Origin of the sequence: Streptomyces sp. NPDC056883 (assembly GCF_042788835.1) — a bacterium.
GTDB classification, from domain to species: Bacteria; Actinomycetota; Actinomycetes; order Streptomycetales; family Streptomycetaceae; genus Streptomyces; species Streptomyces stoeckheimensis.
In genome coordinates, this window is sequence record NZ_JBHUBS010000035.1 from 1 (window position 1) to 41103 (window position 41103).

A 41103-nucleotide genomic window follows, 5' to 3' on the forward strand; every position below is an offset into this window, starting at 1 on the left:
GGGGGGGGTGGTGCTGGCTCCCCCCCCCCGCGAACGGCGCCGCGCGCGGGAACGGGTCCGGGGCGGAGCCCCGGGGAACGGGCGAAGGGCGGGTAGGGGACCCAGCCCCGCAGGGCCCGCCCAGCCGCACCCGCCCACCGGACCCCAAGCCGGGACGGCCGGGGCGGCAGCCCCGACCGGCCACCGCCGGACGGAGTTCGGCGCAGCGCAGTGAAGCCGGGGAGGCCCGCCAGGGCCGAGCCGTGCGAGCTGCGCGTCGAGAAGGTGCCCGGCGCAGCGACGCGAAGCCCGCGCAGCGGTGCGAGCGACGCGTCGAGAAGGAGGCGCCTCAGGGGCGGCCCTGGAGTTTCGCCGAGGCGGTTCGGGTGGGGGGGAGTTGGGTGTAGAGGCGGGTGCCGGGGCATTCCGTGGCGAAGCCGTCGCGGTGGCCCGAGATGACGTTCAGGCGGACGTTGCTGCCCTTCGCGTAGAGGTTGCCGCCGCCCGACTTGAGGGTGGTCTTCGCGCGGGGGTCCGCTCCGAAGAGGCCCAGCTTCCAGGCCGTGAGGCCGGCCACCGCGTCCACCGCGGCCTTGGGGGGAGCCGTGGAGGCGAAGGTGCCGATGACCGCGACGCCCATGCTGTCCGTGTTGAAGCCCATGGTGTGCGCGCCGAGCACCGCCTTGGCGACTCCGCCCGCCCGGCCCTCGTAGACGGTGCCGCACTTGTCGACGGCGAAGTTGTAGCCGATGTCGCGCCAGCCGCTGCTGACCACGTGGTAGCGGTACAGGCTGCGCAGGACGGCCGGGGCGTCCTTGCAGGCGTAGTTGTTGCCCGAGGCGGTGTGGTGGACGAAGGCGGCCTTGACCGTGTTCGTGTAGACGAAGCCCTTTTCGCGCAGGCTCTCGTCCGCGCCCCATCCCAGCCGGGTGACGATCTTCGGGCGCGGGCCGATGTACGGGGCGGCCGCGAGCGCCTCGTCGACGAGGACCGCGTCGGCGGTGGAGTCGGCCTTGTTGAGGGCGGGGATCTCCTTGGCTCCCAGGGGGGCCATCGGGACGTTGGCGGAGGAGGACTCCGCCATCTCCATCGTCATGCCGGGGAGGAGGGCCAGCTCCCCCTTGTCGTCGTCGTCGAGGACGGGCGAGGCCTCCTCGGTGCCGTTCTTCGCGTCCGTCTGCGGACGGGTCGTGTCTCCCGGGTCCACCAGTTCGATGCGCATGCCCGTCGGGAGCCCGCTGCTCACCACGCGGCCGCCCGGTTCGGCCTGGACCCGGACCTCGATGCCGTCGGACTGCCCGACCCACAGGGGGGCGGTGCTGCCGCGGACGCGGCCGGTGCCCCGTTCCGCCGTGTCGGGGTCGGCGGCGTGTTCGCTGTTGTGGGTGTCGACGTCCTGCCATTCGGACCAGGCCGAGGTGGCCACGGAGCGGGTGCGGACCTGGACGCGGCCGTCGAGCTGGGTGCTCGCGTCGTCCCAGACGACGCCGACCAGCGAGAAGGTCTTGACCTCGCGCGCCGACAGGCCCCGCGTCTCGGGCAGCCGGGGCGAGGTGCTCATGCCGGGGACGCCGGGGGTGCGGTCCGCCGCGGGTCCCACGGGGACGAGGGGCAGGGACTGGGTCGAGCCGGCGGGGGTCACCGGGGCGGCCGCCTCCGTCACCGCCGCCGGGTGTGCGAGGGCCGTGGAGGGGAGCGCGAGCGGCAGGGCCAGTGCGGCAGCCGTCGCGACGCCGATCGAGGAAGCAAGGAATGCACGCATGGAAAGGATGCTGGGGACTGCGGGAGGGGCGCGCCATCCGAAAACTGACGTCCCGTCCGGCACCGGCACCGATACCCCTCCTCCGTACGGGGGATCGTGCTGCGGCCGTACGGAGGAGGGGCGCGGGCCGTCCCGCGTAGGCTCTGGTCCGTGAACGCCACTGACCGCACCCCTGCCGACCTGCTGCGATCCGCGCTCGCCGCCGATCCCGGCCGCCCGCTCGTCACCTTCTACGACGACGCCACGGGCGAGCGCGTCGAATTGTCCGTCGCCACCTTCGCCAATTGGGTGGCCAAGACCTCCAATCTGCTCCAGGGCGACCTGGGCGCCGAGCCCGGCGACCGGCTCGCCCTGCTGCTCCCCGCGCACTGGCAGAGCGCCGTGTGGCTGCTCGCCTGCGCCTCCGTCGGGGTCGTGGTGGAGGTGGGCGGGGATCCGGGCGATGCCGACCTGGTGGTGAGCGGGCCGGACACCCTGGAGGAGGCGGCGGCGTGCTCCGGCGAGCGGGTGGCGCTCGCGCTGCGGCCGCTGGGCGGGCGCTTCCCGCAGCCGCCGGCCGGGTTCGCCGACTACGCCGTGGAGGTGCCGGGGCAGGGCGACCGCTTCGCGCCCTTCCAGCCCGTGGACGCGGACGGCCCGGGCCTGGTGGTCGGCGGCGAGGAGCTCTCGTACGCACGGATCTGCGAGCGGGCCCGCGAGGACGCGGTGAAGCTCGGCTTCGGCGAGGGCGCCCGGGTGCTGTCCCGGCAGGGTTACGACAGCTGGGAGGGGCTCTCGACCGGGCTCTACGCGGCCCTGGCCACGGGCGGCTCCGTGGTGCTGTGCCGCAATGCCGAGGGGCTGGCGGAGGGGGCGCTGGCCCAGCGGATCGAGAGCGAGCGGGTCACCCACACGGCCTGACCCCGCCGTCACCCGGACCGCCCAATGCCGGATCTGGGCTATTTGTCACCCACATGGCCCTATACCGGGCCGCGCCCCCGGGCCTCATCGATCACCCGGGGGCAGGATCGGCACAGGCCGTACTCACCCGTACGGCCCGTACCGGTTCGGGTGAGGGGACGGAACGCGAGTGACGGACAGCGCAGGCATACCGGGCGGCACCGATGCGGCCGGAGGCGGGAAGCCTCCGAACGGCCGCAGGCGGCGCCGGCTGCTGCGCTGGATCGGGCTCGGGACCGGGCTGCTCGCCGTCGTCGGGGCCGGCACGGGCTGGTGGATCTACTCCAAGCTCGACGGGAACATCGCCGAGGACACCTCCGCCGCCGCCGAGCTGCGGCGCTACGACAAGGAGCGCCCGGTCCACCTGGCGGGCGGCGCGCAGAACATCCTGCTGATCGGCTCGGACTCGCGCACGGGCGCGGGCAACGCCCCGTACGGGCAGGACGAGGGCACGCAGCGCTCGGACACCACGATCCTGCTGCACCTGCCGGCGGACCGGAAGAGTGCGACGGCGGTGTCGATACCGCGGGACCTGATGGCGGAGATACCCGCGTGCCTGAAGGCGGACGGGAGCCGGACCAGCGAGCAGTTCGCCCAGTTCAACTGGGCCTTCGAGTGGGGCGGGACCGCCTGCACGATCCGCACGGTGGAGGCGATGACCGGGATCCGGGTCGATCACCACATGGTGCTGGACTTCAGCGGGTTCAAGAAGATGGTCGACGCCATCGGCGGGGTGGAGGTGTGCCTGCGCCGGCCGGTGGACGACGCCGAGGCCAAGCTGAAGCTGCCGGCGGGCCGGCAGACCTTGCAGGGCGAGCAGGCGCTGGGCTTCGTCCGGGCCCGCTACAGCCTGGGCAACGGCAGCGACACCGAGCGGATGGAGCGCCAGCAGGCGTTCCTCGGGTCGCTGGTCAAGAAGGTGCAGAGCAACGGGGTGCTGCTCAATCCGGCCCGGCTGTACCCGCTGCTGGACGCGGCGACCTCCTCGGTGACCACCGACCCGGGGCTGGCCTCGCTGCGGGGGCTGTACGAGCTGGTCCGGGGCGTACGCGACATCCCGACCGACCAGATCAAGTTCCTCACGGTGCCGCGCCGGCCGTACGCGGCCGACGCGAACCGGGACGAACTGCGCCAGCCCGACGCGACCCAGCTCTTCCAGCGGCTGCGGGCGGACGAGCCCCTCACCATCGCCCCGCCCGCGCCCAAGGCCACGACCACGCCCGCTCCGGCCGAGCGGCCGGACGGGGCCCGGGACGAGGCGGCGGCCGACGACAAGGCGGACCGCCCCCAGGACGGCAGCCAGGACAGCACCCGGGGCAGTACCGGGGACGGCACCGGTGACGGCCCGGGAACCGCGGAGCCCTCGACTCCCGTCCCCACCTTCACCGGCACCACGGCCGGTGTGGCCGACTGCCGGTAAAGCAATCCCAAAAGCCGGTGCCCGGGCCGAGCTTGTTGGGGCGATTGCCCCGTTGTAAGTGCGTGGAATTCATCACCAGCATGGTTTGCGGCGAACCTGTCCGGATAAGGTGAGCGATCCGGTGCCCGGCCAGTACAGAGGCCGTGCGCCAGCAGCCGGATCGTTGACCGTGCGCCTGGGGGAGGCGCGTCGCGAAGCACCGACGGAGGATTCGAGCAAACCGTGGATGCGCAAAGCCGTGGACGGGCCGACGAGATCGACCCCGCAGATCAATGGGTACTCAACCCCCGCACCGGCAACTACGAGCTGCGACTGGAAGACACCTCTGCGCAAGCACCGTCGCAGCGGTCCGCCCCCCGCGCGGCGCCCCGTAGAACTCCCGTTCCTCCCCGCTCCCCCGCCGCCCCCTCCCCCGCGGTTCCCGGACCGCGCCGCGGTGACGCTCCTCCCCCCGGCGGAGGCCGGCGCGGCGGACGTTCGCGCAAAGTGGGCGGTGGCGGTCGCAAACGCGCGCTGACCATCACGGGTGGAACCCTGGCGGTGCTGCTGATCGGCGGCTCCGTGGCGGGCTACCTCTATTACCAGCACCTGAACGGCAACATCGTCGTCACCGACGTCGGCGACGCGGGCACCAGCGGCGGTTTCAAGAAGGACCAGCCGATCAACATCCTGGTCATCGGCACGGACAAGCGCAGCGGCGCGGGCAACGAGGGGTACGGGGACGCCGGCAGCGTCGGCCACGCCGATACGACGATCCTCTTCCACGTCTCGAAGGACCGCTCCAACGCCACGGCGCTGTCCATCCCGCGCGACCTGATCACCACCCTGCCGACCTGCCCCACGAAGCAGCCGGACGGCTCCACCAAGGACATCCCCGGCGAGCGCGGGGCCCGCTTCAACACCAGCCTCGGACAGTCGGGCCGCGACCCGGGCTGCACGATGCGCACGGTCAAGGAGCTCACCGGGATCCAGGTCGACCACTTCATGATGGCCGACTTCAACGCGGTGAAGAACCTGAGCACGGCGGTCGGCGGGGTGCCGGTCTGCGTGGCCAAGGACGTCAACGACAAGGACTCCAAGCTCAAGCTGACGGCGGGCGAACACCGGCTGGAGGGCGAGCAGGCGCTGGCCTTCGTACGCACCCGGCACGCCTTCGGCAACGAGAGCGACCTCGACCGCATCAAGACGCAGCAGCAGTTCCTCAGTTCGATGATGCGCGAGATGAAGTCCAAGGAAACGCTGACGAGTCCGAAGAAGTTCTTCTCCCTCGCGGAAGCGGCCACGAAGTCGCTGAGCGTGGATTCGGGGATAGGGTCGATCGGAAAACTCACCGAACTTGCAGGTGAGTTGAAGAACATAGACCTCAAGAACATCACCTTCACCACACTTCCGGTGCTCGACAATCCGGCGGAGAAGGTCAAAGCCACCGTGGTCGTCAACCAGGCCCAGGCCGAACCGCTGTTGCAGATGATCCGCGGGGACGTCTCCCTCACGGAGGTCGAGAAGAAGGAGCAGGCGGCGAAGGACGCGGCGGACGCCGACGCGAAGGCCAAGCTCGACGCCCTCCTGCAGGGCGCCCGCGCGGAGGCCAAGGACGTCCGGGTGGACGTCTACAACGGCGGCGGCCCGACCGGATCCGCGTCCGGCACGCTGAACTGGCTGCAGAACACCAAGGGGGTGCCGAAGTCCAGCAACCTGGGCAACGCGCCCGCCAAGGTGGACACCACGCAGCTGGAGTACGCACCCAACCAGGCCGACCAGGCCAGGGCGTTGGCGGACATGATGGGTCTGCCGGCGACGGCGCTGAAGATGGGTACGGCCGACGCCGCGCCCAAGACTCCGATGAAGCTGACGCTCGGCGCCGACTTCAAGGGGGCGGGGGTCTCCATGACGGCGCCTCAGCAGGCGCCCGAAGGCGTCCAGCGGGTCGAGGCGGACAAGTCCGTCTGCGCCAAGTGACCGAACAGGGGGGCCGGCCGGCCCTCCGCGGTCACGAAATGACGTGCCGGACCCCGTCGGACCGGCACAATACCGACTCAGAGTGATCGTGATGGGGGACGCGTGAGGCACAGCAGCGTGCAAGGGGAGGGGGCGCCGGGCCGGGCCGGCGACGGCATATCCGGCTCCGGCACCCGACCGACGGCCACCAGTGCCGTACCCGCGCCGAGGTCCGGCTCCGGCCACCGCCGCGGCGGTGGCGGCGGGGGCAAGGGCGGCAAGCGGCCGACCCGGCGGGGGCGGCGCCGCATACTGCGCTGGACGGCCTCCATCGTCGCGCTGCTCATACTCGGGACGGCGGCGGCCGGTTACCTCTACTACCGCCACCTCAACGGCAACATCCGCAGCGGCCAGCGCCTGAGCGGCGACAGCGGGGTCGCCAGGGGCGAGGCCGATGCCGCGGGCCGGCGCCCGCTCAACATCCTGATGCTCGGTTCCGACCTGCGCGACGAGGAGAACGCGAAGCTCGGCGGCGGCTGGGACATGATCGGCGGCCCCGTGCGGGCCGACGTGCAGATGCTGGTCCACATATCGGCCGACCGGAAGAACGCCTCGATCACCACCGTTCCGCGCGACACCATCGTGGACATACCGGAGTGCACCGACCCCGCGACGGGCACCAAGTACAAAGCCACCAAGAACATGATCAACGAGAGCTTCACGCGCGGGGGCGCCGGCTGCACCCTGGCCACCTGGGAGAAGATGGCCAACGTCTACATCGACCACTGGATGCTGATCGACTTCACCGGTGTCGTGAGCATGGCCGACGCCATCGGCGGCGTCGACGTCTGCGTCAACCAGAACGTCTTCGACCAGTCGAAGCCCGGGTCGGGGACGGGCGGTTCCGGCCTCAAGCTGACCGCGGGCACCCACAAGGTCCAGGGCGAGCAGGCGCTCCAGTGGCTGCGCACCCGGCACGCCTTCGGCAGTGACATGGGCCGGGCCAAGGCGCAGCACATGTACATGAACTCGATGATGCGCGGGCTCAAGAGCCAGAACGCCTTCACCGACCTCCCCCGCCTCACGGGCCTGGCGGAGGCGGCGACGAAGGCGCTGAAGGTGTCGGAGGAGATCGGGTCGGTCAAGAAGCTCCTCGACCTCGCCCTGCTGCTCAAGGACGTGCCGGTCAACCGCATCACGTCGGCCACGATCCCGGTGCTGCAGGCTCCGAACGACGAGAACCGGCTGATCCTCGACCCCGCGGACGCCCCCAAGGTGTGGGAGATGCTCCGCAAGGACGTGGCCATGGACAAGAACGGCGACCCGGCGCCGGCCGAGAGCGGCCAGCCGGGCGCCGACCCCTCGGCCCCCGCCACGTCGACCGAGCCGACCCCGCAGACGTCCTCCGCGCCGCCGACCTCCAACCCCGCGAAGATCGCCGTACAGGTGGTCAACGGCACTGGTGTCGGGGCGCAGGCGGTGCAGAAGCGGGCCACGGCCATCGCCGGCGAGCTGGTCGCCAAGGGGTACTCGCTGGCCAAGGCGGACGGCGCGCCGACCCCCGAGAAGGCGACGATCGTCCGCTACGCCACGGACGCCCAGGCCGCCGACGCGCAGGCCGTGGCCGCGGCGCTCGGGATCCCGGCCACCTCGGTGCAGAAGTCGGCCTCGGCAGCCAAGATCACGGTCCTGGTGGGCGCGGACTGGCGCGAGGGCGCCACGTACCCGCAGCAGGCGCCGCCCGAGGCCGGTTCGGTCCCGGAGTCGGCCGACGTGCTCAACGGCACGGACACCAGCTGCATGGACATCTACGCGCCGTTCCAGTGGAAGTGAGCGGCCGAAGGACGGGCTCGCCGAAACGCTGACGCCTTCAGACACCGAAAGGGGTGACCCGGTCCGCCGAGGACCGGGTCACCCCTTTGGTGTGCGTACGCAGGCTCAGGCCTCGGCGGGGTCCCGCCGGACCGACGGGCGGCGGCTCGCGATGACCTTGGCGGCGAGCGAGCGCGGGCTGGTCAGGAAGCCGTAGCCCCAGCACACGTGCATGGTCGCCAGGGCGACGGGGATCCGCAGCCGGGCCTTGAGCGACAGTCCCTTGCCGGCCGGAACGGAGCCGACGGTGATCGCCGCGAGGTAGCCCGCCGGGAGGACGAAGGCCCACGGGGTGACGGCGGCTCCGACGACCACGCCGGCGGCGATCGCGCAGACGGCGGCCGGTGCGGCGAGGTAGCGCAGGTTGATGGAGCCCGCATGGTAGCGGGCCACCACGTGGCGCCAGCGCCCGTAGTCCTTGTACTGCTTGGCGAGCGCCCGTACCGAGGGACGCGGGCGGTACTGGACCTTCAGCTCCGGCGAGAACCAGATCAGTCCGCCGGCCTCGCGGATGCGGAAGTTCAGCTCCCAGTCCTGGGCGCGGACGAACTCCACGTTGTATCCGCCGGCGGCCTCCAGGGCCTCCCGCCGGAACACCCCGAGGTAGACGGTGTCGGCCGGGCCCGCCTTGCCACCGGTGTGGAAGGCGGCGTTGCCGACGCCGATGCGCGAGGTCATCGCGGCGGCGACGGCGTCCTCCCAGGCGTTCTCGCCCTCGGCGTGCATGATGCCGCCGACGTTCTGCGCGCCGGTCTCCTCCAGGAGGCGGACCGCGGTGGCGATGTAGTTCGGGGAGAGCATGCCGTGGCCGTCCACGCGCACCACGATCGGGTGGCGCGAGGCCTGGATGGCCGCGTTGAGGGCGGCGGGGGTCCGGCCGGTGGGGTTCGGGACGGTGTGGACCCGGGGGTCTTCCCGTACCAACTCGGCGGCGATCTCGTCGGTACGGTCCTTGGACGGCCCGAGTGCGATCACCACTTCCATCTCACCCCCGTACTCCTGTCCGAGGATGTGGTGGACCGAGTTGCGCAGATGGCGCTCCTCGTTGAGTACCGGCATGATCACCGAGACTGCGGGCTGCTGGGCGGGCATGTGGTCCTTCAAGGTCGGGTATCGGTGTCACGTTACCGCGTACGGGGGAACCGGGTGCGCGCCGGATGAGCAGTAAGGACAACGGCTGATCGTATGGGCCTACTGTTCTGACGAATCTGCCGAACGTGCGAGGTGTCCCCCGTGCCCCAGCCGCACCGTCCCACCCGACCCGCCCTGCCCGCCCGGTCCGCCCGGCCGTCGCAGCGCGCGCCGCGGCCAGGCGGTCCGGCAGGGCCCCGGGCCGGCGGGAACCGGCCGGCGGACAGACCCCGCTGGGGGGTCCGGCTCGCCGCGGGGCTGTCGGTGCTCGTCCTGGGCTCGGGGGCCCTCGGGCACGCCGTGATGACCGGGCTGGACACCGGGATCCAGCGCGTGGACCCCTTCAAGGACATGAAGAACCGCCCGCAGGCCGGGCACGGGGTGAACTTCCTGCTCGTCGGCACCGACGGCCGCGACAAGATCACCGCCGAGGAGAAGCGCGAGTACCGCCTGGGCGGCGCGCCCTGCCACTGCACCGACACCGTGATGCTGGTCCACCTCTCGGCGGACCGGTCGCGGGCCAGCGTGGTCAGCCTCCCCCGGGACAGCTTCGTGGAGCTGCCCGCGCACGTGGACGGCTCGAGCGGCAAACCGCACGGGGCCCACCCCGTGAAACTCAACGCCGCCTACGCCGAGGGCGGGCCCCAGCTGACCGTGCGCACCGTCGAGAACATGACCCGCGTGAAGATCGACCACTACCTGGAGGTCGACTTCACCAGCTTCATGAAGACGGTCGACGCCATGGGCGGCGTGGAGATCTGCACCGCCAAGACCATGCACGACCCCAACACCGGACTCGACCTGCTCCCCGGCACCCACCGGCTCAGCGGCGGCCAGGCCCTGCAGTACGTGCGCTCGCGCCATGTCGACGGGGCCTCCGACCTGGGCCGGATGCAGCGCCAGCAGCGGTTCATCGCCGCCCTGATCAAGCAGGCCACGGGCGGCGGGGTGCTGCTCAACCCCGTCAAGTTCAAGCAGGTCAGCTCCACCCTGCTGAGCTCGGTCCGGGCCGACCGGGGCTTCGGCTCGGAGCAGATGCTGGCGCTCGGGCAGGCCATGCGCGATTTCACCCCGTCCTCCTCGGAGTTCGCCTCCGTGCCCGTCGGAAACCCCTCCTTCCCGGTCAAGGGCATCGGCTCGACCGTGAAATGGGACGAGGGGAAGGCCGCGAAGCTCTTCCAGGCGCTGCGCGAGGACCGGCCGATGGCCCCGCCCCAGGCCCCCGCCCCCGGCAAGCCGGTGCGCAGGCAGCCGGCGGTACCGGTGGACGTGCCCCCGGGCCAGGTCCGGGTCCAGGTGGAGAACGGCACCCGGATCGACGGGCTGGGCACCCGGGTGGACTCGGCGCTGCGCGCCACCGGCTTCGACACCACCCGGGCTCCGGGGAACGGCGCGAGCCGGGACGTCAAGCGCACGGTGATCACGTACGACCCGCGCTGGGACCGGTCGGCCCGTACGGTGTCCACCGCGCTGCCCGGCAGTGAGCTGCGGGCCGTGCGGGGGCAGGGGCGGACCGTGGTGGTGATCGCGGGCGCCGACTACCGCAAGGTGGTGCCGGTGCGTGCGGAGGACCCGTACCAGGGCGAATTCGGTGTGGTCACCGGTGACCAGGTGGTCTGCGGCGGCTCCTGACCGGAGCGGGAGCGGACCTGGCCGGAGCGGGTGCGGCTCCGGCCCGAGCGGGTGCGGAGCTCAGCCGAACCAGCCGTCGGAGTGGGCCTGCTCCAGGGCCTCGTAGTAGGCCTCCGCCACCTTCTCGTACCCCATGTCGTTCGGGTGCAGGCCGTCGGCCAGCTCGGCCGGCATGGACGCGTCCGCCCGGTCCGCGGGGGTCAGCCACGGGGGCTTGACGTACCTGAAGTGCCGGCCCGAGCGCTGCTGCAGCTCCGTTTCCATCCGCTTGAGGCGCTGGTTGTACGCGGCGATGGGCCCGGTGAGGTCCAGGCCCCGGGAGCCGGGGGTCGAGGGGACCAGTCCCTGCTGGATGACGGTGGCCTCGGGGCGCAGGGCGAAGATCCGCTCGACCAGGTCCTGCGCCTGGTCCGCGGCGTGCTCGGGGTCGTCGCCCTGGTTCAGGTCGTTGAGACCGGCCGAGACCAGGACCACGTCCGGCCGGGCCGTCCTGATCCACCGGTCCGCCCCGGCGCGGATCCGGTCGATGGTGTAGCCGGGATGGCCTTCGTGCTGGTTGTCGCCCATGCGTCCCTGCTCCTGGGAGCCGACGAAGTCGACGGTGAAGCCGGACTGGCCGGAGAGCAGCAGCTCCAGGGGCAGCCGGTAGCCGGCGCGGCCGGAGCTTCCCGAACCGGCGGCCGTCGAGTCTCCGAGGGGCATGAGGCGGATGTTCCGGGACCGCCCCGTGCCGGAGGAGGGGTCCGGGGAGCTGTCGGGGGACGGCTCGCCCCCGGCGGGTGCCTGGGGGGAGTCCTTCGTCAGCATCGGGACGGCGGCGGTGATTCCCGCGATTCCCGCGAGGCCGGTGAGGCCGGCGAGCACGGCCGAGCGGCGGTTCATGGAGCCTTCCGGGTGGAGCGGGGCGGCATGGCCGCGTGCAGGAGCAGGAGCAGGTGCGGGTGCAGGGGGTCCGGGCGCACTAGACGTCGGCGTCCAGCCCCTGCGCGGACCGCTCCTCCCGCAGGTCGCGGATGGCCTGGCGGCGGGCGAGCCGGTGCGTGCGGCGGATCTGGGCCTCCTGGTAGCGCCGCTCGTCCCGCTCGGTCTCCCGGATCACCTGCGGGACCTCGCGGGGCTTGCCCTCGGAGTCGACCGCGGTGAAGACCAGGTAGGCGCTGCCGACCTGGGTGGCGGGGGTGGACTCGTTCCACCGCTCCGCGAGGACGCGGACGCCGATCTCCATGGAGGAGCGGCCCGTCCAGTTGCACTGGGCCTTGACGTGGACGAGGTCGCCTACGCGGACGGGGGCGAGGAAGGCCATCTCGTCCATGGAGGCGGTGACCGCCGGGCCGCCGGAGTGGCGGCCGGCCACGGCGCCGGCCGCGTCGTCCACCAGCTTCATGATCACGCCGCCGTGCACCGTGCCGAGGAGGTTGGTGTCGTTGGCGGTCATGATGTGGCTCAGGGTGGTGCGGGAAGCCGAGATCGGCTTTCCGCGCAGCTCGCCCGATATCTCTGTCATGGGGACAGCTTAAGTGCGGCTTGCTGGTGTCAGCTCTGCAACAGCAGCGGTACGAAGAGCCGCCGGGGGTGTTCCGTGGGCCTTGCGGCCAGGCATTCTTGGGCACATGAGTGACTGGGACGGGTGGAGCGGCGAGCAGGACCAGCGCGGCCGCCGCGATGACGGGTACGGCCGCGGCAGCGGCCAGGCGGAGCCGGAAGGCGCACGGCGGATGAGGCACGTCCAGCGGCCCGGCCCCGGCCCTCAGGCGTCCCGGCAGCCGCAGCAGCCTCCGCAGCCCCAGCAGCCCCCGCGCCGCCCGGCTCAGCCGCCGGCGGGCCCCGCCTACGTGCCTCCGCAGCAGGACGGCTCGTACAGCGGCAACAGCCACGACGGATACGACAGCGGCTACAACACCGGCCAGGTCTACGGCGGCGGCCAGCCGCCCAGTGGGCCGCGCGGGCGCGGACCGGGCGGCCCCGGCGGCCCCGGCGGCCCGGCCCGGCCGGCGGGACCGGCCCCGGACTGGCGCAAGCGGATCAAGATCGGCTCGATCGTGCTGGCCTCGGGCCTGCTCGTGACGAGCATCGGCACCTACTTCTGGGCCGACTCCAACGTGCGCCGCGAGGTCGACCTCTCCAAGGTCATCGAGCGCCCGAAGGAGGGCGACTGCACGACCTACCTGATCGTGGGCTCCGACAGCCGTGAGGGCATGTCCGCCGAGGACAAGAAGAAGCTCCACACCGGCTCGGCCGAGGGCAAGCGCACCGACTCGATGATGATCCTCGCCAAGTGCTCCAGCGGGAACACGATGATCTCCCTGCCGCGCGACTCGGACGTGGAGATCCCGTCCTTCGTCGGCTCGGAGTCGGGCAAGAAGTTCGCCGGCCAGGGCCGCCGGGTCAAGCTGAACGCCGCGTACGCGGAGGACGGCCCGGAGCTGCTGGTGCGGACGGTGGAGTTCAACACCGGCCTGCGCATCGACCACTACGCGGAGATCGGCTTCGCCGGCTTCGCGAACATCGTGGACGCGCTGGGCGGGGTGGAGCTGAACATCGAGAAGGGGTTCAAGGACGAGAAGTCCGGGGCCGACTTCAAGGAGGGCACCCAGACGCTGAACGGCGAGCAGTCGCTGGCCTACGTACGGACCCGCTACGCCTTCGCCGAGTCGGACCTGCAGCGGACCAAGAACCAGCAGAAGTTCCTGTCGGCGCTGGCCAGCCAGGCGGCGACCCCGACGACGATCATGAATCCGTTCAAGCTGTACCCGGTGCTGGGCGCGGGTCTGGACACGCTGATCGTGGACAAGGACATGGGGCTGTGGGACATGGGGTCGATGTTCTTCGCGATGAAGGGCATCAGCAGCGGTGACGGCGTGTCCATGAACATGCCGATCTCCGGTCAGCGCGGCGGCAACCTCGTCTGGGACAAGGCGAAGGTGCAGCAGCTGGTGCAGCAGATCCAGAAGGACGAGAAGGTCACCGTCCGCGGGAACTGATCACAGGGCGGGCGCCCCTCGCCGGGGCGCCCGTCCGGCTCAGGCGTCGGAGGAGAAGCGGATCGCCGCGTCGGGCAGCTGCGCCCCGCACCAGATCCGGGCTCCGGCGCGGAGCTCGTTGTCGGCCCCCACGACGGCCGCGTCACCGATGACGGCGGCGTCCAGTACGGTCCGTGCGCCCACCGAGGCGCCCGCGCCGATCAGGCTGGCGGACACCTGCGCGTCGGGTCCGACGACCGCGTCCCCCAGCACGATGGAGCCCTGGACGACCGCACCCGCCTCGATGCGGGCTCCGGCGCCCACGACGGTGCCCCCCGACAGCTTGGCCCCGGCCGCGACGTGGGCTCCGGGCAGGACGAGGGACTCGCCGCGGCGTCCGGGGACGGCCGGGGAGGGGACGACGCCGCGGACCAGGTCGGCGGAGGCCTGGATGATCGCCTCCGGCTTGCCGAGGTCCATCCAGTACGTGTTCTCGGTGACCCCGTGCAGGGTGGCCCCGGAGGCGAGCAGGCCGGGGAAGGTCTCGCGCTCCACGGACACGGACCGGCCGGCCGGGATGGTGTCGATCACGCTGCGCCGGAAGACGTAGCAGCCGGCGTTGATCTGGTCGGTGATGATCTCCTCGGGCGTCTGCGGCTTCTCGGTGAAGGCCAGCACCCGCCCGTGGGCGTCGGTGGGGACCAGGCCGAAGGCGCGCGGGTCGTCGACCCGGACCAGGTGCAGGGAGACGTCGGCGTCGGCCGCCTCGTGCGATTCGACGAGGCCGGCGATGTCCAGGCCGGTGAGGATGTCCCCGTTGAAGACGAGCACCGGGGAGTCCGGGCCGCCGGTGAGCAGCTGCGCCGCGTTGCGGATGGCGCCGCCGGTGCCGAGGGGCTCGTCCTCGACCACGTACTCCAGGTGGACGCCGAAGGCGGTTCCGTCCCCGAAGTAGGGCTCGAAGACCTCGGCGAGGTAGCAGGTGGCCATCACGATGTGCGTGACGCCTGCGGCGGCGGCGCGGGCTATCTGGTGGGCGAGGAAGGGAACACCTGCCGTGTGGACCATCGGCTTCGGCGTGTTCACCGTGACGGGGCGCAGCCGCGTCCCCTGTCCGCCGACCAGCAGGATCGCTTCCGTCATTTGCGTTCTCCCCAACCGGTTCCGGCGTACGAAGGTCCAAATTTAGCCCATCCGGGGGGTCCCCAGGGGGCTGGTGTCCGATGTGTGCGGTCGTCTTCGCCGCAGGCCAGGGCCTCAGGCGGCGAACGGGTTGGCGTGGCCGGGCAACTGCTGCCCCGGGCGCAGGAATCGCCGGTTGCCCTGCTCGTCGCGCACCTCGTGGAACCCGGCGGCCGTCAGCCGCCGTGTGATGGTCGCGCGGCGGATCACGCCCACCTTGAAGGCCACGGTGGCGAGCAGCGCGGCCAACCCGCCGGAGAGGAACGCCTCGACCGGCGACTTGTCGTCGATGAGCATGAGGACGGGCAGGGCCGCGCAGAGGAGGTAGCACACCACCTTCTGGCGCCGGTCGCCGACGTACATGGCCATGACGTCGAAGGTGACGAGGTCCTTCAGCACGGCCACGGAGTCGGCCGCCTCGGGTAGCGGCTTCAGCGACCCCTGCGCCAGCCCCGGCACCGTCCCGCCGTTGCCCGCCTGCGGGTGGGCGGTGATGGCGGCCGCCTCGCGGACGCGCGCGTCGGGCCGCGGGTCCCGGTACATCCGGACCTGGACGAGGGAGTTCTTGAAGCCGGTCCGGTAGGCGATGCCGTACGTGTAGCCGTACTGCTCCGCCACGTGCGCCAGGGCGGCCGCCTTCTGCGCGGTGCCCTGCGGGGCGATCTCGACCACGTCCTGCTGACGGGCGATCTGCTGGAGCATCCCAGCCATGTGACGTTCTACGGACATCCTGATTCCCCGCCCCCAGGCGATCCCGCCCCCACAGCCCCGCACCCGGGGCCGACCGGCGCACAGCCTAGGGGGTGCGCCGGCGGCCGGACCACGCGAGGCCCCCCGACCAGGATCGGGAGACCTCACGTACGGCGGGGTCGGGCCCTACGGCAGGTTCCTCGCCATGACGATGCGCTGGACCTGGTTGGTGCCCTCGTAGATCTGCGTGATCTTCGCGTCGCGCATCATGCGCTCCACCGGGTAGTCCCGGGTGTAGCCGTAGCCGCCGAGGAGCTGGACCGCGTCCGTGGTGACCTCCATGGCCACGTCCGAGGCGAAGCACTTGGCCGCGGCGCCGAAGAAGGTGAGGTCCTCGTGCGGGCCGCCGCCGGAGACGCGCTCCGAGCGGGCCGCGGCGCTGTAGGTCAGCTGGCGGGCGGCCTCGATCTTCATGGCCATGTCCGCGAGCATGAACTGCACGCCCTGGAAGTCGCCGATCGGCTTGCCGAACTGCTTGCGCTCCTGGACGTAGCCCTTTGCGTAGTCCAGCGCGCCCTGGGCGATGCCCAGCGCCTGGGCGGCGATGGTGATGCGGGTGTGGTCGAGGGTCTTCATCGCGGTGGCGAATCCGGTGCCCTCGGCGCCGATCATGCGGTCGGCGGGGATGCGGACGTTGTCGAGGTAGACCTCGCGCGTCGGGGAGCCCTTGATGCCGAGCTTCTTCTCCGGGGCGCCGAAGGAGACGCCCTCGTCGGACTTCTCGACGACGAAGGCGCTGATGCCCTTGGAGCGCTTCTCCGGGTCGGTGACGGCCATGACCGTGTAGTACTCGGAGACGCCGGCGTTGGTGATCCAGCGCTTGACGCCGTTGAGCACCCAGAAGTCCCCGTCGCGCACGGCGCGGGTCTTCATGCCCGCGGCGTCCGAGCCCGCGTCGGGCTCGGAGAGGGCGTAGGAGAACATCGCGTCGCCCTTGGCCAGCGGGCCGAGGTACTTGGCCTTGAGCTCTTCGGAGCCGGAGAGGATCACCGGGAGCGAGCCGAGCTTGTTGACCGCCGGGATGAGGGAGGAGGACGCGCAGACGCGGGCCACCTCCTCGATCACGATCACGGTGGCGAGGGCGTCGGCGCCCGCGCCGCCGTAGGTCTCGGGCACGTGGACGGCGTGCAGGTCGCTGGCGACGAGGGCGTCCAGGGCCTCCTGCGGAAAGCGGGACTCCTCGTCGACCGCGGCGGCGAAGGGCATGATCTTCGCCTCGGCGAGCGCGCGGACGGACTCGCGGAGCATGTCATGCTCCTCGGCCGGGCGGTACAGGTCGAAGTCGGCAGAACCCGCCAAGATCTCTCACTCCCCAGGTGGTGCGTGGTGTTAACTACCGTTAAGTAGCCCAAGCTTAGTGTCCGCGCGCCGACCGCGACACGGGCGTCGCACGTGAGTTGCATGACAGCCGGCCCGGCGCGGGCATCGGGCAGGCGGCTACGGTGTGGCCACCGGGTGGCGGACGGGTGACGGACGCCGGAATGCATCCCCGGTCACCGGCCCGACTATGCTCGGTTGCCGCGAACGGCCCAGCACCTCCAGGAGCACTCATGGCCCCCCTCAAGATCACTGTGATCGGCACCGGATACCTCGGCGCCACGCACGCCGCGGCAATGGCGGAGCTGGGGTTCGAGGTGCTCGGACTGGACGTGGTGCCGGAGAAGATCGCCATGCTCGCCGGCGGGCGCGTACCCATGTACGAGCCGGGACTGGAGGAGCTGCTCTCCGCCCACGTGGCCGGACTGCCGGGCTCCACGGGCCGGCTGCGCTTCACCACCTCCTACGAGGAGCTCGGCGCCTTCGACGCCGACGTCCACTTCGTCTGCGTGAACACCCCGCAGAAGCACGGCGAGTACGCCTGCGACATGAGCTACGTCGACGCGGTCGTGGAATCGCTCGCCCCGCACCTGACCCGGCCCGCCCTGGTCGTCGGCAAGTCCACCGTGCCCGTCGGCTCCGCCGAGCGCCTCGCCGCGAAGCTGACCGCGCTCGCCCCGGCCGGCGAGGAGATCGAGCTCGCCTGGAACCCGGAGTTCCTGCGCGAGGGCTTCGCCGTCCAGGACACCCTGCACCCGGACCGGATCGTCATCGGGGTCACCACCAACGCCACGGCACGCGCCGAGAAGCTCCTGCGGGAGGTCTACGCGACCCCCATGGGCGAGGGCACGCCGCTGGTCGTCACCGACTTCCCCACGGCCGAGCTCGTCAAGACCGCCGCCAACTCCTTCCTCGCCACGAAGATCTCCTTCATCAACGCCATGGCCGAGGTCTGCGAGGCCGCCGGCGGCGACGTGGTGAAGCTGGCCGAGGCCATCGGCTACGACGAGCGCATCGGGAAGAAGTTCCTGCGCGCCGGCATCGGTTTCGGCGGCGGCTGCCTGCCCAAGGACATCCGCGCGTTCATGGCGCGGGCCGGCGAGCTCGGCGCCGACCAGGCGCTGACCTTCCTGCGCGAGGTCGACTCCATCAACATGCGCCGCCGCGGCCACATGGTCGAGCTGGCCCGCGACGCCGTCGGCGGCTCCTTCCTCGGCAAGCGGGTCGCCGTGCTCGGCGCCACCTTCAAGCCGGACTCCGACGACGTCCGCGACTCCCCCGCGCTGAACGTGGCCGGCCAGATCCACCTCCAGGGCGGCCAGGTCACCGTCTACGACCCCAAGGGCATGGACAACGCCCGCCGCGTCTTCCCCACCCTCGGGTACGCCGACACCGCCCTGGACGCCGCCCGCGGCGCCGAGGTGGTCCTGCACCTCACCGAGTGGCGGGAGTTCCGCGACCTGGACCCCGCGGCCCTCGGCGAGGTCGTCACCGACCGGCTCGTCCTCGACGGCCGCAACGCCCTCGACCCCGCCCTGTGGCGCGCCGCCGGCTGGACCTACCGCGCGATGGGCCGCCCGCGCGCCTGACCTCCGGGTCCGCCCCCCGGCGGACCTTGATCCGCTTCGTTCCGGAATGCGCGGTTTCGCATCTCGTCACCGGATCGTTGGCGGCAGCCGCCGGGCCGCGCGCAATGGATCGCTAGACTCACGGCCGATGACCAGTACGAGCACGACCATCGACTCCGCACTCCGCGGACGCGCCGGCCGCCTGGCCATGGCGGGGTTCTGGCTGGCCACCCGGACGCTGATGGTGGTCCTCCTGGTGGTGAACCTGCACGGCACCTCGTCGGTGCGCGTGGAGATCACCCAGACCTACAACAACTGGTACGACGTCCTCGTCACGGGGACCATGCCGCACGACGACGTCATGTGGCAGTACCCGCCGGCCGCGGCGGCCATCTTCCTGTCGCCCGACCTGCTCCCCTTCCTCAGCTACTTCCAGGCCTTCGTCGCCCTGACCGTGGTCTGCGACGCGCTGATCACCGTCGGCCTGGTCCGCGCCGCCCGCCGCTCCGACGGCAGCCTGGCCGGCGCCGTGCTGTGGCTGACCACGCTGCCGCTGCTGCTGTCGCTGCCCTTCGGCCGCTACGACCTCCAGGTCACCCTGCTCGCCGTCGGCTCGCTGCTGTGCCTGCGCTTCCGCCGCAAGCTCGGCGGCGTCCTCGCCGGAGTCGGGGCCCTGGTCAAGGTCTGGCCGCTGCTCACGCTGATCGGCACCCCGCGCGGCCGCACCACCCGCGACGCCGTCGTCTCGGCCGTGGCGGCCGGGGCCGTACTGCTCGCCGTGCTCGCGCTGTTCTTCCGCGACACCCTCGGCTTCCTGGGCAACCAGGGCAACCGCGGCATCCAGGTCGAGTCCCTCGGCGGCTCCGCCCTCATGTTCGGCAAGCTCGTCGGCGCCTGGTCCGGGAAGGTCGAAGTCCGCTACGGCGCCTACGAGTACCTCGGCCCGTACGTCTCCAGCGTCGCCCTGCTCTCCGTCGGCCTCACGGTCGTCGGGTTCGCGTGGCTGCTGCTGTGGCGGGTGAAGGCCCGGCGCTGGACGACCGCGACCCCGCTGGACGCCGCGCTGTGCGCCATCCTCGTCTTCACCATCACCAGCCGCGTACTCAGCCCGCAGTACCTGATCTGGCTGGTCGGCCTCGCGGCCGTCTGCCTGACCTGCAAGCACACCACGCAGCGGCCGGTGGCCTGGCTGATCGTCGCCTCGACCGCGCTCAGCACGGCGATCTACCCGCTCACCTACGGCTCGGAGATCCTCCCGGGCACCGGCTTCGGCACGTTCCTCCTGGTGCTCCGCAACGGCCTGCTGGCCTGGGCCGCCGTCTGGTCCTGCCTGCGCCTGTGGCGGGCCAGCGTGAGCCCCGTGCCCGGAACCGGGTCCGCGAACGGGAAGGACGCCGGGACCACGACGGCCCCGGCGTCCAAGGCCGGGTCCGAGGTCCCGGCGCGCGTCTGAATTCCGCTCAGGACGCCCTACGGTGCTGCGCCGCGCGGGCCGTGAACTCCGCGTCCCGCACCACCCGCTGGGCGTTCCCCCAGGTCAGCAGCGCCAGATCGGTCTCCGGCCAGCCCCGGTCCAGCAGTTCCGCGATCAGTCGCGGATAGCCCGAGGGATCCGTCAGTCCCGACGGCCGGGGGACGCCCGGCTCGGCGCCGAAGCCGGCGCCCAGGCCCACGCAGTGGGGGCCCGCGACGGCTCGCACGTGGTCCACGTGGTCCGCGACCGCGTGCAGGGAGTCCCCGGTCAGTGCGGTGTCGAAGCTGACCATCGCCAGGCCGTTCGCCGCGCGCAGCGCGAGCAGCACCTCGTCGGTCACGTTGTCCGGGTGCGGGTTGAGGGCGGCCGCCCCGGTGTGCGAGATGATCACCGGCGCCTTGGAGGCCGCCGCGAGCTGGCAGGCCGGCGCGGGCGGGCAGCCTCGGAGGTCCAGCAGCATCGCCAGCCGGTTCATCTCCTTGACCACGTCGTGGCCGAAGGCGGTCAGCCCCTCCATCGCCCACGGCGCTCCGGCCGGCGCGAGGATCCGTACGCCCAGTGCGTGGAAAGCGCGCAGCACGCCCAGCGAGTCCGTCAGGGTGCGACCGGGCACGGGGCCGAGGAAGGAGGCGATGCGGCCGCGGTTGCGGGCGTCCGCCAGGTCGTCGGCGGTCAGCGCGAGGCAGAGGCTGTCGGGGTACCGGCGCATCAGGGCCAGCGCCACGTCGACCTGTTCGAGGGTGTCGGCCACCACCTGGTCGGTGGACTCGGCCTCGCGCGGCATGAGCAGCGACCAGAACTGGGCGCCCACTCCCCCGGCGCGCAGCCGCGGGATGTCGGTGTCGACGCCCGCGTCCGAGGTCTCGATGTCGTGATAGGGACTCTCGCGCAGGGTCCAGACGAGGGTGTTGCTGCCATCCGCGACGGGATGGACGCAAAGCAGTGCGGCGGCCCGGTCCAGGGCGCCCGGGAGCAATGTGCCGGTGGGATCCTCGGCTCCTAGGGAGCCGGGGCCCACGGGGGTCACCGGGTTCGTGTGCGGTTCGTCCTGCAGGTCGGCCATGGCGTGCGCTCCGGTCTCGGCGGCTGTGTCCGTACGAATGCAGCGGGAGAGAAGCAGGGAAGATGTTGCCACCGTGACATGTGGGACGCCGGGGGCGCCCGGCGGATGTGGCGTTCGGGTGTAACCGGCAGGATTTCGCTGGTCACAGCCCGTGCGCCGGATCCGCCGGGCGGGCCGGTCAGGAAGCGGCGGGCACCGCGAGCACCGCGTTGGACGGGCCCCGGGAGGCCGACTGCTCGCGCGCCACCGCTTCGGCGTCGCGCAGCGTCCGTACCGCGTTCGACCAGGTCAGCTTGGCCAGGTCGGCCTTCGACCAGCGGCGTGCCAGCAGCTCGGCGACCAGGTTGGGGTACCCGGCCACGTCGTCCAGCCCGGCCGGGGTGAAGGCGGTGCCGTCGTAGTCCCCGCCGATGCCGATGTGGTCGACTCCGGCCACCTCGCGCATGTGGTCGAGGTGGTCGGCGACGGTCGCGGCCGTGGCCACCGGGCGCGGGCGCGCCTCCTCGAAGGCCCGGTGCAGGGCCATCGCCCCGGGGGTGGTGTCGAGGTGGTGGTAGCCGTGCGCGCGCAGGTTCTCGTCGGCGGCCAGGGTCCACTCGACGGCTGCCGGGAGGATGAACTTGGGCACGAAGGTGGCCATCGCGACCCCGCCGTTGGCCGGCAGCAGCGCCAGCACGTCGTCGGGGACGTTGCGCACGTGGTCGCAGACGGCCCGGGCCGAGGAGTGCGAGAAGACCACCGGCGCCGCCGTGACCGCGAGCGCGTCGCGCATCGTGGTCGCGGCGACGTGCGAGAGGTCGACGAGCATGCCGATCCGGTTCATCTCGCGGACGACCTCGCGGCCGAACTCGCTGAGGCCCCCGTGCCGGGGCTCGTCGGTCGCCGAATCCGCCCAGTCGATGGTGTCGTTGTGCGTGAGCGTCATGTACCGCACGCCGAGCTGGTGCAGGGCGCGCAGGGTGGCGAGCGAGTTGTTGATGGAGTGCCCGCCCTCGGCGCCCATCAGCGAGGCGATCCGGCCCTCGGCGCGCGCGGCCTCCATGTCGTCGGCCGTCAGGGCCCGCACCAGGTCGTGCGGGTAACGGTCGATCAGCTGGGCCACGACGTCGATCTGCTCCAGGGTGGCGCTGACCGCCTCGTCGCCCGCGTAGTCGGAGCGCACGTAGACCGACCAGAACTGCGCACCGACCCCTCCGGCGCGCAGCCGGGGGATGTCGGTGTGCAGGTGGCCCTTCTGGTCGCGGCCGATGTCCCGCCGGTCCAGGTCGTAGCGCACCGTCTCGCGCAGGGCCCAGGGCAGGTCGTTGTGTCCGTCGACGACCGGGTGCTCGGCGAGCAGTTCGCGCGCCGCGTCCAGGTGCCGGGCGGCTCCCGTCCCGCCCGCGGCGTCGGTGGGGGTCACTTCCCGAATCCGAACGACTCCTGGCCTGCGACCTTGGTGCGCAGCCGCTTGCCCTTCTCGGTGGCCTGGTCGTTGAGGTCCTGGAGGAAGTCGTTCATGCGGGCCCGCAGCTCCGGGTCGTGCGCGGCCAGCATCCGTACGGCGAGCAGCCCGGCGTTGCGGGCGCCGGCGATCGAGACGGTGGCGACGGGGATTCCGGCCGGCATCTGGACGATCGACATCAGGGAGTCCATGCCGTCGAGGTACTTCAGCGGGACGGGTACGCCGATGACGGGCAGCGGGGTGACGGAGGCGAGCATGCCGGGCAGGTGGGCGGCCCCGCCCGCGCCCGCGATGATCGCCTTCAGGCCGCGCCCGTCGGCCCGCTCCCCGTACGCGATCATCTCGCGCGGCATCCGGTGCGCGGAGACCACGTCGACCTCGTAGGGGATCTCGAACTCGTCGAGGGCCTGGGCCGCGGCCTCCATGACGGGCCAGTCGGAGTCCGATCCCATGACGATGCCGATGACGGGAGCTGCTGCGGAGGTGCTCATTCGGTGATGGATCCTCTGAGATAGCCGGCTGCGTGACGTGCTCGCTCCAGCACATCGTCCAGATCGTCGCCGTAGGTGTTGACGTGGCCGACCTTGCGGCCCTGTTTCACGTCCTTGCCGTACATGTGGATCTTCAGCTGGGGGTCGTGGGCCATGCAGTGGAGGTACGCCGCGTACATGTCCGGGTAGTCCCCGCCGAGCACGTTCGCCATGACCGTCCAGCGGGCGCGGGGGCGCGGATCGCCGAGGGGGAGGTCCAGGACGGCCCGTACGTGGTTGGCGAACTGGGAGGTGATGGCACCGTCCTGCGTCCAGTGGCCGCTGTTGTGCGGGCGCATCGCCAGTTCGTTGACCAGGATCCGGCCGTCGGTGGTCTCGAAGAGCTCCACGGCCAGGTGGCCGGTCACGTCGAGTTCCTTGGCGATGCGCAGGGCCAGGGCCTGGGCCTCGCCGGCGAGGGCCTCCGAGAGGTTCGGGGCCGGGGCGATGACCGTGTCGCAGACCCCGTCCACCTGGATGGACTCCACGACGGGGTAGGACACGGCCTGGCCGTGCGGGGAGCGGACGATGTTGGCCGCGAGCTCGCGGACGTAGTCCACCTTCTCCTCGGCCAGGACCGGGACGCCCGCCTTGAACGGGGCCTCGGCGTCCGCCTGCGTACGGACGAACCACACGCCCTTTCCGTCGTACCCGCCGCGCACCGTCTTGAGGATGACGGGGAACCCGCCGACCTCTTCGGCGAAGGCCGCCGCGTCCGCCGGATCGCTCACGATCCGGTGGCGGGGGCTGGGCGCGCCGATCTCGTCGAGCCGGGCGCGCATCACCCCCTTGTCCGCGGCGTGCATCAGCGCGTCGGGTCCCGGGCGGACGGGGATGCCGTCCGCTTCCAGGGCCCGCAGGTGCGCGATGGGCACGTGCTCGTGGTCGAAGGTGATCACGTCACAGCCGCGCGCGAAGGCGCGGAGGGTCTCCAGATCGCGATAGTCGCCGATGACGACGTCGCTCACGACCTGGGCCGCCGAGTCCTGTGGGGTGTCACTGAGGATCTTGAATCTGATGCCGAGGGGGATACCCGCCTCGTGGGTCATGCGGGCGAGCTGTCCGCCGCCGACCATGCCGACTACCGGGAACGTCACTCCTCCAGGGTATCCGGCGGTATTCCGCCATCCGGACCCGCATGGGGACGCCCCTGGCCGGTACCCGGCGGTCGGGTGTGGTGGATGTGCCGTGTGTCGCACGGTGTCCGAAGGCGCAGACGTACCGATGGGGCGACACTTAGCATGGGCGCGCACGGGTCAAACGTGTGGAGTAGACGTGTGACGCCTCATACGGGGGCCCCGAAGACAGGACTGAGCCTCATATGAGCAAGCCGGAGAGCGGATCCGTCCTCGACCGCGTGCGCGGGCTCGCGCGCGAGATCGCCAGGTTCGGGGCCGTCGGCGGGCTGGGGGTCCTGGTCAACCTGGGCGTCTTCAACCTGATCCGGCAGGTCACCGATCTCCAGGTGGTGCGCGCGAGCGTGATAGCCACCCTGGTGGCCATCGTCACGAACTACCTGGGCTTCCGCTACTTCGCCTACCGGGACCGGGCCGACCGGACCGGGGCGGGCCGCACCCGTGAGCTCGGGCTGTTCGTCGCGTTCAGCGCGATCGGGCTCGTGATCGAGAACGGCATCCTGTTCACGGCCACCTACGGCTTCCACTGGGACGGGCCGCTGGCCTCGAACTTCTTCAAGTTCACGGGCATCGGCATCGCCACCGTGTTCCGCTTCTGGTCCTACCGCACGTGGGTCTTCAAGGCCCTGCCCGCGCCGTCCACGGCCTCGCTGGTCGTCGAGCAGCGCGACGGCCAGGCCCCGGCGGCCCACGGGGCTCCCGTGGCTCCGGCGGACGCGCAGGCCGCGGCGGCGCGGACCCCGGAGACCGCCGCGAACTGAGGTTCCCCGCCCGCGGCCGCCCTCAGCGGACCGTCTGCTCCGGCTCGGAGCGCTCCGGCGCGGTCCGACTGAGGAACAGGGCGAACACCGGCGGCCGGGTCTGGAGCAGCTCCAGACGGCCGCCGTCGGCCTCCGCGAGGTCCCGGGCCACGGCGAGGCCGATGCCGGTGGAGTTGCGGCCGCTGATGGCCCGCTCGAAGATCCGGTTGCCGAGGTCCGGCGGGACGCCCGGTCCCTCGTCCGTGACCTCCAGTACGGCCTGGTTCCCGATCACGCGGGTCCGCAGGGCCACGGTGCCGCCGCCGTGCATGAGGGAGTTCTCCACCAGGGTCGCCAGGACCTGCGAGACCGCGCCCGGGGTGCCCACGGCCCGGATGCCGGTCTTCCCGGAGCGGACGACGGCCCGGCCGGCGCTGCGGTAGGCGGGGCGCCACTCCTCCAGCTGCTGCTTGACGACCTCGTCCAGGTCGAAGGGGACGGCCGAGCCCGTGCGCGGGTCCCTGGAGTTCGTCAGGAGCCGCTGCACCACGTCGGTGAGCCGCTCCACCTGGGTGAGGGCGATCGTCGCCTCCTCCCGTACGGTCTCCAGGTCGTCGGTGACGGTGATCTCCTCCAGCCGCATCGACAGGGCGGTGAGCGGGGTGCGCAGCTGGTGCGAGGCGTCCGCGGCCAGGCGCCGCTCGGCGGTGAGCATGCGGCCGATCCGCTCGGCGCTGGAGTCCAGTACGTCCGCGACCCGGTCGAGCTCGGGGACCCCGTACCGCTTGTGGCGGGGCCGCGGGTCGCCCGATCCCAGGCGCTCGGCCGTCTCGGCGAGGTCGGTGAGCGGGGAGGCCAGCCGGTTGGCCTGGCGTACGGCGAGCAGGACGGCCGCCACGACGGCGAGCAGGGCGACGGCGCCGACCACGGCCAGGGTCCGGCCGACCTCGCGGGTGACGGTGGAGCGGGACTCCTCGACGACCACGGTCTCGCCCTGCTCCCCGCGGGCGGTGCCCCGGATGACGCTGTCGGTGATGCGCGTCCCGACCTCGACCGGTTCCCGGCCGGGGATCGTGATCCGGGCGTACCGGCCGGGGTCGAGCTGTTCGGCGAGCGCGGCGGGGTCGACCGGCTTCTTCTCCAGGACGTCGCTCTCGACGATGCCCACCAGCCGCAGCGCCTCGGACTCGATGCGGTCCTGGGCGCTGCTGGTGATGGTGCGGGTCTCGACGATGACGAGGGAGACCCCGAAGACGGCGATGACGACGAGCACCACGGCGAGCGTGGAGTTGATCAGGCGGCGGCGCATGGATCCGAGAATGCCCTAGATATACGGTCCCGGGCGATTGCAGCTCTTCTCGGAGCTGCTCTCAGCTCTCGGAGGTGCTCTCAGCTCTTCTCGAAGCGGAAGCCGACTCCGCGGACGGTGGCGATGTAGCGGGGGTTGGCCGCGTCGTCGCCGAGCTTCTTGCGCAGCCAGGAGATGTGCATGTCGAGGGTCTTGGTGGAGGACCACCAGGTGGTGTCCCAGACCTCGCGCATGAGCTGGTCGCGGGTGACGACCCGGCCCGCGTCGCGCACGAGGACGCGCAGCAGGTCGAACTCCTTCGCCGTGAGCTGGAGCTCTTCCTCGCCCATCCACGCGCGGTGCGATTCGACGTCGATCCGCACCCCGTGGGTGGCCGGGGCCTGGGAGGCCTCGTTGGCGCCGCGCCGCAGGAGGGCCCGTACGCGGGCGAGCAGCTCGGCGAGCCGGAAGGGCTTGGTCACGTAGTCGTCGGCGCCGGCGTCCAGGCCCACGACCGTGTCGACCTCGTCGGCGCGGGCGGTGAGGACCAGGATCGGGAAGCCGTGGCCCTCGGCGCGCAGCCGGCGGGCGACCTCCAGGCCGTCCATGCCCGGCAGGCCCAGGTCCAGCACGACGAGGTCGATGCCGCCCTGCAGTCCCGCGTCCAGGGCGGTGGGGCCGTCCTCCCGGACCTCGACCTCGTACCCTTCCCGGCGCAGGGCGCGGGCCAGGGGTTCCGAGATGGATGCGTCGTCCTCGGCGAGCAGTACACGCGTCATGTGGGTGATGGTAGTCCGCGGCGGGGGAAAGAAGAGGCCCGCCTGCAAGCCCCTGTCTATCTGGGCTCATCAAGCCCTAACGGCCTTCGAATGTGGCCAGTTGGTTCCACCGCGACCTGTGATCCATATCTCAAGTACTTTCATATGCGCCACTGTCGTGTCGTATGGTGTCGAGACGCCTGATGCACTACCTCCAAGAGACTTTCGAGCCAAAACCAGCCGAAAGTCTCTATTTCTGCCCTGATCGGGCAGGCATTGTTGTCGAACCGCCCGTTCCGGGCAGATGACAGTGAATGACCTATGGGCCGGGCCCTTCGCGCGATGAAGCGCGACGGGGCGTGGATCCCGGTTGTGGATGTTCTTTCGTCTTCGCCCCCGCGGAGCGAACCCCCGGGCGTGGGGTCCGGAACATCCGAAGCCGGTACCGGCCACCCCTCACCGGGCGCTTTGTGCTCACGAAGCCGCGCGTCCCGAGCAAGCAAGGATCGACCATGGCTTCCAGCCTGACGAAGGGCTCGGCGGACCCCTCCACCGAGAAGACCTTCTTCGGACACCCCCGTGGCCTGGCCACTCTGTTCATGACCGAGATGTGGGAGCGGTTCTCCTACTACGGCATGCGCGCCCTCCTCGTGTACTACCTGGTCTCGGGCGGCGCCGACGCCGCCACGGGCAGCCAGGGCGGCGGCCTCGCGATGACCGCGGCGACGACCACGGCCATCTACTCCGTGTACGTCTCCATGGTCTACCTGATGGCCATGCCGGGCGGATGGTTCGGTGACCGCGTCTGGGGCGCCCGCAAGACGGTCGCCATCGCCGGCTTCGTGATCATCGCCGGTCACGTGTCGCTGGCCGTGCCGGGCCAGGCGATGTTCTTCGTCGGTCTGATCCTCGTCGCAGCCGGTTCCGGTCTGCTGAAGGCCAACATCTCCACGATGGTCGGCCACCTGTACGACGGTCCCGAGGACCCGCGTCGTGACGGTGGCTTCACGCTCTTCTACATCGGCATCAACCTCGGTGCCTTCGTCGCCCCGCTGGTCGTCGGTACGGTCGGCAAGGAGCACAACTGGCACCTGGGCTTCGCCCTCGCCGCCGTCGGCATGGCGCTGGGTCTGACCCAGTTCCTGCTCGGCACCAAGCACCTGAGCCCGAAGAGCAGCCTGGTCCCGAACCCGCTGACGCCGGAGGAGCGCAAGGCCGTCCTCACCAAGGTCGCCCTCGCCGTTCTGGGTGTCGCCGTCTTCTACGGCGCCGTGGTCGCCCTGGGTGCCTACACGCTGAACTGGGCTCTCGTCCCGCTGACGCTGGCCGGCCTGTTCATCCCGATCGCGGTCCTGACGCGCATCAAGCGCGACAAGGACCTGTCGGTCACCGAGCAGTCGAAGATGACCGCGTACATCTTCTTCTTCATCGCCGCCGCCGTCTTCTGGATGATCTACGACCAGGGTGGCTCCACGCTGTCCCTGTTCGCGGACGACAAGACCGCCGACACCGTCTTCGGCCTCGGCTTCTCGGCCACCTGGTACCAGTCGCTGAACCCGCTGTTCGTGATGGCCCTGGCCCCGGTCTTCGCCTGGCTGTGGCTGTGGCTGGCCCGCAGGAACCAGGAGCCGAACACCATCGTGAAGTTCGCGATGGGTCTGGTCCTGATCGGCGCCTCGTTCTTCGTCTTCATCGTCCCGATGAACATGGCGGGCGGCGACGTCAAGGTCTCCCCGATGTGGCTCGTCTCGATCTACATGATCCAGACCATCGGTGAGCTGTGCGTCTCCCCGGTCGGCCTCTCGGTCACCACGAAGATGGCGCCGCAGAAGTACGCCTCCCAGATGATGGGCGTCTGGTTCCTCGCGGTCACCGCCGGTGACTGCATCACCAGCCTGCTCTCCATCGCCAAGGTGGACCTGAACGGCACCTGGATCATCGGCTTCGAGGCCTTGGCGGCGGTGATCGCGGGCATCGCGGTCTACTCGTACCGCAAGAAGGTCCAGTCGCTGATGGGCAGCGTCCACTGACGCGTCCGACCCCGCGGAACGGCCCGGCACACCGAAAGGCGTGCCGGGCCGTTCCCGTTCCTGTTCCCGTTCCCGGGTGCGGTCGCCTACTCGTTACCGCTGGCCGCGCAGGCGGCGCCACGGGGTGAAGGTGAAGACCGCCGCGCCGAGCAGCATGACCGTGCCGGCGACCAGGGCCAGGGCCTTGATGCCGCCGTCGTCCGACGCTCCGGTCTGGGCGAGGCCGCCCGAGGTGCTGCCGGAGGTGCCGCCCGAGGTGCTGCCGCCCGAGGTGCCGGAGCCGCCGGGCTGGGCGGCGGTGTCGAGCGTGAGCGAGACGGCGCTCTTGGTGGCGGCGCAGGGCACCACGATCGGTGCGGCGCCCGGAGCCATCACCACATTGATCGTCAGCTTGTCCGGGGTCAGCGTGGTCTTGCCGGTCTTGCCCGGCTTGTAGGTGCCCTTCATGTCACTGAGGCTGACCGGGGTGCCGGCCTTGATCGGCTCGGCGTTGCCCGGGCCGCTGACCTTGACGGTGCCGCTGTCGGCGCCGCCGAGCTTGATGTCCAGCGCGGGCTGGAGCGCGCCCGCCGGAAGGTCCGCCGGGCTGTTCATCACGCCCTTGGCGGTCGCGGCCGTCAGGTCGTAGCTGCCGCCGTTCTTCTTCGCGCTGATCGTCACCTTGCCGTTCAGGGGGCCGTTCGGCATGAAGGTCCCGCAGTCGAAGGTGACGTCGACGGGCTGGCCCGGGAAGTCCGTCTGGCCCCCGCCGGTCGGGGAGGGCGCGGGGCTGGTGGGCGGAGCCGTCGTGGGCGGCGGGGTGGTCGGGGGCTTGCTGGTGGGCGGCGGGCTCGTGGGCGGCTTGCTGGTCGGCGGCGGACTGCTGGGCGACGGGGAGCTGCCGCCGGCCGTCACGTCCAGTTCGAGCGAGGGCCCGGGGTTGTTGCCCGGGGTGCAGGTGGTGGTCGTGCCCATCGCCTTGATCAGCAGGACGCCGGCGGTGAAGGTCACCTTGCCCGACTTCTTGGGCGTGTAGGTGCCCGTCAGGTCATTGATCTTGATGGGCGTGTTGGCGGGGATCGGCTCCGCGTTGGGCGCGCCCTGCACCGCGACCTTCCCCTCCTCCGCGCCGCCGAGCACGATCTCGGCGCTGGGAGTCATCGCACCCGCTCCGAGCTCGATGGGGCTGGAGGAGACGCCCTTCTGGAAGGACATCGTCAGCTTGTAGCCGCCGCCCTCCTTGACGCCCTTGATGTCGATCGGCGACACCGCCTCCTTGTCGCCGATCGGCGTCTTGCACTTGTACTGCACGTCGACCACGGCCGCCTGAGCCGGTGTGGCCCCCATGGCGATGCCCGCGCCGCCGAGCAGCAGCGCGACCGCGGCCGCGCTCGCCCTCCGTTGGGTGTTCACTGAAGTCCCTTCGTCGTCGGACTGTTCTCAGACGGTGCGGACGTCTGTGGTGCAGGTGCTTCTGTTTCCTGTGGCCCCGGCGCGGTGTCCGGGGTGAACCACGGCAGTGCCGCCGTGGTGGTCTGTGGGGGTTCGGCCGGCGGAGCGGAGCGGGCCAGCGGTCCTCGTACGGGGCCCCGCGCGGGCCCCCGTACCGCCGGGATCCGGGGCAGCCGGGCGGTCACCGCCGCCGCCGGGTCGGGCTGCGGCCGGGGGCCGCGGTGGCGGCCGCTCGCCGCGAGACCCGCGCGGGGGCGGACCTTGTCGACGACGGCCATGCCGATCCGGAAGATCCCGGCCGGGATCACCAGCAGGAGCAGACCCCAGAACAGCAGCACCCCGTACGGGCGGGCCACGCCCCAGGGCTGCGTGGCCAGGACCGTCTCCCCGTACTTGAGGGAGAGCGTGTAGTCGCCGTGGGCGCCGGCCGGCAGGGTGGCGTCGAGGGAGACCTCCGCCTTGCCGCCGGGCGGGACGGTGCCCTTCCAGCGGACCTCTTCCCAGGTCGGCGCGAACACCCCGTGGGCGGTGCCGAGCTGGAAGACCGGGTCCTTCACCGCGGCGGAGCCGAGGTTGCCCACGGTGACCGTGAACTTCCGGCCGGCCGGGGCCCCGAACCAGGTCAGCACCCCGTCCTCGCCCTTGAGCCGGACCCCCGTGAGCAGCGCGAGCCGGGCCGTGCCGCCCTCGGCGGGCAGGTCGGCCACCGGGTGGTCGGTGATCTTCAGCGGGGCCCCGACGGTGGACTGGTCCCCGTTGACGGAGGTCACGTTGACCACGCAGGGGCAGGGCTTGGGCGGGGCGACCACCGGGAGCTGGGCGGAGAAGTGCCCGTCGTCGGCGACCGAGACGGCCACGCCGTCGGCGTTGGCGCAGCTGTTGGTGCCGCCGATCATGTTCTGCCCGCAGACCAGCAGCATCACCATGGTCTTGGCCCGCCAGCCCGTTCCGGTGACGGCGATCTCCGTGCCCTTGGCGGCCTCCTTGAGCGAGAGGGCCACGGCGGGTTTGGGCCCGTCGTCCGCGGCGGCCGGGGCCGCGGCGAACAGCGCCAGCGCGCACACCACCAGCCCCGCCGCCAGCCCCGCGCGTCCCGCGGCGACCAGGCCTTCTCTTTCGGATCTTGCCGGCCGAGCTCGCGGCGTCTGGTGCCGTGCCTGGCCGTGCTGTCGGGGCGCGCGCGTACTGGACGTACTCGGTTGCCCCGGCAGTGCGGCCAGGCGCGGTGCCAGGCGTCGCGGGCCCGGCAAGATCCGAAAGAGACGGCCTAGGGTCCTGACCTTGCCGCCGTGTCTCCCACCGGCCTTGGCGCTCACCTGGGTGCTCCCGTCAACTCGTGTTCCGGCGCTGGTGCTTCTTCGGGTACGGCGCTCCCGTGCGGTGCGGGCCCGGATCCGGGGCCGTCGCCGGACCGGGTCCGCCGCTTGCGTTCCAGGAGCAGCGCGGCCGCCGCGACCGCGCCGAGGCCCAGCAGCCCGAGGCCGGTCGCGCCGGCGATGCCCCAGGGCACGAACCAGGCCGAGGCGCTCCCCGTGGCGCGGGCTCCGCCGGGTGCCGTGACGGTGAGGGTCAGGGCGACCCGGTCGAACACGGGCGCGCCGGGCCAGGGTTCGGTCAGCTCGACGCGCTGGCCGGGCAGCACCTCGACCGGCAGGCTGCGGACGCTGCGGCCCGCGACCTTGCCGAGGGTGCCCTCGGCGCTGATGGCGAGCTCGGGGGCGAGGGCCACGTTGCCGCGGTTGACCAGCGTGTACGCGACGCGCGCGGTCGCGCCCTTGCCCCGTACGGCGACGTCCTCGACCGTGAGCGCCGCCAGCGCCGGGCCGTCGACGCGCAGGTGGACCCGTACGCCCACCTCGCGCCCGGCCTCGGTGGCGACGACGGCGGCCGGGTGGTCCCCGGGCGGGGAGCCGGGCGGCACGGTGACGGTGAAGGGGACCACGGCGCGGGTGTGCGCCGGGACCTTGACCGTGCTGCCCGCGCCGAAGCTGATCCAGAGGCCCGCGCCGGTCGACTCCCTGGCGGAGCGCACGGCGAAGGCGCCGGCCGCCGTGTTGTAGGCGTCGGCGCCGCGCAGGGTGATGGTGTGCTCCTGGTCGCTGGTGTTGGCCAGGGCGATGCGGTCCTCCAGCACCGTGCCGGAGGTGCCTGCGGCGTAGAAGAACGGGCGGGCGAAGTACGGGCGGGCCCCGGACTTCGCCGCCGCCGGTGCGCTCCCGGCGACGGGCTCGGCGGTCCAGCCGGGCTCGTCGGCGGCGGCCGGGGCCGCCATCGCGCAGGAGAGCACGGCGGCGGCCACGGCGGCGCGGAGCATCCCGCCGGACCTTCGGGGCGAACGGAGCACGGACATGACCGGGTGCGCTCCGTTCAGGACCGGGCCCGCTGGCCGCGGCGGGTCAGCCAGAGCACGCCGGCCGCGCCGGAGAGGAGCACGGTGGCGCCGAGGGTTCCGAGGGCGATGGCGGAGTCCTCGGGGCCGGTCTGCGGGAGGCTGTCCCCGGTGGAGCCGGTCGATCCGGTGGAGCCGGTGGCGCTGCCGCCGCCGGGGGCCGTCACGTCGAGTTCGAGGGACGGCTTGGGGCTGTTGCCCGCGGTGCAGGTGGTGGTCGTACCCATCGCCTTGATCGTGAGCACGCCGGCGGTGAAGGTGACCTTGCCGGACTTCTTGGGCGTGTACGTGCCCGAGAGGTCGCTGATCTTGATGGGGGTGTTGGCCGGAACGGCCTCGGAGTTGGGCGGACCGGAAACCGGTACCGACACCTTCTCCGCACCGTCGACCATGATCACGGCACTGGGCGTCATCGCGCCCTTGCCGAGCTCGATGGGGCTGGAGGAGACGCCCTTCTGGAAGGACATCGTCAGCTTGTACCCGCTGCCCTCCTTGACTCCTTTGATCTCGATCGGCGAGACCGCCGATTTGTCCCCGATGGGGGTCTTGCAGTCGTACTGGACGTCGACAACGGCCGCATGGGCTGCAGGGGCGGCCAGCAGTACCGCCGCCCCCGCCAGCGCGGAGGCCAGCGCGAGCGCGGTGGAGCGTTTCCGGTCGGACACCTTCGTCTTCCCCTCGAACCTTGGGCCACAAGTTACTGACGGCACATCAGATTGGTGGCTCAAGGTAGCCCCGGGGCCCTACGGAGGGAAGACAAAGGACAGGGCCGTATCAACAGTCCGGATTCAGCCTGTTTCAGGCCGTCTTGAGGCCCTTCTGCCAGACGGCCGAGACCAGTGGAACACCCGGCCGGTAGGCGAGGTGGACGTGGCTGGGGGCGTCGAGCAGGGCCAGGTCCGCACGGGCGCCGGGGGTCAGGACGCCGATGTCGGTGCGGCGCAGGGCGCGGGCGCCGCCGGCGGTGGCGGACCACAGGGCCTCGTCGGGGGTCATCCCCATGTCGCGGACGGCGAGGGCGATGCAGAACGGCATCGAACTCGTGTAGGAGGAGCCGGGGTTGCAGTCCGTGGACAGTGCGACGGTGGCACCGGCGTCGAGGAGCCGGCGGGCATCGGGCCACTGGGCGCGGGTGGAGAACTCGGCGCCGGGCAGCAGGGTGGCCACGGTCGTGCCGGCCGCCTGCGCGAGCGCGTCCACGTCGGCGTCGGTGAGGTGGGTGCAGTGGTCGGCGGAGGCGGCCTCCAGCTCCACGGCGAGCTGGACGCCGGGGCCGTAAGAGAGCTGGTTGGCGTGGACGCGCGGGATCAGCCCGGCGGCGGCGCCGGCGGTGAGGATCGCACGGGCCTGGTCTCCGTCGAAGGCGCCCTTCTCGCAGAACACGTCCACCCAGCGGGCGTACGGGGCGCAGGCGGTCAGCATCTCGCCGGTGACGAGGGCTACGTAGCCCGCCGGGTCGTCGGCGTAGTCCGGGGAGACGATGTGCGCGCCGAGGTAGGTGACCTCCTCGGTGTGCGCGGCGGCGATGCGGAGGGCTCGCGCCTCGTCCTGGACCGTGAGGCCGTAGCCCGACTTGGTCTCGAAGGTGGTGGTGCCCTGGCGGCAGGCCTCGTGGAGGTGGCGCACCAGGTTCGCTTCGAGCGCGGCGTCGGAGGCGGCGCGGGTGGCGGCGACGGTGGTGCGGATGCCTCCGGCCGAGTAGCTGCGGCCGGACATGCGGGCGTTGAACTCGGCGGTGCGGTCGCCCGCGAAGACGAGGTGGGAGTGGGAGTCGACGAAGCCGGGGATCGCGGCGCGGCCCTCGGCGTCGTACGTCTCGTCGGCGGACGGGGCCTTGTCGGCCGGGCCGACCCAGGCGACGGTCTCGTTCTCGATGACGACCGTGGCGTTCGCGATGAGGCCGAGGGGGGTGCCGTCGCCCAGGGCCGGGTCGTTGGTGACGAGGCTGCCGATGTTGGTGATGGCGGTGGTGGTCATGCGTTGCCGTCCTCGGGGTCAGGGCCCGCCGCAGGCGGAGTGGTCAGCCGCGGAGGGCGGCGATGGTGGTGGCCAGGGCCGACGGGACGTCGGCGACCAGGGTGTGGACGCCGTCGCGGACGATGTGGCGGCCGGCCACGACCGTGTGGCGGACGTCCGCCGCCGAGGCGGCGAAGACGGCCGTCTCCGCGCCGAAGCGGGGCAGCGCCCCGGCCGTGCGGACCGAGTCGAGCGCGATCGTGGTGAAGTCCGCGAGCGCGCCCGCCTCCAGGCGGCCCGCTTCCGACCAGCCGAGGGCGGCGTGCCCGTCCTCCGTGGCGGCCGTGAGCAGGGCGTTCGCCGTCCAGTGGCCCCGCGTACGGCTGCTCAGGCGTTCGTTCAGCTCCATCGCCCGCGCCTCTTCGAGCAGGTCGATCACCGCGTGGCTGTCGCTGCCCAGCGAGAGCGGACTGCCCGCGCGCTGGAGGCGTACGGCGGGGCCGATGCCGTCGGCGAGGTCGCGTTCGGTGGTGGGGCACATGCAGGTGCCGGTGGTGGTGGAGCCCAGGAGCGCGATGTCCCCGTCGGTGAGGTGCGTGTTGTGCACCCCGGTGGTGCGCGGGCCGAGCACCCCGTGCTCGGCGAGCAGTTGGGTCGGGGTGCGGCCGTGGGCCGCCAGGCAGGCGTCGTTCTCGGCGGTCTGCTCCGAGAGGTGGACGTGCAGCGGCGCCCGGCGTTCGGACGCCCAGGCGGCGACGGTGGCGAGCTGCCCCGCCGGTACCGCGCGGACCGAGTGGATCGCGGCGCCGATCAGGGCGTGTTCGCGGGGCTTGAGGGCCGAGGCCCGCTCCGCCCAGGCGTCCGCGGTGCCGTCGGAGAACCGCAGCTGGTGGGGGTTGGGTGCTTCCCCGAAGCCCGCCGACAGGTACGCCGTGTCGAGGAGGGTGATGCGGATGCCGGCCTCGGCGGCGGCCGCGATCAGGGCCTCGCCCATGGCGTTGGGGTCGGCGTACGGGACTCCGCCGGGGGCGTGGTGGACGTAGTGGAACTCGCCCACCGCGGTGATGCCGGCCAGCGCCATCTCGGCGTAGACGGCGCGGGCGAGCGCGAAGTAGCTGTCGGGCGTGAGGTTCTGGGCGACCTTGTACATGAAGTCGCGCCAGGTCCAGAAGGTGCCCGAGCCGACCTGCACCGTCGAGCGCAGGGCCCGGTGGAAGGCGTGGCTGTGCGCGTTGGCCAGGCCCGGGACCGTGAGGCCGCGCAGGACCTCCGCTCCCGGGGGCGGGGTCTCGGCCCCGGTCCGCAGGGCGGAGATCCGCCCGTCGTCTGTTACGTCCAGGGCGACGCCCGGCTCGACATGGGTGCCGAGCCAGGCGTGCTCCAGCCAGTACGTCTTCAACGGCACGCGAGGCCTTCCAGTACGTCGGCGAGGGCGAGGACGCCCGCCACGCAGTCGTCCTCGGCGGCGAACTCCCGCGGGGAGTGCGAGACCCCGGTGGGGTTGCGCACGAACAGCATGGCGGTCGGGACGGCCGCCGAGAGGATCCCGGCGTCGTGTCCCGCACCCGTGCCGAGCACGGGGACGGAGCCGCCGAGGATCCGGTTCATCTCCTCGCGCAGGGCGTGCTCGAACTCGACGACCGGGGTGAAGGACTCCCGGACCACGTCCAGGTCGATCCCCTCCGCGTCCGCGCGCTCGCGGGCGGCCTTCTCGATCGCGGTCACGACCGTGTCGAGGGTGGCCTGGTCGGCGGCGCGGGAGTCGAGCCAGCCGCGTACGAGCGAGGGGATGGCGTTGACCCCGTTGGGCTCGACGGCGATCTTCCCGAAGGTGGCCACGGCCCCGGCGAGGGCCGCCTCGGCGCGGGCCGCGAGCACGGTCTGCGCGTAGGTGAGCATCGGGTCGCGGCGGTCGGCCAGCCGGGTGGTGCCGGCGTGGTTGGCCTCGCCGCGGAAGTCGAAGCGCCAGCGGCCGTGCGGCCAGATCGCGGAGGCGATGCCGACCCGGTCCCCGGAGAGGTCGAGGGCGCGGCCCTGTTCCACGTGCAGTTCGACGAAGGCGCCGATGCGGGCGAGGCGTTCGGGGTCGGCGCCGATGGTCTCGGGGTCGTAGCCGGCCGCCTCCATGGCCTGCGGGAGGGAGATCCCGTCCGCGTCGCGGAGCGCGAACGCCTTCTCCTTGGTCAGCTGACCGGCGCTGAGCCGGGAGCCGACGCAGGCGAGGCCGAAGCGGGCCCCTTCCTCGTCACCGAAGTTGGTGATGGCCAGGGGCCTGGAGAACTCCGCTCCCCTCCTGCGGAGTTCGTCCAGGGCCGCGAAGGAGGACACCACCCCGAGGGGGCCGTCGAAGGCCCCGCCGTCGGGGACGGAGTCCAGGTGGGAGCCGGTGACGACGGCGTCACCGGCTTCGGGGTCGCCGAGCCAGGCCCACTGGTTGCCGTTGCGGTCGGTCTCGTAGGCGAGCCCGCGCTTTTCGGCTTCCGCCTGGAACCAGGTCCGGCAGTCGGCGTCGGCGCCGGTCCAGGCGTAGCGGCGGTACCCGCCGGAGTCGGCGTGGCGGCCGATGGGCCGGAGCTCGGCCCACATGGCGTGGAACGAGGCTCCGGCGGTGGCGTCCTCGCTCACGCGTCGTCGCCCTCGCGCATCGGGATGCGGACGCCGCGCTCGTCGGCGACCGTCTCGGCGATGTCGTAGCCGGCGTCGACGTGGCGGATGACGCCCATGCCGGGGTCGTTGGTCAGGACGCGGCGGATCTTCTCGCCCGCGAGCTTCGTGCCGTCGGCGACCGTGACCTGGCCCGCGTGGATGGAGCGGCCCATGCCGACGCCGCCGCCGTGGTGGATGGAGACCCAGGAGGCGCCGGAGGCCACGTTGACCATGGCGTTGAGCAGCGGCCAGTCGGCGATCGCGTCGGAGCCGTCGAGCATGGCCTCGGTCTCGCGGTACGGGGAGGCCACCGAGCCGCAGTCCAGGTGGTCACGGCCGATGACGAGGGGGGCGGCGAGGGTGCCGTCGGCGACCATCTCGTTGAAGCGCTCGCCGGCCTTGTCGCGCTCGCCGTAGCCGAGCCAGCAGATGCGGGCGGGAAGTCCCTGGAAGTGGACGCGCTCGCCGGCCATCTTGATCCAGCGGTGCAGGGACTCGTTCTCGGGGAAGAGCTCCAGCATCGCCTTGTCGGTCTTGTGGATGTCCGAGGCCTCGCCGGACAGGGCCGCCCAGCGGAAGGGGCCCTTGCCCTCGCAGAAGAGGGGGCGGATGTAGGCGGGGACGAAGCCGGGGAAGGCGAAGGCGCGATCGTAGCCGGCGAGCTGGGCCTCGCCGCGGATGGAGTTGCCGTAGTCGAAGACCTCGGCGCCCGCGTCCATGAAGCCGACCATGGCCTCGACGTGCTTCGCCATCGACTCGCGGGCGCGGGTGGTGAACCCGGCCGGGTCCTTGGCGGCATAGTCGGCCATGTCGTCGAAGTCGACACCCACGGGCAGGTACGCGAGCGGGTCGTGCGCCGAGGTCTGGTCGGTCACGATGTCGATCGGCGCACCCTCGGCCAGCATCTGCGGGAGCAGCTCGGCGGCGTTGCCGAGCAGACCGATGGAGAGCGGCTTGCGGGCGTCGCGCGCCTCGACGGCGAGCTGCATCGCGTGGCGCAGGTCGTTCGCCTTGACGTCGAGGTAGCGGTGCTCGATGCGGCGGTCGATGGCGCGCGGGTCCACGTCGATGCAGATGGCGACGCCGTCGTTCATCGTCACGGCCAGCGGCTGGGCGCCGCCCATGCCGCCGAGGCCGGCGGTGAGCGTGATGGTGCCGGCCAGGGTCCCGTTGAACTTCTTCGCGGCGACGGCGGCGAAGGTCTCATACGTACCCTGCAGGATGCCCTGGGTGCCGATGTAGATCCAGGACCCGGCGGTCATCTGGCCGTACATGGTCAGGCCCAGGTTCTCCAGGCGGCGGAACTCCTCCCAGTTGGCCCAGTCGCCGACCAGGTTGGAGTTCGCCAGGAGCACGCGCGGAGCCCACTCGTGGGTCTGCATCACGCCGACCGGGCGGCCGGACTGGACGAGCATCGTCTCGTCCTGCTTGAGGGTCTGGAGGGTGCGGACCATGGCGTCGTACGAGCGCCAGTCGCGGGCGGCCTTGCCGGTGCCGCCGTAGACGACGAGCTTGTCGGGGTGCTCCGCGACCTCGGGGTCGAGGTTGTTCTGGAGCATCCGCAGCGCGGCCTCCTGCTGCCATCCCAGGGTGCTCAGCTCGGTACCTCGTGCGGCCCGTACGGGGCGGGGTCCTGACATGGCGGTGCCTCCTCCGTTGTTGGTCTATCCATTCACATCCTTGCGTCCTGAATAGATTCAGTCAACAGCTGCGGGGTGACGCGCCGGATGATGGGATGGCGGACATGGCAGTCGACGCACACGCGCACGCCGCCGGGGACGCCTCCGCGGACTCCGCCCGACGGCGGGACCTGGCCGTACGGGCCGCCGTGGAGCAGGGCCTGATCGACGAGGACTCGCCCCTCCTCTGCCTGCTCGACACGGCCGGCATCCGCGCCTCCGCCGCCGCCCTGACCGAAGCCTTCGCCCGGGCCCTCGCCCCCGGCACCCCCGTCCTGCACGCCTTCGCCGTCAAGGCGGCCCCGCTCGTCCCGGTGCTGCGGCTGCTCGCCGACGCCGGGCTCGGCTGCGAGGTGGCCAGCCCCGGCGAGCTGGCCCTGGCCCGCGCGGCCGGGGTCGCGCCGGAGCGCATCGTCCTCGACTCCCCCGCGAAGACGGCCGCCGAGCTGCGGGAGGCCCTCGCCCTGGGAGTCGCCCTCAACGCCGACAACCGCCAGGAGCTGGAACGCCTGGACGCGCTCGTCTCCGCGGCGGCCACCGCGTCCCCCATCGGCGTACGCATCAACCCACAAACCGGCGCGGGCACCATCGACGCCCTCTCCACCGCCACGGCCACCTCGAAGTTCGGCATCGCCCTACGCGATCCGGGCGCGCGCGAGTGGCTCGTACGGGCCTACCTGGACCGGCCGTGGCTCACCCGGCTGCACACCCACTCGGGCTCCCAGGGTGTTCCCCTCCCGCTGATCGCCGAAGGGGTGCGAGAGCTGTACGCACTGGCCGAGGAGATCAACGCGGCGGCCGGGCGACGGCAGGTCGACACCCTGGACATCGGCGGCGGACTGCCGGTCAACTTCACCTCGGACGCGGCCACCCCCACCTACGCGGAGTACGTGAGCGCGCTGCGCTCGGCCGTCCCCGGGCTCTTCTCGGGGTCGTACGGGCTGGTCACGGAGTTCGGCCGGTCCCTGACGGCCAAACACGGGCTGGTGCTCTCGCGGGTGGAGTACACGAAGACCGCGGGCGGCCGGGCGATCGCGCTCACGCACGCGGGGGTCCAGCTGGCGACCCGTACGGTCTACGCCCCGGCGGCCTGGCCGCTCCGCATCCTCCCCTACTCCGCGAAGGGGACTCCGATGACCGGGCCCCTCGTCGCCCAGGACATCGCCGGGCCGGCGTGCTTCGCGGGTGACCTGCTGGCGGCCGCGCGGGAACTCCCGCTCCTGAACCCGGGAGACCTGGTCTGTGTCCCCGACACGGGGGCGTACGCCTTCACCGCGCACTACGGCTACAACAGCCTGCCGCGGCCGGCGGTACACGGCTTCACGGTGACCCCCTCGACCGAGGTCCACTTCACCCTGGCCCGCCCGCCCCAGCCCATCCCCTCAATCCCCGCGGAAGCGGGCGCGACCACCCCGGACGCCCTCCTCTGACGCCCCGACCCCGTCGCCCCCCACCCCGGGCCTGCGCCCCGGGAACCCGCTGCGCGGAGCAAAGTCCCCTACCCGCCCTTCCACCGTTCCCCGGGCCCTGCCCGGACCCCGGTCCTCAAGCGCCGGACGGGCTGAAAGGAAAGGGCCCCGGGCTGCACCCGGACCCCTGGGGCTCCGCCCCAGACCCCGCGCCTCAAACGCCGGCGAGGCTGGATTTGGCGATCCTGCCCGAAAGCGGGGTACCGGGCTGCGCCCGGACCCCGGTCCTCAAACGCCGGACGGCTGAGATGCTCCCGGACTGACTGAGGAGCGGGCCCCGGGCTGCGCCCGGACCCCCTGGGGCTCCGCCCCAGACCCCGCGCCTCAAACGCCGGCGAGGCTGAGATGCCCCCGGGCGGCTGGAAAGCTCGGCGGATCCGGATCGTCGCCCCGCCGGGGTCGGCTCATCACCCAGCCGGGGTCGGCTCGTCGCCCCGCCGGGGCCAGATCATCACCCAGCCGGGGTCGGCTCGTCGCCCGGCCGGGGCCAGATCATCACCCAGCCGGGGTCGGAGGGCTGCGGCGCGGGTCGGGGACGGGGACGGGGTGGGGTGTTGGCCTGGACGTAGAGCGTGATTTGTGGCGCTAGACCACGCCGCGCCCTGTCGAAGCTCGGGGCA

32 protein-coding genes are annotated in these 41103 nt (G+C 72.0%); 11 read left to right on the forward strand and 21 right to left on the reverse strand.

All coding sequences use genetic code 11. The annotated features are described in order from the left end of the window. Positions 1 to 328: 328 nt before the first annotated feature. Positions 329 to 1741 carry a peptidoglycan recognition protein gene (locus tag ACFRU2_RS40905; protein ID WP_382981391.1) on the reverse strand — a complete coding sequence of 471 codons (1413 nt, stop codon included), beginning with the start codon at positions 1739 to 1741 and terminating at the stop codon, positions 329 to 331. A gap of 150 nt (positions 1742 to 1891) precedes the next feature. Between ACFRU2_RS40905 and ACFRU2_RS40910 the strand changes: the two genes are divergently transcribed. The 4 genes from ACFRU2_RS40910 to ACFRU2_RS40925 all read left to right on the forward strand — a co-directional run bounded on the left by ACFRU2_RS40910 (position 1892) and on the right by ACFRU2_RS40925 (position 7871). Further along, the gene (locus ACFRU2_RS40910; protein ID WP_382981392.1) at positions 1892 to 2641 is read left to right on the forward strand and encodes a TIGR03089 family protein; all 750 of its coding nucleotides are present in this window, start codon (positions 1892 to 1894) and stop codon (positions 2639 to 2641) included. Positions 2642 to 2810: 169 nt separating this feature from the next. After that, a complete protein-coding gene (locus tag ACFRU2_RS40915; RefSeq protein ID WP_382981393.1) occupies positions 2811 to 4100 on the forward strand; it encodes an LCP family protein in 1290 nt (429 codons plus the stop codon). Positions 4101 to 4322: 222 nt separating this feature from the next. Further along, positions 4323 to 6059, forward strand: a complete 1737-nt coding sequence (locus tag ACFRU2_RS40920; RefSeq protein WP_382981394.1) for an LCP family protein — start codon at positions 4323 to 4325, stop codon at positions 6057 to 6059. 102 nt (positions 6060 to 6161) lie between these two features. Further along, a complete protein-coding gene (locus ACFRU2_RS40925; RefSeq protein WP_382981395.1) occupies positions 6162 to 7871 on the forward strand; it encodes an LCP family protein in 1710 nt (569 codons plus the stop codon). A gap of 105 nt (positions 7872 to 7976) precedes the next feature. Here the strand turns inward: ACFRU2_RS40925 and ACFRU2_RS40930 are convergent, their stop codons facing one another. Further along, positions 7977 to 9002, reverse strand: coding sequence for a glycosyltransferase family 2 protein (locus ACFRU2_RS40930; protein WP_382981396.1), 1026 nt, complete (start codon positions 9000 to 9002; stop codon positions 7977 to 7979). A gap of 141 nt (positions 9003 to 9143) precedes the next feature. On the opposite strand from ACFRU2_RS40930, the gene ACFRU2_RS40935 reads away from it, so the two are divergent. Further along, on the forward strand, positions 9144 to 10673 hold the full coding sequence (locus ACFRU2_RS40935; protein WP_382981397.1) for an LCP family protein: 1530 nt from the start codon (positions 9144 to 9146) through the stop codon (positions 10671 to 10673). Between the two features lie 60 nt (positions 10674 to 10733). Here ACFRU2_RS40935 and ACFRU2_RS40940 read toward each other — a convergent pair whose 3' ends face one another. Both ACFRU2_RS40940 and ACFRU2_RS40945 read right to left on the reverse strand, forming a co-directional pair. Continuing rightward, a complete protein-coding gene (locus ACFRU2_RS40940) occupies positions 10734 to 11555 on the reverse strand; it encodes an SGNH/GDSL hydrolase family protein (RefSeq protein WP_382981398.1) in 822 nt (273 codons plus the stop codon). A gap of 79 nt (positions 11556 to 11634) precedes the next feature. Continuing rightward, entirely contained in the window at positions 11635 to 12177 is a 543-nt protein-coding gene (locus ACFRU2_RS40945; RefSeq protein ID WP_382981399.1) for an acyl-CoA thioesterase, read from the reverse strand. A 106-nt stretch (positions 12178 to 12283) separates the two neighbouring features. Between ACFRU2_RS40945 and ACFRU2_RS40950 the strand changes: the two genes are divergently transcribed. Beyond that, on the forward strand, positions 12284 to 13654 hold the full coding sequence (locus tag ACFRU2_RS40950; RefSeq protein ID WP_382981400.1) for an LCP family protein: 1371 nt from the start codon (positions 12284 to 12286) through the stop codon (positions 13652 to 13654). Between the two features lie 39 nt (positions 13655 to 13693). Here ACFRU2_RS40950 and ACFRU2_RS40955 read toward each other — a convergent pair whose 3' ends face one another. The 3 genes from ACFRU2_RS40955 to ACFRU2_RS40965 all read right to left on the reverse strand — a co-directional run bounded on the left by ACFRU2_RS40955 (position 13694) and on the right by ACFRU2_RS40965 (position 16864). Beyond that, positions 13694 to 14776, reverse strand: a complete 1083-nt coding sequence (locus ACFRU2_RS40955) for a sugar phosphate nucleotidyltransferase (RefSeq protein WP_382981401.1) — start codon at positions 14774 to 14776, stop codon at positions 13694 to 13696. Positions 14777 to 14890: 114 nt separating this feature from the next. Continuing rightward, positions 14891 to 15544 carry a hypothetical protein gene (locus ACFRU2_RS40960; protein WP_382981402.1) on the reverse strand — a complete coding sequence of 218 codons (654 nt, stop codon included), beginning with the start codon at positions 15542 to 15544 and terminating at the stop codon, positions 14891 to 14893. 147 nt (positions 15545 to 15691) lie between these two features. Then, positions 15692 to 16864, reverse strand: coding sequence for an acyl-CoA dehydrogenase family protein (locus tag ACFRU2_RS40965; protein WP_266878075.1), 1173 nt, complete (start codon positions 16862 to 16864; stop codon positions 15692 to 15694). Between the two features lie 251 nt (positions 16865 to 17115). Between ACFRU2_RS40965 and ACFRU2_RS40970 the strand changes: the two genes are divergently transcribed. Continuing rightward, positions 17116 to 18471 (forward strand): UDP-glucose dehydrogenase family protein, encoded by a 1356-nt coding sequence (locus ACFRU2_RS40970; RefSeq protein ID WP_382981403.1) that lies wholly within the window; start codon positions 17116 to 17118, stop codon positions 18469 to 18471. 127 nt (positions 18472 to 18598) lie between these two features. Next, a complete protein-coding gene (locus ACFRU2_RS40975) occupies positions 18599 to 19903 on the forward strand; it encodes a glycosyltransferase 87 family protein (protein WP_382981404.1) in 1305 nt (434 codons plus the stop codon). Positions 19904 to 19910: 7 nt separating this feature from the next. On the opposite strand, the gene ACFRU2_RS40980 is transcribed toward ACFRU2_RS40975, so the two are convergent. The 4 genes from ACFRU2_RS40980 to ACFRU2_RS40995 all read right to left on the reverse strand — a co-directional run bounded on the left by ACFRU2_RS40980 (position 19911) and on the right by ACFRU2_RS40995 (position 24058). Continuing rightward, positions 19911 to 20987, reverse strand: a complete 1077-nt coding sequence (locus tag ACFRU2_RS40980; protein WP_382981405.1) for a membrane dipeptidase — start codon at positions 20985 to 20987, stop codon at positions 19911 to 19913. 178 nt (positions 20988 to 21165) lie between these two features. Next, positions 21166 to 22389 carry a dipeptidase gene (locus tag ACFRU2_RS40985; protein WP_382981406.1) on the reverse strand — a complete coding sequence of 408 codons (1224 nt, stop codon included), beginning with the start codon at positions 22387 to 22389 and terminating at the stop codon, positions 21166 to 21168. Further along, entirely contained in the window at positions 22386 to 22922 is a 537-nt protein-coding gene (gene purE, locus ACFRU2_RS40990; RefSeq protein ID WP_382981407.1) for a 5-(carboxyamino)imidazole ribonucleotide mutase, read from the reverse strand. Before purE ends, ACFRU2_RS40985 begins: the two co-directional genes overlap by 4 nt. Further along, a complete protein-coding gene (locus tag ACFRU2_RS40995) occupies positions 22919 to 24058 on the reverse strand; it encodes a 5-(carboxyamino)imidazole ribonucleotide synthase (protein WP_382981408.1) in 1140 nt (379 codons plus the stop codon). The genes purE and ACFRU2_RS40995 overlap by 4 nt, the downstream gene beginning before the upstream one ends. 224 nt (positions 24059 to 24282) lie before the next feature. Between ACFRU2_RS40995 and ACFRU2_RS41000 the strand changes: the two genes are divergently transcribed. Then, positions 24283 to 24858 (forward strand): GtrA family protein, encoded by a 576-nt coding sequence (locus tag ACFRU2_RS41000; RefSeq protein ID WP_382981409.1) that lies wholly within the window; start codon positions 24283 to 24285, stop codon positions 24856 to 24858. Positions 24859 to 24880: 22 nt separating this feature from the next. Here ACFRU2_RS41000 and ACFRU2_RS41005 read toward each other — a convergent pair whose 3' ends face one another. Together ACFRU2_RS41005 and ACFRU2_RS41010 are read right to left on the reverse strand one after the other, a co-directional pair. Further along, a complete protein-coding gene (locus ACFRU2_RS41005; RefSeq protein WP_382981410.1) occupies positions 24881 to 26146 on the reverse strand; it encodes an ATP-binding protein in 1266 nt (421 codons plus the stop codon). 80 nt (positions 26147 to 26226) lie between these two features. Continuing rightward, positions 26227 to 26904 carry a response regulator transcription factor gene (locus tag ACFRU2_RS41010; protein WP_250736849.1) on the reverse strand — a complete coding sequence of 226 codons (678 nt, stop codon included), beginning with the start codon at positions 26902 to 26904 and terminating at the stop codon, positions 26227 to 26229. A 491-nt stretch (positions 26905 to 27395) separates the two neighbouring features. Here ACFRU2_RS41010 and ACFRU2_RS41015 point away from each other — a divergent pair, with 491 nt between their 5' ends. Continuing rightward, positions 27396 to 28913: a peptide MFS transporter gene (locus ACFRU2_RS41015; RefSeq protein ID WP_382981411.1), complete on the forward strand. Its 1518-nt coding sequence runs from the start codon at positions 27396 to 27398 to the stop codon at positions 28911 to 28913. A gap of 93 nt (positions 28914 to 29006) precedes the next feature. On the opposite strand, the gene ACFRU2_RS41020 is transcribed toward ACFRU2_RS41015, so the two are convergent. From ACFRU2_RS41020 to hutU, 8 genes are all read right to left on the reverse strand, one after another. After that, positions 29007 to 30305: a hypothetical protein gene (locus ACFRU2_RS41020; protein WP_382981412.1), complete on the reverse strand. Its 1299-nt coding sequence runs from the start codon at positions 30303 to 30305 to the stop codon at positions 29007 to 29009. After that, positions 30302 to 31414: a hypothetical protein gene (locus tag ACFRU2_RS41025; protein ID WP_382981419.1), complete on the reverse strand. Its 1113-nt coding sequence runs from the start codon at positions 31412 to 31414 to the stop codon at positions 30302 to 30304. Before ACFRU2_RS41025 ends, ACFRU2_RS41020 begins: the two co-directional genes overlap by 4 nt. Before the next feature lie 242 nt (positions 31415 to 31656). Then, positions 31657 to 32658, reverse strand: coding sequence for a hypothetical protein (locus ACFRU2_RS41030; RefSeq protein WP_382981413.1), 1002 nt, complete (start codon positions 32656 to 32658; stop codon positions 31657 to 31659). Between the two features lie 53 nt (positions 32659 to 32711). Further along, positions 32712 to 33398 carry an LPXTG cell wall anchor domain-containing protein gene (locus ACFRU2_RS41035; protein ID WP_382981414.1) on the reverse strand — a complete coding sequence of 229 codons (687 nt, stop codon included), beginning with the start codon at positions 33396 to 33398 and terminating at the stop codon, positions 32712 to 32714. 133 nt (positions 33399 to 33531) lie between these two features. Beyond that, positions 33532 to 34710: an imidazolonepropionase gene (gene hutI / locus ACFRU2_RS41040; RefSeq protein ID WP_382981415.1), complete on the reverse strand. Its 1179-nt coding sequence runs from the start codon at positions 34708 to 34710 to the stop codon at positions 33532 to 33534. A gap of 43 nt (positions 34711 to 34753) precedes the next feature. Further along, a complete protein-coding gene (locus ACFRU2_RS41045) occupies positions 34754 to 36094 on the reverse strand; it encodes a formimidoylglutamate deiminase (protein ID WP_382981416.1) in 1341 nt (446 codons plus the stop codon). Next, positions 36085 to 37275 (reverse strand): allantoate amidohydrolase, encoded by a 1191-nt coding sequence (locus tag ACFRU2_RS41050; RefSeq protein ID WP_382981420.1) that lies wholly within the window; start codon positions 37273 to 37275, stop codon positions 36085 to 36087. The genes ACFRU2_RS41045 and ACFRU2_RS41050 overlap by 10 nt, the downstream gene beginning before the upstream one ends. A 35-nt stretch (positions 37276 to 37310) precedes the next feature. Continuing rightward, entirely contained in the window at positions 37311 to 38975 is a 1665-nt protein-coding gene (gene hutU / locus ACFRU2_RS41055) for a urocanate hydratase (protein WP_382981417.1), read from the reverse strand. Between the two features lie 104 nt (positions 38976 to 39079). Here hutU and ACFRU2_RS41060 point away from each other — a divergent pair, with 104 nt between their 5' ends. Beyond that, positions 39080 to 40444 (forward strand): diaminopimelate decarboxylase, encoded by a 1365-nt coding sequence (locus tag ACFRU2_RS41060; RefSeq protein WP_382981418.1) that lies wholly within the window; start codon positions 39080 to 39082, stop codon positions 40442 to 40444. The last annotated feature ends 659 nt before the right edge of the window (positions 40445 to 41103 follow it).

Coding starts and splice junctions, on each gene's coding strand:
- hutU (WP_382981417.1), bottom strand. CDS start 38,975: ATGTCAGGACCCCGCCCCGTACGGGCCGCACGAGGTACCGAGCTGAGC.
- hutI (WP_382981415.1), bottom strand. CDS start 34,710: ATGACCACCACCGCCATCACCAACATCGGCAGCCTCGTCACCAACGAC.
- ACFRU2_RS41010 (WP_250736849.1), bottom strand. CDS start 26,904: ATGACGCGTGTACTGCTCGCCGAGGACGACGCATCCATCTCGGAACCC.
- ACFRU2_RS40960 (WP_382981402.1), bottom strand. CDS start 15,544: ATGTCCGTAGAACGTCACATGGCTGGGATGCTCCAGCAGATCGCCCGT.
- ACFRU2_RS41060 (WP_382981418.1), top strand. CDS start 39,080: ATGGCAGTCGACGCACACGCGCACGCCGCCGGGGACGCCTCCGCGGAC.
- ACFRU2_RS40950 (WP_382981400.1), top strand. CDS start 12,284: ATGAGTGACTGGGACGGGTGGAGCGGCGAGCAGGACCAGCGCGGCCGC.
- ACFRU2_RS40970 (WP_382981403.1), top strand. CDS start 17,116: ATGGCCCCCCTCAAGATCACTGTGATCGGCACCGGATACCTCGGCGCC.
- ACFRU2_RS40940 (WP_382981398.1), bottom strand. CDS start 11,555: ATGAACCGCCGCTCGGCCGTGCTCGCCGGCCTCACCGGCCTCGCGGGA.
- ACFRU2_RS41000 (WP_382981409.1), top strand. CDS start 24,283: ATGAGCAAGCCGGAGAGCGGATCCGTCCTCGACCGCGTGCGCGGGCTC.
- ACFRU2_RS40980 (WP_382981405.1), bottom strand. CDS start 20,987: ATGGCCGACCTGCAGGACGAACCGCACACGAACCCGGTGACCCCCGTG.
- ACFRU2_RS40945 (WP_382981399.1), bottom strand. CDS start 12,177: ATGACAGAGATATCGGGCGAGCTGCGCGGAAAGCCGATCTCGGCTTCC.
- ACFRU2_RS41015 (WP_382981411.1), top strand. CDS start 27,396: ATGGCTTCCAGCCTGACGAAGGGCTCGGCGGACCCCTCCACCGAGAAG.
- ACFRU2_RS41005 (WP_382981410.1), bottom strand. CDS start 26,146: ATGCGCCGCCGCCTGATCAACTCCACGCTCGCCGTGGTGCTCGTCGTC.
- ACFRU2_RS40905 (WP_382981391.1), bottom strand. CDS start 1,741: ATGCGTGCATTCCTTGCTTCCTCGATCGGCGTCGCGACGGCTGCCGCA.
- ACFRU2_RS40975 (WP_382981404.1), top strand. CDS start 18,599: ATGACCAGTACGAGCACGACCATCGACTCCGCACTCCGCGGACGCGCC.
- ACFRU2_RS41050 (WP_382981420.1), bottom strand. CDS start 37,275: ATGTGGGCCGAGCTCCGGCCCATCGGCCGCCACGCCGACTCCGGCGGG.
- purE (WP_382981407.1), bottom strand. CDS start 22,922: ATGAGCACCTCCGCAGCAGCTCCCGTCATCGGCATCGTCATGGGATCG.
- ACFRU2_RS40955 (WP_382981401.1), bottom strand. CDS start 14,776: ATGACGGAAGCGATCCTGCTGGTCGGCGGACAGGGGACGCGGCTGCGC.
- ACFRU2_RS40930 (WP_382981396.1), bottom strand. CDS start 9,002: ATGCCCGCCCAGCAGCCCGCAGTCTCGGTGATCATGCCGGTACTCAAC.
- ACFRU2_RS41030 (WP_382981413.1), bottom strand. CDS start 32,658: ATGCTCCGCGCCGCCGTGGCCGCCGCCGTGCTCTCCTGCGCGATGGCG.